Origin of the sequence: Citrobacter sp. Ca225 (genome assembly GCF_030337175.1) — a bacterium.
In the GTDB taxonomy this organism is placed as follows: domain Bacteria; phylum Pseudomonadota; class Gammaproteobacteria; order Enterobacterales; family Enterobacteriaceae; genus Citrobacter_A; species Citrobacter_A amalonaticus.
Window position 1 is genome coordinate 57,672 of record NZ_JAOWCD010000061.1, and the last position, 57,671, is coordinate 115,342.

A 57,671-nucleotide genomic window follows, 5' to 3' on the forward strand; every position below is an offset into this window, starting at 1 on the left:
AGACCAGCACAGCAGATAAAACACCACAATAAAGACCACCAGCACGCCAAACGTAGTCACTAACGGCACATCGTGAATGCCGAGGAAGCCGTAGCGGAAACCGCTAATCATATAGACGATCGGGTTCAGTTGCGATAACCCCTGCCAGAACGGCGGCAGCAGCGTCAGGGAGTAAAACACCCCACCGAGATAGGTCAGCGGCGTCAGGACAAACGTCGGGATCAGGCTGATGTCATCAAAGGTTTTCGCAAATACGGCGTTCAACAGCCCCGCCAGCGAAAACAGAATCGCCGTCAGAACCAGCGTCAGCGCCACAAACAGCCACGAATGCACCTGGAACGGAACAAAGAACAGGGAAATCGCCGTCACCAGCACCCCAACGCACAGTCCGCGCGCCACTCCGCCGCCGACAAAACCGGCGATAATCACGTGTGTCGGTACCGGCGCAACCAGCAGCTCTTCAATGTTGCGCTGGAATTTGGCGCTAAAGAATGACGACGCCACGTTCGCATACGCGTTGGTGATGACCGCCATCATGATTAGACCCGGCACGATAAACTGCATATAGCTGAAACCGTGCATCTCGCCAATGCGGGAACCAATCAGGTTACCGAAGATAATAAAATAGAGCGTCATGGTGATGACGGGCGGCACGAGCGTCTGGATCCAGATCCGCATAAAGCGGTTAATTTCTTTCGCCCAGATGCTTTTCAGCGCGACCCAGTAAAGCTGCATCATGCGCGATCTCCTTGTTTTTCATGAACCAGTGACACAAACAGCTCTTCAAGGCGGTTCGCTTTGTTACGCATACTCAATACCTGAATGCCCTGCGCGCTGAGCTGGCTGAACACGCTGTTAATTCCCTGCTCACGCAATACTTCCACTTCCAGCGTTGAGGTATCCACCAGCCGATAGTGATAGCCCTCCAGCTGCGGCAACGGACTTTTCGCTGCCAGATCGAGAATGAAGGTTTCGGACTTGAGCTTAGAGAGCAGGTTCTTCATCGAGGTGTTTTCGACCAGCTCGCCGTGCTGAATAATCCCGATGTTGCGGCAGAGCATTTCTGCCTCTTCCAGATAGTGAGTGGTCAGAATGATCGTGGTGCCTTTATCGTTTAAATCCTTCAAAAACCCCCACATTGAGCGGCGAAGTTCAATATCGACACCCGCTGTCGGTTCATCGAGAATCAGTAGCTTCGGTTCGTGCATCAGCGCGCGGGCGATCATCAGACGGCGCTTCATCCCGCCGGATAACATCCGCGCACGTTCGTTGCGTTTTTCCCACAGATCGAGCTGTTTTAAATACTTTTCGCTGCGCTCAACCGCCTCTTTTCGCTCCACGCCGTAGTAGCCCGCCTGATTGACCACAATCTGCTGTACGGTCTCAAACGGGTTGAAGTTAAATTCCTGTGGCACCAGCCCGAGTTGACGTTTGGCGTTGACGACATCTTTTTCGAGATCGTAACCAAAGACGCTGACGCGCCCGGACGATTTATTCACCAGCGAGCTGATGATACCGATAGTGGTCGACTTGCCTGCCCCGTTCGGCCCCAGAAGCGCGTAAAAATCTCCCGCTTCGACCTGTAAATCTATCCCGCGCAGTGCCTGAACACCGCCAGGATAGGTTTTTTTAAGTTGTTGAAGTTCCAGTGCAATGGTCATAAATTTTTACTTACCTTACGTACTTACACTTTATATGTGGTTTAAATAATCCCGGAGTTGCCCTATATTAGCCCAACGCACTTATTTGGTTACAGGTCGTTAACCTCCATGAAAGACATAGATACACTCATCAGCAACAATGCACTATGGTCAAAAATGCTGGTGGAAGAGGATTCCGGATTTTTTGAGAAACTGGCGCAAGCGCAAAAACCGCGCTTTCTATGGATTGGATGTTCCGACAGTCGCGTTCCCGCAGAACGTTTAACCGGTCTTGAACCGGGCGAATTATTTGTCCACCGTAATGTGGCCAACCTGGTCATCCACACCGACCTCAACTGCCTCTCTGTTGTTCAGTATGCCGTTGATGTCCTCGAAGTTGAACACATTATTATCTGTGGTCACTACGGGTGTGGCGGCGTACAGGCTGCGGTCGATAACCCGGAACTGGGCCTCATCGACAACTGGCTGCTGCATATCCGTGATATCTGGTTCAAACATAGCTCATTGCTGGGTGAAATGCCGCAAGAGCGCCGTATGGACACGCTGTGCGAGCTGAACGTGATGGAACAGGTGTATAACCTGGGCCACTCCACCATCATGCAGTCAGCCTGGAAACGGGGTCAGAAAGTGACCATCCACGGCTGGGCATACGGTATTCACGACGGCCTGCTGCGCGATCTGGAAGTGACCGCGACCAGTCGCGCCACCCTGGAGCAGCGTTATCGTCAGGGCGTGTCTAACCTCAGCCAGAAGCACGTCAATCACAAATAAAAATCCCCGGTCATACACCAGGGATGTATCCAGTCAAAGCCGGGATTTTCCCGGCTTTTTTACGCTTATTCGTCCAGCAACACCACTTTGCCGACATACGGCAGATGACGATAGCGCTGCGCATAATCAATACCGTAGCCCACCACGAACTCATCCGGAATGGAGAACCCGATGAACTCGACCGGAACGTTCACTTCACGGCGGGAGGGTTTATCCAGCAGGGTGCAAATCGCCAGAGATTTCGGTTCACGCAGGCTCAGGATTTCACGCACTTTCGACAGCGTGTTACCGGAGTCGATAATGTCTTCCACAATCAGCACGTCCTTGCCGCGAATGTCTTCATCGAGATCTTTGAGGATCTTGACGTCACGGGTGGTGGACATGCCGCTACCGTAGCTGGAGGCGGTCATAAAATCGACTTCATGAGATACCTGCACTTCACGGCACAGGTCCGCCATAAACATGAATGAGCCACGTAGCAGACCCACCAGCACCATATCACTGCCGCTGTCTTTATAACGCTCAGTAATCTGACGACCCAGTTCAGCGATACGCGCTTTGATCTCCGCTTCGGGGATCATGACTTCTACAGTATGTTTCATATCTCTAACCATATGATTTAAAAACAAATCACTCAATGCCTGCTCTTGATAAGTCAGCATCTAAGCGCAAGGCACGCAGTATACCAGTAAAAGTATTTATTCGCGGCATCTCTTAATAAAGCTCATTTTGTGATGACGATCACATATGTTAAATCCTATAATTAATTGCTACTAAAAAATTAACAAATTGAGATGGTGTATTTTTATGGCAAATAACAACGCACGTTCGCCACGGTTACTCGTGACGCTAACGGCCCTCTTTGCAGCGCTATGCGGGCTTTATCTTTTGATCGGCGGAGGCTGGCTGGTCGCCATTGGCGGCTCCTGGTACTACCCGATTGCGGGACTGGTGATGCTGGGCGTTGCCGTATTGCTCTGGCGCAGCAAACGTTCCGCACTCTGGCTGTACGCCGCCCTGCTCCTCGCCACCCTGATTTGGGGCGTGTGGGAGGTCGGGTTCGACTTTTGGGCGCTGACGCCGCGCAGCGATATTCTGGTCTTCTTCGGCATCTGGCTGATTTTACCGTTCGTCTGGCATCGCCTGATCGTCCCTTCCCGCGGTGCCGTAGCTGCTCTGGTGGTGGCCCTGCTGATCAGCGGCGGGATCCTCACCTGGGCGGGCTTTCATGATCCGCAGGAGATCAACGGCACGCTGAGCGCCGACGCCACACCAGCCGAACCTATCTCCGCCATTTCGGACAACGACTGGCCCGCGTATGGTCGTAATCAGGAAGGCCAGCGTTTCTCGCCGCTCAAACAGATCAACGCCGATAACGTCCACAATCTGAAAGAAGCGTGGGTGTTCCGCACCGGTGACCTGAAGCAGCCGAACGATCCGGGTGAAATCACCAATGAAGTGACGCCGATTAAGGTTGGCGATACGCTGTATCTTTGTACCGCCCATCAGCGTCTGTTCGCGCTGGATGCCGCTACCGGTAAAGAGAAGTGGCATTTCGATCCGCAACTCAATACCAACACCAGCTTCCAGCACGTGACCTGCCGTGGCGTGTCGTACCATGAAGCGAAAGCCGATAACGCTTCCCCGGAAGTGGTTGCCGACTGTCCGCGCCGTATCATCCTGCCCGTCAACGACGGTCGTCTGTTTGCGGTGAACGCCGAAACCGGCAAGCTGTGCGAAACCTTTGCCAACAAAGGCATTCTGAATCTGCAGACCAACATGCCGGACACCACGCCGGGTCTGTATGAGCCAACATCGCCGCCAATCATCACCGATAAAACGATTGTGATTGCTGGTTCGGTAACGGATAACTTCTCCACGCGCGAAACCTCGGGCGTGATCCGTGGTTTTGACGTCAATAACGGCAAACTGCTGTGGGCGTTCGATCCGGGTGCGAAAGACCCGAATGCAATCCCTTCCGATGAGCACTCTTTTACCTTTAACTCGCCGAACTCCTGGGCTCCGGCGGCCTACGACGCGAAGCTGGATCTGGTCTATCTGCCGATGGGGGTGACTACGCCGGATATCTGGGGGGGTAACCGTACGCCAGAGCAGGAACGCTACGCCAGCTCGATTGTGGCGCTGAACGCGACCACCGGTAAACTTGCCTGGAGCTATCAGACCGTTCACCACGATCTGTGGGATATGGACATGCCGTCCCAGCCGACGCTGGCGGATATCACCGTCAACGGTGAGAAAGTCCCTGTTATCTACGCGCCAGCGAAAACCGGTAACATCTTTGTCCTCGACCGCCGTAACGGTGAACTGGTCGTTCCGGCACCAGAAAAACCGGTTCCGCAGGGTGCCGCGAAAGGCGATTACGTCAGCAAAACGCAGCCGTTCTCTGAACTGAGTTTCCGTCCGAAAAAAGATCTGACCGGAGCGGATATGTGGGGCGCCACCATGTTCGATCAACTGGTGTGCCGCGTGATGTTCCACCAGATGCGCTATGAGGGCATCTTTACTCCGCCGTCTGAGCAGGGCACGCTGGTGTTCCCGGGTAACCTCGGGATGTTCGAATGGGGTGGTATCTCGGTCGATCCGAACCGTCAGGTGGCGATTGCCAACCCGATGGCGCTGCCGTTCGTCTCGAAGCTGATCCCACGCGGTCCGGGTAATCCGATGGAACAGCCGAAAGATGCAAAAGGCACAGGCACCGAATCCGGTATCCAGCCGCAATATGGCGTGCCGTTTGGCGTCACGCTGAACCCATTCCTGTCGCCGTTTGGTCTGCCATGTAAGCAACCGGCCTGGGGTTATATCTCCGCGCTGGATCTGAAGACCAATGAGGTAGTCTGGAAAAAACGCATTGGCACGCCGCAGGACAGCATGCCGTTCCCGATGCCGGTTCCAGTACCGTTCAATATGGGGATGCCAATGCTGGGCGGTCCTATCTCAACGGCGGGCAACGTGTTGTTTATTGCCGCCACGGCGGATAACTACCTGCGCGCCTATAACATGAGCAACGGTGAGAAACTGTGGCAGGGGCGTCTGCCAGCCGGTGGACAAGCCACACCGATGACCTATGAGGTGAACGGTAAACAGTATGTCGTGATTTCAGCCGGTGGCCACGGCTCGTTTGGTACGAAGATGGGCGATTATATTGTCGCTTACGCCTTGCCTGACGACGCGAAATAAAACCATTCTGTTCTGAGCAGAGATAGCGTGGAAATACCGCGCTGTCTTTTTTTAACGCAAAACGCCCGCAATACTTGCGGGCGCTTATCGATATTTAGCGATAATGATTAGTCAAACTTAAGCGACATTAATGACGCTTTTGCGACATCCTGATACTGGTCAACTAAATCCTTCGTCATATTAAAGGCAACCTGCACAGCTTTATTATCCTGACTGGTAATCAGCATCAGATTCAGAATTTCGCTATCCGCAGCCTGAGAGCGGAAAGTCACTAGCCATGCCTTATGCCCATCAACCGTAACGGCTTCTGCCTCTGGTTTGTAGTTAGCTAACATTTTCAACATCGCATCTTTCATCATATCCAGCTGCGCCACAGGCAGTGCGTTGCGACCCGCCGTCACGCCCAGTGAGGCTTTACCTCTCTCGTCGCCATAAATGATCTGTGGACGATTCTCAGACGGGTATTTAATTTTCGCCATTTCCGCCGACATAGGCGTCAGCGTTTGCGGAATTTCGATGCTTAACTTCAGTTCAGGAAAGTGTTTACGCTCCATGTCCATTCCGGCATGAGCAGAAATCGCCACTAACATAGCAAAAGAAGCCGCCACAATTTTACGGAAAATATCCATTTTTCACCTCAGGTTTGATAGTCAGATTCCGCGAGTATATCCCGAAAGAGGAATAAAAATACGGCCTTAATCTATTTTCAGAAATTAAGGATGAGAGTGGTATTATTCTTATTACTGATGGATGGCGATTCCGGGAAAACCGACATCGCCATCCGTCGCTTATACCGTAAAGCCTAACATCATGCCGGTATCTTCATGTTCCAGCAGATGACAGTGCGCCATATAGGCATGCTCTTTGGGCGCGATGTGATCAAATTTCACTAACACCTCGCTGACGCTGCCTTCCACCCGAACGGTATCTTTCCAGCCCGCACGATGGGCCGCAGGCGTCTGGCCGTTCTCCGACAGGATGCGGAACTGCGTACCGTGGATATGGAACGGATGCAGCATCATATCGCCCACCCCGGAGATGACCCAGCGTTCATATTGACCTTTGCTGGCCGCGAAAATCGGCTTGTTCATATCGAACGCCACGCCGTTTATCTTATTCGCGTTATGGAAATCAAACTGACCGCCGTGGTTCATATGACCCATGTCGCCATGCTGCATGTTGCCCATATGCCCCTGCATCTGCCCGTGATGCATGCCCGCCATCGCCTGATCGCCATACTTTTTCATCAGCATCTGCATTCCCATCATGTCGAGCATCGGATCCATCGACAGTTGCAGATTACGCACCGTCAGACCGTCAACCGCAGGTAGCGCAGGCATGGTACTTAGGGTGTCCGGCAGCGTACCGGAGGCATTCACGGCAACCGGCTGAATACGCATGACCGGATGCGGCTTATCAAACGGCGCAATCGCCATCCCCATCTGGCTGACTGGCAGGGTAACCAAATCAAACGGTTTACCGTCACTGATGTCCACCAGTACTTCAAAACGCTCGCCCATCAGCATGGGCAGTTCGTTTACTTTTACCGGTTCCGCCAGCAGCCCGCCGTCGCTGGCAATGACGTACAGTGGACGCTTATCGCTGGCGGCAAAATTGAGTGAACGGGCGTTACAACCGTTAAGCAACCGCAGACGTAACCAGCCGCGCGGCGCAGCATGTTGAGGATAAATGGCGCCATTGGTCAGTAGCGTATCGCCAAACCAGCCTACAGCAGCCGTCATCACATCAAGCTGATAATCAATCTGCCCGGCCGCGTTAAACCGTTTGTCCTGCACGATGACCGGGATATCGTCGATTCCCCACTGCTTCGGGAGCAGCAGCTTATGAATTTCTTCATCCTCAATCAGAACCAGCCCCGCTAAGCCCATCGCCACCTGATGCCCGGTTTTCCCATGCTGATGGGGATGAAACCAGCAGGTCGCCGCTCGCTGATCCGGCGTAAACGTAACGGTACGTTTTCCGCTCGCCGGGATAATCCCCTGCGGCCCGCCATCCACCTCACCCGGCACCTCCAGCCCATGCCAGTGCACTGTGGTCTCTTCCTGAAGCTGGTTGTGGATATCCACCGTCACCGCTTTGCCTTTTTGCAACTTCAGCGCAGGCCCGAGCAGATTACCGTTATAGCCCCAGGTGGTTGCCGCTTTTCCGGCAAAGGTCGACTGACCCGCTTTCACCATCAGCGAGATCTGGTTACGTGCGTCGGCGGTGAGAAGCTCGGGAATGGGCAACGTGGGGCGTTGGGCGGCAAAAACGGTGCGGCTCCAGAGCGGTAAGGCTGACGACAGCCCCAGAGCCACAGAATATTTTAAGAAATCACGACGTTGCATAATTATTTCCTTATTTTGCTGCAGGCGAAATAACGCTAATCTCTGAGCATAGACCCTCCCCTTACGGCAAGGTCAAGCCAGGGATATCACTTAATAGATAATAAAAGTCGTCGCTTCGCCTCCAGTATGCTAACGTTGACTTTCCGTAATGCAGTGGTAGAAGCAATGAAGACGTTTTTCAGAACCATGTTGTTCGGCAGCCTGATGGCCGTATGCGCAAACAGCTATGCGCTCAGTGAATCTGAAGCCGAAGATATGGCCGATTTGACGGCCGTTTTTGTCTTTCTGAAAAATGACTGCGGCTACCAGAATTTACCCAACGGGCAGATTCGTCGCGCACTGGTCTTCTTTGCTCAGCAAAACCAGTGGGACCTCAGCAATTACGACACCTTCGATATGAAATCCCTCGGCGAAGACAGCTATCGCGATCTCAGCGGTATCGGTATCCCTGTCGCCAAAAAATGCAAAGCGCTGGCGCGCGACTCCCTGAGCCTGCTGGCTTACGTTAAATAACCTCCCGTCCCTGTTGCTGAAATAATGACCGTGCATCAACGGTCATTGTTAGCTATGATGTTGCGCCCTTTTTTTACGGGTGTTAACAAAGGAGGCATCACCCTATGGCCGAAAAACCACAGTGGTATGAAACGCTACACGACCAGTTTGGGCAGTACTTTGCCGTCGATAACGTTCTTTATCACGAGAAGACCGCGCATCAGGATCTCATCATCTTCGAAAACGCCGCCTTTGGTCGCGTAATGGCGCTGGACGGCGTGGTGCAGACCACCGAGCGCGATGAATTTATCTATCATGAGATGATGACGCACGTTCCGTTGATGGCTCACGGTCACGCGAAACACGTACTGATTATCGGCGGTGGCGACGGTGCGATGCTGCGCGAAGTCACCCGGCACAAAAACGTTGAAACTATCACGATGGTGGAAATCGATGCTGGCGTTGTCTCGTTCTGCCGCCAGTATCTGCCCAACCACAACGCCGGTAGCTATGACGATCCGCGCTTTACGCTGGTGATCGACGACGGCGTGAATTACGTCAACCAGACGCAGAACACGTTTGATGTGATCATCTCCGACTGCACCGATCCGATCGGTCCCGGTGAGAGTCTGTTCACCTCGGCATTCTACGAAGGTTGTAAACGCTGCCTGAATCCGGGCGGGATCTTTGTCGCGCAGAACGGCGTCTGCTTCCTGCAACAGGATGAAGCCCTCGACAGCCACCGTAAGCTCAGCCATTACTTCGCCGACGTTGGCTTCTACCAGGCGGCGATCCCCACCTACTACGGCGGCATAATGACTTTTGCGTGGGCGACCGATAACGAAGCGTTGCGCCACCTGTCGACTGAAATCATCCAGGCACGTTTTCACACCTCTGGCCTTAAGTGTCGCTATTACAACCCGGCAATCCACACGGCAGCGTTTGCCTTACCCCAGTATCTGCAAGACGCGCTGGCGACAGCATCGTCCTAAGGAGAAGATAAGAAATTGAAAAAACTGAAACTGCATGGCTTTAACAACCTGACTAAAAGTCTGAGTTTTTGTATTTACGATATCTGCTATGCCAAAACCGCCGAAGAGCGCGACGGATACATCGCCTATATCGACGAACTCTACAACGCCAACCGTCTGACCGAAATTCTGTCAGAAACCTGCTCTATCATCGGCGCCAATATCCTGAATATTGCCCGTCAGGATTACGAACCTCAGGGTGCCAGCGTCACCATTCTGGTGAGTGAAGAACCTGTCGATCCGCAGTTGATAGATAAAACCGAGCATCCCGGCCCGCTGCCGGAAACGGTGGTCGCCCATCTTGATAAGAGCCATATTTGCGTGCATACCTATCCGGAAAGCCACCCGGAAGGCGGATTATGCACCTTCCGCGCCGATATTGAGGTTTCAACCTGCGGTGTGATTTCTCCCTTGAAGGCGCTGAATTACTTGATCCACCAGCTTGAATCCGACATCGTGACCATCGATTATCGCGTGCGTGGCTTTACCCGTGATATCAACGGGATGAAGCACTTTATCGATCATGAGATTAACTCCATTCAGAACTTTATGTCCGAGGATATGAAGTCGTTGTATGACATGGTGGATGTGAACGTGTATCAGGAAAATATCTTCCATACCAAAATGCTGCTTAAAGAGTTCGACCTTAAGCACTACATGTTCCATACCCGACCAGAAGACTTGACCGACGCAGAGCGTAAAGAGATTACCGCTGCGCTGTGGAAAGAGATGCGAGAGATTTACTACGGGCGCAATATCCCGAGCGTGTAAGAAAAATGCTCAGGCACTCTGCGGAGTGCCTGAGCCGAATCCGAGACTATTCATTTCCCCATCGATTCAGGAATTCTGCGATATCATCGATGCGTTGCGCGTCAATGCCAGCGTCGACCGCCATCTCCTGCTGCGCTTCTTCGCTGATCTCTTCGTTATTTGTTAAGCGAGCAATCAGTAGCTGGAAATAGCGAGCAAGAGGATCACGCTCCGACGCGTTAACCGGTTCTGCGGATTCCGTCGAATACTCATCCACAATGTCATAATATTTCAGTGGTATTTCATTACCCATCACTCATCTCCTGGGGTTATCCCAACGTTAATTACTCAGGCTGTACCAGCGTCAGGGCGACGGATTGCGCTTTCAGTTCGGCCTGTACGGCTTGCGGTAAATTAACATCGGTAATGACGTCGGTAAAGCGACTGAGAGAAGCCACATTAAATAGCGAATGCGCGCCGTATTTGCTGCTGTCGGCCAGTAGCACTTTTCGTTGCGCATTGGCGATAATTTCCTGCTTCAGTCCCGCTTTGTCCTCAGTCGGCGTGGTCACGCCCTTTTCCATACTCCAGGTATTACAGCTCATAAACGCGATATCAGGATAGACGCTGCGCAGCATTTTGCGGCCAAACTCGCCGATGCATGACTGGCTGCTGTCATCAATTCGCCCACCGACAATAGTCACCTCTATCTGGCGAAACTCGGATAAAAACAGGGCGATGTGCAGATCAACGGTAATGACTCTGAGGGGAAGATGGGTTAAACATTTTGCCAGCTCCAGCATCGTGGTTCCGGCATCAAGCACCACGGCATCGCCCGCATGCACCATCGAGGCCGCATAACGCGCAATCGCCCGTTTTTCGGCGGGCGATCGCAGTTGCTTCTCGTTGGTGGTCGGTTGCACTGCTTCAAAACGCCGTAACGCCACACCACCGTGGCTGCGACTGATCACCCCCTGTTCATCCAGTTTGATCAGATCGCGGCGGATCGTTGCCGGAGAGGCCTCAACGGCATCCACCAGTTGTTCCACGGTCACCAGCGTATGATTTTTCAAATACGCCACAATCTGATCCAGACGGTGTTGTCCTTTCATAACAGGAAATTATGCCAGTTGCATTGCCAGTTTAATCGATACGGCCATGCTCTCAGATTTTGCTTTTCCCGTCCAGGCGATATCAAATGCCGTCCCGTGATCGGCAGAGGTGCGAATAAACGGCAAACCGGCAGTGATGTTGACGCCGTCATAGAACCCCAGCAGCTTCAGCGGGATATGGCCCTGATCGTGGTACATCGCCACCACCATGTCATAGTGACCTTCATACGCCTGCAAAAATACAGTGTCCGGCGGGCACGGGCCGTAAACATCCATCCCCTTTGCCTTCATGTTCTCAATCGCCGGACCGACGATGCGAATCTCCTCATCGCCAAACAGCCCGTTCTCACCAGCATGTGGATTCACCCCCGCCACGGCTATACGCGGCTGCGCATAACCCACACGCTTCAGGAAGGTATCGGCGATACTAATAACAGTCTCCACGCGCTGACCGTTCAGGGTATCTAGGAACTTACGCAGGGCGATATGGGTGGAAACGTGAATGACTTTCAGCTTATCGGTATAAAGCACCATCGCGTAGTCGCGACTTTCCGTCAGCGTCGCCAGCAGCTCGGTGTGTCCGGGGAAATGGTGCCCGCCAAGATGCAGGGCTTCTTTGTTCAACGGCGCAGTGGCGATAGCATGAACGTCGCCTTTCATCGCCAGTTCCGTTGCCCGTTTTACGCAGCGATAAGCCAGATCGCCTGCCTGAGCCTGCACTTTACCCGGCTCCAGTGCGTCCGGGTCCGCCAGCGGCTCATCAATCACATGAATCACACCAGGCACGAAGCGGGCGTCCGCCACCTGCGTAATGGCGCGAAACGTCACGCCCTCCGCCAGACCGTTGGCCTGTAACCGCTTCAGGGTTTGCAGGCATCCCACTACCACCAGCGGCGCGCCGTTAAGTTCATCTTCACTGAGCGCTTTAACAATAATTTCCGGGCCGATCCCCGCAGGATCGCCCATCGTAATCGCGACGGTTTTAGTTACCACTGTACATCTCCTCAATAAAATAAAGCGCATCACAAAGGGTACTGTCGGAGCCGAATCCTCCTGCTTTGGTGATCACCGGCAGATCGTCAATCTCGCTGTTCACGAACGTTCCGCACGGAATGCACGGCGCTACCTCGCTCTGAATGCGATAGCCTTCCGCCCCCAGCGCACTGGCAACGGCGGTCGCAATATCCCCTCCGGTCAGGAACAGGCCGCCAATACGCGCCTGCTCAATAATGCGTAACGTGATGTTTCCAAGACGCTGGCTTAACCGTTCGCCAAGCGCCTGACGGCTCATCCCGACGCTGGCACACAGCGTGTCGATCATCTGTCGGTCGTCCGCACTACGACTGGTACGTAAAATCGTATGGTGGTGACGGCTCAGTAACGCGCAGGCCTGCTCCACCACCGACGCGATTTCCTGTTCGAAACCGGCAGAGGCCAGTCGTGAGGCATCGATATCGACAACCTTTGCCCGGTCCTGACACAGCGCCTTGTCTACCTGACGTCGCGTGGCTTCACTCATCGAACCCGCGACGACCAGCACCGGCAACGCTTGCTTTTCCTGCATAAACAGGCGGACCGGCAGGGCATTGGCGAGACCAGCCGCGCCGACCAGTAACGGCAGCGTCTCCTGCTCACAGATTGCATGCGCAATCAGCGACAAATCACGGTCCTCAACGGCATCCACCACCACCATGCACTCACCTTCAGCAGCGAAAGCGGCTAACAGCGCGCTCAGTCGTCCGCGACGGACATCGTCGAGCGACACTTCATGCACCGGAATGTCACTTTGCAACGAGACTAGTTCCGCAATGCGCGAAGAGATAATCGGTGTTTTGGGATCGCTGGCAAATTCGGTCTCCAGTAATGGTGTTCCGTTGACCAGGCACAGTCCATCGCGTGTTGTGCGCCCTGCGGCGGGGATCGCCGCCGCAATCACGGCCAGCGTCCGGTTAGCGGCGCGCATCGCCGCCGTCACCTCGGCGCCGACGTTGCCACGAAACGTAGAATCAATTTTTTTATACACCAGCGGCGCGGTTTCCCCTTCACACCAGGGGGCTAACGCTTGTTGTACCGCCTGCGCGGCTTGCGCCGACGGGATTGCCCGGCTCTCTGTGTTGATCACCAGCACATCAGCACGACGGGAAGGCTTCTGCGTCGGGGTGAGCATTACCTCTGTGCGTGCGCCTTTTTTCGCCAGTTGCACGCCGGTATCGTTAGAGCCCGTAAAATCATCGGCAATGACGATCATTTTCATGCTTTATTCTCCTGAGTAACCTGACGAGCCTGTTTTTTGGCAACCCACGAGGTCAGGATCGGCGTCAGGATCGCGGTGGTGATCACGGAGGCGGCAATCAATGGCGCGGCAGCAGCAGCGACTTCCGCCAGCGAAGGGTCAGCCTGGGCTATCGCCAGCGGCGTTGCAACGGCATTACCGGCAGTACTGGAGGCCGCCGCTCCGGCAATCCCGGTACCGCCCACCAGACGGTCTGCGCGGATGTTAAAGAAGCCGCCGACGAACGTGGTTAACACCCCCAGCAGGATGCCCGCCAGACCGCCCTGCAATAGCATTTCGAGGTTGATGCCAGCCCCCAGCGCAAAGGCGAAGAACGGGATCAACAGCGGTCCGCCTTTGGTCAGGAAGTCACGCATGTTGTGATCGAGGTTACCGAGGATCATGCCAACCACCAGCGGGACCAGGACCGCCACCAGTGCCATGATCGGAATGTTGGCCATTCCCGCAGCACCCAGCGCGATCATGGTAAAGAATGGACCGTCATTAAGAGACAGAATAGAGATTGCGCCGACGTCACGCTCGTTACCGAACTCGCCGACTAATGCCGCGTACAGCCCCCCATTCGAGTTACTCATGGCAGCAATAATCGCCAGTCCGCTTAAGCCAAAGATCCCTTCAGTCCCGAACAGGTGCTCAACGCCAAGACCGAGCGCAATGGCGATCAGCAGTTTGGTCAGGGTAATCGTACCGCCCTGCAATAAAGCCTGAGGTGCCGCCTTCACGCTGATCCCTGCGCCCATGCACAACAGGAATGCACCGATTAGCGGCGCGGCGCCGTTTTTAAACAGCGCGGTAGTAAATCCGCCGATCTCCAGCGCCTGCGGGGCAAAGGTATTGATAATGGCACCGATAACCAATGGCACGACCATCATGCCGCCGGGTACGCGTTCTATTGCCTTCTTGATGTTCATGGTCTTCCCGCCTGTTGTTGTGTTGTGATTAAATAAAATCACAACGATTATATTTAATCAATTTTAGATCACAAATGGGCCAGATCACAGTTTTAAAATGATTAATAAAAATCAAACAATCATTTTTCGGTAAAAAAAAACCGGACGCAGACGCCCGGCTCCACTGATGATTGAAATTATTCAGGATTGACGCAGAAATTCCCGATAGGCGTTTACCACCTGCAGGAAATCCTCGACGCCGCACAGCGACAGGCTTTCTTCATCGTAGTAATTCATCCCTTCTTCCATTTCGTCGCCGGTAAACTCCAGCTGGTTGGCGCGGATCATCACCTCTTCGCCGTCCATCCAGAGCGTATATTCATGCCCCGCCCGTTGCCAGGAACGTTCGCTGCCTTTTACCGCGTGAGCCGCCTGTTCCACTTCGTCCAGCAGGGCCAGGTTTTCTTTCACTTCTTCATTAAACCAGTGCCCGACCACTTCGTGACCCATGGACATGCGCACCAAAACCCGACCGGTAACATCGCGCAGAAATTCGTAATCCATAATGTAGTCCTCTGCTCCCGGCAATGCGCCATTACCGCATTGCGCCTTGTCTTAATTATCGCAGCCTGGACGCAGAAAAAAAGCGGATCGCGTATAAGGAATGGAAATAAAAATGCCCGGAGAAGCACGCTTCACCGGGCATTGATGCGTTTTTACGCGAAAGGTGTTAGCGCATTACACGGCGGTCTGGAAAATCACACCGTCCGCTTTCTCAGTGTATTGAGAGAGCTGGTCAAAGTTCAGATAGCGGTAGGTGTCTACAGCGGTTTTATCCACCTGCGCCACATAGGTCTGGTACTCTTCAGGCGTCGGCAATTTACCGATCAGTGCCGCAACCGCCGCCAGCTCCGCAGACGCCAGGTAGACGTTCGCACCGGTACCTAAACGGTTCGGGAAGTTACGCGTAGAAGTCGATACCACCGTCGCGCCGTCTGCGACACGCGCCTGGTTACCCATGCACAGTGAACAGCCCGGGATTTCAATACGCGCACCGCTCTTACCAAAGACGCTGTAGTAGCCCTCTTCGGTCAGCTGTGCCGCATCCATACGGGTTGGCGGCGCCACCCACAGACGCGTCGGCAACTGGCCTTTGTGCGCATCCAGCAGCTTGCCGGCCGCACGGAAGTGACCAATGTTGGTCATGCAGGAACCAATGAACACTTCGTCGATTTTATCGCCCTGAACATCAGAGAGCAGACGCGCATCGTCCGGATCGTTCGGTGCACAAAGGATAGGCTCTTTGATATCCGCCAGATCGATGTCGATCACCGCCGCGTACTCTGCGTCAGCATCGGCTTCCAGCAGTTGCGGATCGGCCAGCCATTTTTCCATCCCCTGAATACGACGTTCCAGCGTACGACGGTCGCCGTAGCCTTCTGCGATCATCCACTTCAGCAGAACGATGTTGGAGGTCAGGTATTCCACGATCGGCTCTTTGTTCAGCTTGATGGTGCAACCTGCCGCAGAACGCTCGGCGGATGCATCGGTCAGCTCAAACGCCTGCTCGACTTTCAGATCCGGCAGACCTTCGATTTCGAGAATACGACCAGAGAAGATGTTCTTCTTGCCTTTTTTCTCAACGGTCAGCAGACCCTGTTTGATCGCATACAGCGGAATGGCGTGTACCAGATCGCGCAGGGTAATACCCGGCTGCATTTTGCCTTTGAAGCGCACCAGCACCGATTCCGGCATATCCAGCGGCATCACGCCGGTCGCCGCAGCAAACGCCACCAGGCCCGAGCCCGCCGGGAAGGAGATACCAATCGGGAAACGGGTATGGGAGTCACCACCCGTACCGACGGTATCCGGCAACAGCATACGGTTCAGCCAGGAGTGGATCACGCCATCACCCGGACGCAGCGAAACACCGCCGCGATTCATAATAAAGTCAGGCAGCGTGTGGTGCGTGGTGACGTCAACCGGCTTCGGATAGGCGGCGGTGTGACAGAAAGACTGCATCACCAGGTCCGCAGAGAAGCCCAGGCACGCCAGGTCCTTCAGTTCGTCACGGGTCATCGGGCCAGTGGTATCCTGAGAACCTACGGAGGTCATCTTCGGCTCGCAGTACGCACCCGGACGGATACCGGCTACGCCGCACGCACGACCCACCATTTTCTGCGCCAGCGAGTAACCACGGCTGCTTTCCGCCACATCTTTCGCCTGACGGAAAACGTCTGAGTGCGGCAGACCCAGCGCTTCACGCGCTTTGGTGGTCAGACCGCGACCGATGATCAGCGGGATACGGCCACCGGCACGCACTTCATCAATCAGCACGTCAGTTTTCAGTTCAAAGCTTGCCAGCAGTTCGCCGGTTTCATGGTTACGTACTTCCCCTTTGAACGGGTAAACGTCAATCACATCACCCATGTTCAGGTTTGACACATCCACTTCGATCGGCAGTGCGCCTGCATCTTCCATGGTGTTGAAGAAGATAGGGGCGATTTTACCGCCGAGGCACAGACCGCCGCCGCGCTTGTTCGGCACGTGCGGAATGTCGTCACCCATGAACCACAGCACGGAGTTGGTGGCGGATTTACGTGAAGAACCGGTCCCGACGACGTCACCGACGTAAGCCAGCGGGTAACCTTTACTCGCCAGGGCTTCGATCTGTTTGATTGGGCCAACGACACCCGGCTGATCCGGCTCAATGCCTTCACGGGCGTTTTTCAGCATCGCTAACGCGTGCAGCGGGATATCCGGACGAGACCACGCATCAGGTGCAGGAGACAGGTCATCGGTATTGGTTTCACCGGTGACTTTGAAAACGGTGACGGTCATTTTTTCAGCCAGCGGCGGACGGCTCAGGAACCATTCAGCCTCCGCCCAGGACTGCATCACCTGCTTCGCATATTCGTTCCCTGCTTTGGCTTTTTCTTCTACGTCATAGAAGTTATCGAACATCAGCAGCGTATGGGAGAGCGCTTTGGCGGCAATCGGCGCCAGTTTTGCATCGTCCAGAGCGTCAATCAGCGGATGAATGTTGTAACCACCCTGCATGGTGCCGAGCAGTTCAATCGCTTTTTCAGGCGTAATCAGTGGGGAAGTCGTTTCGCCTTTCGCGACGGCAGCGAGGAAACTGGCTTTGACATAGGCGGCTTCATCGACGCCCGGGGGAACACGGTTGATCAACAGGTCTAACAGGAATTCTTCTTCGCCCGCAGGCGGTGCTTTCAGCAGCTCGACGAGCGCGGCCATTTGGGTTGCATCTAAGGGTTTGGGCACAATCCCCTCGGCGGCACGTTCTGCTACGTGCTTACGGTATTCTTCTAGCACGACGGTTCTCCTCGCTCTCATTGTCATAGTGCGGCGCTTTATCGATGGGCGATTCTCTTCACGCTCCTGTGAGACAGCAGTTTGTAGGGTAAATGCCCGGTACCGCAATGGGCAGAATAACAGGATTTTAGTGAGGTGTTAATCTGTTTACAAAAAAGCAACATAAAAAAGTGGCTGAATCGTTAAGGATGGTCTAATGCCCTTTTCGATTTCAGAAGCGGGAAATTTATCGCTGTTACGAATCGTCACACTATTTCGCATTCTTATAATCACTCTACTGTACCGATCCCAAGATTAGTCAAAAATTAAACTATCGTCTCTTTATACTCACGCAACACTGCACCTGCGGGTGGCAGCACTTCGACCATTGCGATTTCCAGGAAATCGGGAGTAAGAATATGACGTTGCCCTTTAAACCCCACGTGCTTGCGTTGTTCTGTAGCGCCGGACTACTCGCTGCTTCAGGCGTGCTGTATGTCAAAAGCCGCACACCGGAAGCCCCTACGCTGCCCACGCCCCCCATCGCTGCGCAACCGCTCGCGCCAGCCGAAGCGACTCCCGTTGCGAAAGTGAGCTTTACCACGGCGCAAATCGATCAATGGGTCGCGCCGATCGCCCTCTATCCGGACCCGCTGCTTTCGCAGGTTCTGATGGCCTCGACCTATCCGGCTAACGTCGTCCAGGCAGCACAATGGTCGCGCGATAATCCGACACGGCAAGGCGATGCCGCCATTCAGGCTGTCGCAAACCAGCCGTGGGATCCCAGCGTGAAGTCGCTGGTCGCCTTTCCGCAACTTATGACGCTGATGGGGGAAAACACGGAGTGGGTGCAAAACCTCGGTGATGCATTTCTGGCGCAACCGCAGGATGTGATGGACTCCGTGCAACGCCTGCGCTTACTGGCCCAGCAGACCGGCTCGCTGAAATCTACGCCGCAGCAGACGGTGACCAGCACGCCGAAAAAGAGCGTCGCGGCAGCCCCCTCAACCACCTCCTCCGCAACAAAATCCAGCGCCGTTTCCGCCGCCCCAGCCTCCACGGTAATTAAAATTGAACCTGCAGATCCGCAGGTGGTGTACGTCCCCAGCTATAATCCCGCTACGGTTTATGGCACCTGGCCCAACACCGCATACCCGCCGGTGTATCTCCCGCCTACGCCAGGCGAGCAGTTCGCTGGCAGTTTTGTTAAAGGATTCGGCTACAGCCTGGGCGTCGCCACCACCTATGCGCTGTTCAGCAATATCGACTGGGATGACGACGATCATCACCACGATGACGATCACCATCATGATGACGATCATCACGACGGTCACGGTTATCAACACAATGGCGATAACATCAATATCAACGTCGATAATTTCAACCGCATCTCCGGACAGAATCTGAAAACACAGAACATGACCTGGCAGCACAACCCGGCCTGGCGCGGCGGCGTACCGTATCAGAATGGCACGACCGCCCCGCGTTTCCACCCGACCGACGTCAGCGGCGGTCTCAGCGCTACACAGCAGCCTGCTGCGACGGCATCCCGCGACAGCCAGCGTCAGGCAGCGATGGCACAACTGCAACAGCGTCATCCGGATGCGTCTAAAGCGCTGGCTCAGCAACCGATAGCCACAACGCGTGATGCCCAGCGCAAAGCGGCCGCTCAACAGTTGAATCAGGTTGCCCAACGCAATAACTATCGCGGCTATGACGACAACAGCAACAACGCGCGTCGTCAGAATGCGCAACAGACCTTGAAACAATCGACTACGACAGCGCAACAACTGCATCGTGACGATCTCAGGGCCAAAGCGCAGCAACGCCCGATTTCTCAACCGCAGCGGGAGACGGTACGTCAGCGCGTCGAATCCTCCTCGCCACAGCAGCGTCAGGCGTTTCAGCAAAACCATGCGAATGTATTTAGCGGTAACGACAGCCGTTCGCCGAACTGGCAATCGCAGCAGCAGCGCGGTCAGGAAAGCCGCCGTCTGAGTAACATCAGTAATGAGCAACGAGCCCACATGCGCGAACGCGCATCTGAACACCATGAATTTCGCCGTCGTTAACGGGAGCCGATAATGAAAAAAGTACTGTTAAGCACCCTGCTGCTCTCGCTTCCGTTAATGAGCTACGCCCAGCAGATGTTCGCCACGCCAGACGAGGCCGCCAGCTCTTTTGCCCGTGCAATTGCCGACAATAACGATGCGCAAATGACTACCCTGTTAGGCGATAACTGGCGACAGTTTTTGCCCCCTGAAGGCGCGGACCCCGAAGCCATTGCGCGCTTTAACCGCGACTGGAAAGTCAGCCACCAGATTGTGCAACAAGGTAACGTCGCTCACCTGAACGTCGGCCAGGAGAACTGGCAGTTGCCCATCCCCATCGTGAAGGCGAGTAAAGGCTGGCATTTTGATATGTCTGCCGCGCAGGATGAGATCCTCACGCGCACGATTGGCCGCAATGAACTCTCGGCGATACAGGCCATGCGTGCCTATGTCGACGCCCAGTATGACTACTGGCAGCGCAAACAAGCATTTGCCAGCCGAATTATCAGCCATGCAGGTCAACAGGACGGTCTCTACTGGCCGGTAAAACCAGGTGAAACGCCCAGTCCCTTAGGGCCGGCTTTCAGTCCTGAGTCACCTGGCGAAGGGTATCACGGCTATTATTTCCGCATTATTGCCAGCGATAACGCGAAAGGATTTGCGCTGCTTGCCTGGCCGGTGACCTGGGGCGAAACGGGTGTGATGAGCTTCATGGTAAGTCAGGACGACCGGGTGTATCAGACGAATTTAGGGGAAGATAGCGGGCTAAAAGCCATCGCCATAGAGAAATTTACGCCACACGAGCCGTGGAAGCCGGTGGAGTAGCAGGCATAAAAAAAGCGGCATTTACGCCGCTTTTTCGTTACCGGAAGGCTGAAGATTATTTCTTCTTCTTCGCTTTTGCGTTCGGCAGGTCAGTGATGCTACCTTCGAACACTTCTGCCGCCAGGCCCACGGACTCGTGCAGAGTCGGGTGCGCGTGGATGGTCAGCGCGATGTCTTCCGCGTCACAGCCCATTTCGATTGCCAGACCGATCTCACCCAGCAGCTCGCCGCCGTTGGTACCGACAATCGCACCACCGATGACGCGGTGAGTTTCTTTGTCGAAAATCAGTTTAGTCATACCGTCTGCGCAGTCGGAAGCGATAGCACGGCCAGAAGCAGCCCACGGGAAGGTGGCGGTTTCGTAGCTGATGCCTTTCTCTTTCGCTTCTTTCTCGGTCAGACCTACCCATGCCACTTCTGGTTCAGTGTAGGCAATGGATGGGATCACTTTCGGATCGAAGTAATGCTTCATGCCGGCGATAACTTCAGCGGCAACGTGACCTTCGTGAACCCCTTTGTGCGCCAGCATCGGCTGACCGACGATATCGCCGATAGCAAAGATGTGCGGCACGTTGGTGCGCAGCTGTTTGTCAACGCGGATGAAGCCACGATCGTCCACTTCCACGCCTGCTTTGCCAGCGTCGAGGTTTTTACCGTTCGGCACACGACCGATTGCCACCAGCACGGCGTCATAACGCTGCGCTTCAGCAGGGGCTTTTTTGCCTTCCATGGAAACGTAAATACCGTCTTCTTTCGCTTCAACGGCAGTCACTTTGGTTTCCAGCATCAGGTTGAATTTCTTGCTGATGCGTTTGGTGAAGACTTTAACGATATCTTTGTCCGCCGCCGGGATAACCTGGTCGAACATTTCAACCACGTCAATCTCTGAACCCAGCGCGTGGTACACAGTACCCATTTCCAGACCGATGATACCGCCACCCATGACCAGCAGACGCTTCGGTACGGATTTCAGTTCCAGGGCGTCGGTGGAATCCCACACGCGCGGATCTTCATGCGGAATGAACGGCAACTGGATCGGACGGGAACCCGCCGCGATGATCGCGTTGTCGAAGTTGATCACGGTTTTACCGTTCTCACCTTCCACTTCCAGGGTGTTCGCCCCGGTGAATTTACCCAGACCGGTAACCACTTTCACTTTACGGCCTTTCGCCATGCCAGCCAGACCGCCGGTCAGCTGAGTGATTACTTTTTCTTTCCAGGTACGAATCTTGTCGATATCGGTTTTCGGCTCGCCGAAGACGATACCGTGTTCTGCCAGCGCTTTGGCCTCTTCGATAACTTTGGCTACGTGCAGCAGTGCTTTAGAAGGGATACAGCCGACGTTCAGACAAACACCACCGAGGGTGCTGTAACGTTCAACGATTACGGTTTCCAGACCTAAATCAGCGCAACGGAAGGCTGCAGAGTAACCTGCGGGGCCTGCCCCAAGTACCACGACCTGAGTTTTGATTTCAGTACTCATCATGACCTCTTAATTTATTTCCGGCGATCCCTGGTCTTGTCGCCCATCGTCCACCGGGTCGTTCTATCCGTCCGTATTTTACAAAATTGTTAACAATTTTGAAACAACAAAACGGCAACGATTTATCTTTAGCACTAATAACCCCAAAACCATCATGAGATTACCAGAAAAAAGCCGGCCGTCGGGCCGGCTTTTTTGCTTACATCACCAGGCGGCGAATGTCAGACAGCATATTGTTAATGATGGTAATGAAACGCGCACCATCAGCACCGTCAATCACGCGGTGGTCGAAGGACAGAGAGATCGGCATCATCAGACGCGGTACGAACTCTTTACCATTCCACACTGGCTCCATCGCGGACTTGGAGACACCCAGGATCGCGACTTCAGGCGCGTTCACAATCGGTGCAAAGTGGGTCGTACCCAGGCCGCCGATGCTGGAGATGGTGAAGCAACCGCCCTGCATTTCGCCAGCCGTCAGCTTACCGTCACGCGCTTTCTTAGAGATAGCCGTCAGTTCACGAGACAGCTCGGTCACGCTCTTCTTGTTCACGTCTTTAAAGACCGGAACCACCAGACCATTCGGGGTATCTACCGCCACACCGATGTTGATGTATTTCTTCAGCGTCAGGCGCTGGCCGTCTTCGGACAAGGAGCTGTTGAAGCGTGGCATCTGTTCCAGAGCCGCAGCAACCGCTTTCATGATGAAGACCACTGGGGTGAATTTCACGTCCAGTTTGCGCTTCTCAGCCTCAGCGTTCTGCTGTTTACGGAACGCTTCCAGGTCGGTGATATCGGTTTTGTCGAAGTGGGTAACGTGCGGGATCATCACCCAGTTACGGCTCAGGTTAGTACCAGAGATTTTCTGGATGCGGCCCAGTTCCACTTCTTCGATTTCACCAAACTTGCTGAAGTCGACTTTCGGCCATGGCAGCATGCCCGGGATACCACCACCTGCTGCGGCTGCCGGAGCAGCTTCCGCACGCTTGATAGCGTCTTTCACGTAAGCCTGAACGTCTTCGCGCAAGATACGACCTTTACGGCCTGTGCCCTTCACTTTCGCCAGGTTCACGCCGAACTCGCGCGCCAGACGGCGAATCAGTGGGGTCGCATGAACGTAAGCATCGTTCTCAGCAAACTCAGATTTGCCTTCAGCTTTTGCGGCCGGAGCAGCGGCAGCTGGCGCAGGTGCAGATGCAGCGGCTGGAGCCGGTGCGGCAGCCTGCTGTGGCGCGGCAGCAGCAGGTGCTGCGCCTTCCACTTCGAAGACCATAATCAGAGAGCCGGTTTTCACTTTATCGCCGGTGCTGATCTTGATTTCTTTAACGGTACCCGCGAACGGCGCCGGCACTTCCATAGAAGCTTTGTCGCCTTCAACGGTGATCAGTGATTGCTCAGCGGCCACTTTATCGCCCACTTTCACCATCACTTCGGTCACTTCAACTTCGTCACCGCCGATATCCGGTACGTTAACGTCTTTCGCGCCAGTGGCTGCTGGTGCAGCAGCCGGGGCCGGAGCAGCGGCCTGTGCAGGCGCGGCAGCAGGTGCAGCACCCGCCACTTCGAAGACCATGATCAGGGAGCCGGTAGACACTTTGTCGCCGGTGTTGATTTTGATCTCTTTCACGGTACCCGCAAACGGCGCCGGCACTTCCATAGAAGCTTTGTCGCCTTCTACGGTGATTAGGGACTGTTCAGCGGCAACGGTATCGCCCACTTTGACCATGATCTCAGTCACTTCAACTTCGTCACCGCCGATGTCGGGTACATGGACGTCTTTCGCTGCTGCAGCTGCAGGTGCTGCTGCCGGAGCGGCTTCTTTCTTCTCTTCTGCCGGAGCAGGTGCAGCGGCTGCTGCACCGTCAGCGGAATCGAAAATCATGATCAATTTGCCAGTCTCTGTTTTGTCGCCAACAGAGACTTTGATCTCTTTGACAACGCCAGCCTGTGGAGACGGAACTTCCATAGAGGCTTTATCGCCTTCTACGGTGATCAGCGACTGTTCGGCTTCTACCTTGTCGCCTACTTTGACCAGGATCTCGGTGATTTCAACTTCATCTGCCCCGATGTCCGGTACTTTGATTTCGATAGCCATTATTCTTTTACCTCTTACGCCAGACGCGGGTTAACTTTTTCTGCATCGATGTTGAATTTGGTAATTGCATCCGCAACCACTTTCTTATCGATTTCGCCACGTTTAGCCAGTTCGCCCAGTGCCGCGACTACCACGTAGGAAGCATCCACTTCGAAGTGGTGACGCAGGTTTTCACGGCTGTCAGAGCGACCGAAACCGTCGGTACCCAGTACGCGATAATCATCAGCCGGTACATAAGTACGAACCTGTTCGGCAAACAGTTTCATATAGTCAGTTGATGCTACAGCCGGCGCGTCGTTCATCACCTGAGCGATGTACGGAACGCGCGGGGTTTCCAGTGGGTGCAGCATGTTCCAGCGTTCACAGTCCTGACCATCACGTGCCAGTTCGGTGAAGGAGGTGACGCTGTACACGTCAGAACCCACGCCGTAGTCTTTCGCCAGGATCTCTGCCGCTTCACGAACGTGACGCAGGATAGAACCGGAGCCCAGCAGCTGAACTTTACCTTTGCTACCTTCCAGGGTTTCGAGTTTGTAGATACCTTTACGGATACCTTCCTCAGCACCTTCCGGCATGGCTGGCATGTGGTAGTTTTCGTTCAGCGTGGTGATGTAGTAGTAAACGTTCTCTTGTTTCTCACCGTACATACGCTCCAGACCATCGTGCATGATGACTGCAACTTCGTAGGCATAAGACGGATCGTAAGAGATACAGTTCGGGATAGTCAGAGACTGAATATGGCTGTGACCATCTTCGTGCTGCAGACCTTCACCGTTCAGCGTTGTACGACCAGACGTCCCGCCAATCAGGAAGCCACGCGCCTGTTGGTCACCTGCTGCCCAGCACAGGTCGCCGATACGCTGGAAACCGAACATGGAGTAGTAGATGTAGAACGGAATCATCGGCAGATCGTTGGTGCTATAGGAAGTCGCCGCGGCCAGCCAGGAAGACCCTGCGCCCAGCTCGTTGATCCCTTCCTGCAGAATCTGACCTTTCTCGTCTTCTTTGTAGTACGCAACCTGTTCACGGTCCTGCGGGGTGTACTGCTGGCCGTTCGGGCTGTAAATACCAATCTGACGGAACAGACCTTCCATACCGAAAGTACGCGCTTCGTCGGCGATGATCGGAACCAGACGATCTTTGATCGATTTGTTCTTCAGCATCACGTTCAGGGCACGAACGAAAGCGATGGTCGTAGAGATTTCTTTGTTCTGCTCTTCCAGCAGCGCGCCGAAGTCTTCCAGGGTCGGCAGTTCCAGCTTCTCAGTGAAGTTCGGCTGACGGCTCGGCAGGTAGCCGTGCAGCGCCTGGCGGCGTTCGTGCAGATATTTGTGCTCTTCAGAACCTTCCGGGAAGGTAATGTAAGACAGTTTTTCAACCTGCTCGTCAGTAACCGGAACATTGAAACGGTCGCGAATATAGCGCACGCCATCCATGTTCATTTTCTTCACCTGGTGAGCGATGTTTTTACCTTCGGCGGTGTCACCCATGCCATAACCTTTGATGGTATGGGCCAGGATGACGGTGGCTTTGCCTTTGGTTTCCTGCGCTTTTTTCAGTGCAGCGTAGACTTTCTTCGGATCGTGACCACCACGGTTCAGCGCCCAGATCTGCTCATCAGTCCAGTCGGCAACCAGTGCTGCGGTTTCCGGATATTTACCGAAGAAATGCTCACGAACGTATGCGCCATCTTTGGATTTGAAGGTCTGGTAGTCGCCGTCAACGGTTTCGTTCATCAGTTGGATCAGTTTACCGCTGGTGTCTTTACGCAGCAGCTCATCCCAACGACCGCCCCACATCACTTTGATTACGTTCCAGCCAGCACCTTCGAAGATACCTTCCAGCTCGTTAACGATTTTGCCGTTACCGGTGACCGGGCCGTCCAGACGCTGCAGGTTACAGTTGATGACGAAGACCAGGTTATCCAGTTTTTCACGGGTCGCAATGGTGATAGCACCCTTGGATTCCGGCTCGTCCATCTCACCGTCGCCAAGGAAAGCGTAAACGGTCTGTTTAGAGGTGTCTTTCAGGCCACGGTGTTCCAGATATTTCAGGAACTTAGCCTGATAGATCGCACCGATTGGGCCCAGACCCATAGAAACGGTCGGGAACTGCCAGAATTCTGGCATCAGTTTCGGGTGCGGGTAGGAAGACAGGCCATTGCCATGAACTTCCTGACGGAAATTGTCCATCTGCTCTTCAGTCAGACGGCCTTCCAGGAATGCACGTGCGTAAATGCCCGGGGAGATGTGGCCCTGGAAGTACACCAGGTCGCCGCCATCCTGCTCATTGCGGGCACGGAAGAAGTGGTTGAAGCACACATCGTACACGGTCGCAGAAGACTGGAAGGATGCCATGTGGCCGCCCAGCTCGAGGTCTTTTTTAGACGCACGCAGCACGGTCATGATGGCGTTCCAACGGATAGCAGAACGAATACGACGCTCCAGCTCCAGATTGCCCGGATATTCCGGCTCATCTTCAACGGCAATAGTGTTGATGTAATTGCTTGCCCCTGTACCTGCCGCTACTTTCACGCCGCCTTTGCGGGCTTCAGAAAGAAGCTGGTCAATCAGATACTGAGCGCGCTCAACACCTTCTTCACGGATGACCGATTCGATCGCCTGTAGCCAGTCGCGAGTTTCGATCGGATCCACGTCATTTGGGAAACGTTCTGACATGGGGGTATTCCTTATCTATCTAATACGTTGAGTTATCTGGAACCTGTCCCATTGCGCTCTTTGTTCTTCATTCTTCAGGTTGTCTCTTTGTTGGCTGCGCTTCCTTGCGCCAGTCACATAGTTCACTATGCTCCTGGCGACTCGCGCGCTTGCCGCTGCGATACAAGCCGAATTATTTTGAACAACTAAAAGTGCAATAAGACAGGTTCTGCGTTTAGTTGCCGCGCTTTTCATTCATTAGCGCTTGATTTACAACATCTTCTGGCTAACGAGCTACCAGAAAAATCACTAATTCTTTCGCTGCTCTAGACGACGTAAGGCGCGTTCACGACGGCTCTCCTCACGGCTGCGGTCGAGCAGTATCTCTTCGATAAATGCCAGATGGCGATGTGATGCTTCACGCGCCTCTTCTGGCTTACCGGCAATAATCGCTTCGAAAATACGGGTGCGGTGACCACTCACCAGCGGAAGCATCTCGCGACGCGAATAGAGCAACTCGAAGTTCTGACGTACGTTCTGGGCCAGCATGGGCTCCATACACCTTAGCAGATGAAGTAACACCACATTGTGCGCAGCTTCGGTGACAGCAATTTGATACTGGAGGACCGCATCGGACTCGGCATCGCGGTCACCCGACTCTTGCGCCAGTTCAATGGCATGATGCAATTCACGAATACGTGTTTTGTCTTCATCCGTACTGCGCAATGCTGCGTAGTATGCAGCAATGCCTTCCAGCGCATGGCGCGTCTCAAGCAGGTCAAACTGGGATTCAGGATGGTCGGAGAGCAGTTCTACCAGTGGATCGCTAAAGCTCTGCCACAGGCTACTCTGAACAAAAGTGCCGCCGCCCTGGCGACGAAGCAGCAATCCCTTCGCTTCGAGACGTTGAATCGCCTCACGCAAAGAGGGACGGGAGACGTCGAACTGTTTCGCCAGTTCGCGTTCCGGTGGGAGTTTTTCGCCCGGGCGTAGTGTGCCCTCAAGAATCAAAAACTCCAGCTGTTGCTCAATCACATCGGATAATTTTGGTTGGCGGATTTTGCTGTAGGCCATGATGTCCTGTCTTAAGCCATTTGCCCGAAGTCAATTGGTCTTACCAATTTCATATCTGTGACGCTAAAGTAACAAAGTATTCACCTTATGTCCATACAGGTTTTGATTGAAATCAGTAAAGCAGGCACATTTTAACAACAACACAGAAATATCGTTTCAAACATGTAACTATGCACAAATGTTAAATTTACCACCCGAGAGGTAGTTTTAACCTTATTGAAACGAAGAAAAATCCTGGTTGAACCGATTCATATGCATTTTTATGCATATTTTAGATATAGATAATCACTTTATATCTAACAAAAGTGTTATCAGGAAGTAAGAGGCGGGAGAGACAACTGCTCTCTTTTTATTCAACTCGTCATCATCCATTCACAAAGCAGGTGCATTCCCTGCCGCATACCATTATTCTGTTCCGGACAAAAGAGTTTCGGCGACATTTTAAAATTCATTGCTGTAAACATAATAATACAACAGACGGAATTGCAAACTTACACGCATCTCTGCGTAGGACAAATAATAATTACTCAAATTGCCCGGTCGCCGTCACGCGGTCGGGTACTGAAGGGTAAACCATTCACGAGGTTTCATGATGGACAGTCAGCAGCACGGCGAGCAGCTAAAGCGCGGCCTTAAGAACCGCCATATCCAGCTTATCGCGCTGGGCGGCGCGATAGGAACAGGCCTGTTCCTGGGAAGCGCCTCCGTAATTCAGTCCGCGGGCCCCGGTATTATTCTGGGTTATGCGATAGCCGGTTTTATTGCCTTCCTTATTATGCGTCAGTTGGGTGAAATGGTGGTTGAGGAGCCGGTCGCCGGTTCATTCAGTCACTTTGCCTACAAGTACTGGGGAAGTTTTGCGGGATTTGCATCGGGCTGGAACTATTGGGTGCTGTATGTGCTGGTTGCAATGGCGGAACTGACCGCCGTCGGCAAGTACATTCAGTTCTGGTGGCCGGAGATCCCCACCTGGGTTTCGGCAGCCGTTTTCTTTATTGCGATCAACGCCATCAACCTGACCAACGTAAAAGTGTTCGGTGAGATGGAGTTCTGGTTTGCGATCATCAAAGTCATCGCCGTGGTCGCGATGATCCTGTTCGGCGGCTGGCTGCTGTTCAGCGGCAATGGCGGCCCGCAGGCAACCGTGCGTAACCTGTGGGAACAGGGCGGCTTCCTGCCTCATGGTATGACCGGGCTGGTAATGATGATGGCGATCATCATGTTCTCTTTCGGCGGGCTCGAGCTGGTCGGTATCACCGCAGCTGAAGCCGATAACCCAGAGCAGAGCATTCCCAAAGCCACCAACCAGGTAATCTATCGTATTCTGATTTTCTATGTGGGTTCACTGGCCGTTCTGCTTTCCCTGCTGCCGTGGACGCGTGTCACCGCTGACACCAGCCCGTTTGTCCTAATCTTCCACGAGCTGGGCGATACCTTCGTGGCGAACGCGCTGAATATCGTGGTTCTGACGGCGGCACTGTCGGTATACAACAGTTGCGTTTACTGTAACAGCCGCATGCTGTTTGGTCTGGCGCAACAGGGTAACGCCCCGAAAATCCTGCTCACTATCGACAAACGCGGCGTGCCGGTGAATACCATCATCGTTTCGGCGCTGGTGACGGCGCTGTGCGTATTGATCAACTACATGGCGCCAGAATCCGCCTTCGGCCTGCTGATGGCGCTGGTGGTCTCCGCACTGGTGATCAACTGGGCGATGATCAGTCTGGCGCACATCAAATTCCGCCGAGCGAAGCAGCAACAGGGAGTGAAAACCCGCTTCCCGGCACTGTTCTACCCGCTGGGTAACTGGGTCTGTCTGGCCTTCATGGCGGCGGTGCTGGTAATTATGCTGATGACGCCGGGTATGGCGATTTCGGTTTACCTGATCCCGGTATGGCTGGTTGTTCTTGGCATCGGTTATCTGTGCAAACAGAAATCCGCGAAGACGGCGAAAGCCCATTAATTCCTTGAACCCTCACCCGTCATGGGTGAGGGTTGTTACCTGCCTCACACTTTCTCCCCAACAGCCATTTCGTCCATATCAGCGGCGCTATCCTGCAACGCAATTAAAGGCTTACAGACGAATAATTCTTTCCATCACCTTGATGGGGAGACATCTCAATGGATACAGGTAAGCTGTCGGTAAGAGAAAAGATTGGTTATGGCATGGGCGATGCCGGATGCAACATCATCTTTGGCGCTATCATGCTGTTTGTTAACTATTTTTATACGGATGTTTTTGGTCTCGCCCCGGCTCTGGTAGGGGTGTTATTACTGTCAGTACGCGTTATCGACGCCGTTACTGACCCCATTATGGGCGCTATTGCTGACCGAACCCAAAGCAAATATGGCCGTTTTCGTCCATGGTTACTGTGGATTGCCTTCCCTTACGCGCTGTTCAGCATTCTGATGTTCACCACCCCGGAGTGGACTTATAGCAGCAAGGTTATCTATGCGTTTGTCACATACTTCCTGCTGTCGATTACTTACACGGCGATCAACATTCCTTATTGCTCATTGGGCGGCGTGATCACCAACGATCCGAAAGAACGCGTGGCCTGCCAGTCTTATCGCTTTGTACTGGTCGGTATCGCGACGTTGCTGCTGTCGCTCACTCTACTGCCAATGGTCGACTGGTTTGGCGGCGATGACAAAGCGAAGGGCTATCAACTGGCGATGACCGTGCTGGCCATTATCGGCATGTGTATGTTCCTGTTCTGCTTTGCCACCGTTCGTGAACGTGTGCGCCCTGCCGTTCCCACGCACGATGACATGAAAAACGACTTCAAAGACGTATGGAAGAACGACCAGTGGGTACGCATACTGCTGCTGACGCTGTGCAACGTCTGCCCGGGCTTTATCCGTATGGCGGCAACCATGTACTACGTCACCTGGGTCATGGGACAAAGCACCCATTTCGCCACGATCTTTATCAGTCTCGGCGTGGTCGGCATGATGATCGGTAGCGTGTTGGCGAAAGTGCTGACCGACCGCTGGTGCAAGCTAAAGGTTTTCTTCTGGACCAACATCGCGCTGGCCCTTTTCTCCTGCGCGTTTTACTTCTTCGATCCCAAAGCCACGATGATGATTGTCGTGCTCTACTTCCTGCTTAACATTTTGCACCAAATCCCGTCGCCGCTACACTGGTCGCTGATGGCGGACGTTGACGACTACGGCGAATGGAAAACCGGCAAGCGCATTACCGGCATTAGCTTTTCCGGCAACCTATTCTTCCTGAAACTCGGTCTGGCGATTGCCGGGGCGATGGTTGGCTTTCTGCTCTCGTGGTACGGCTACGATGCCGGGGCGAAAGCGCAAAGCGACTCCGCGATCAACGGCATCATGCTGCTCTTTACCGTGATTCCGGGAGTCGGCTATCTGATTACCGCCGGCGTAGTACGTCTGTTGAAAGTCGACCGCGAACTGATGAAACAGATTCAGGACGATCTGGAAAAACGCCGCGCTAACTACCGCGAACTCAATGATTATCAGGAACTGAAAGCCACTGAAACCGTAAGGAAAGCCTGATGCAAAACTGGCCTAACCCGTTTATTGAACAACGCGCCGATCCGTTTATCCTGCGCGACGGCAGCGACTATTACTTTATTGCCTCAGTGCCAGAGTACGACCGACTGGAAATCCGGCGGGCGGATTCGCTGGAAGGATTACGTACAGCGTCACCCGTTGTCGTCTGGCGCAAACCCGAACACGGCCCGATGAGCGAGCTGATCTGGGCACCGGAAATTCATCACCTCGATGGTAGATGGGTCATCTACTTTGCCGCCGCGCATACTCAGGCGCTCGACAAACTGGGCATGTTTCAGCATCGGATGTACGCGCTGGAGTGTACAGATCCCGATCCGCTCACCGGCAACTGGGTCGAAAAGGGTCAAGTGAAAACACCGTTTGATACCTTTGCACTCGATGCCACAACATTCCACCATCAGGGAAAACAGTGGTATCTGTGGGCGCAAAAATTCCCAGATATCGCCGGTAACTCCAACATTTATCTGGCGGAGTTGGAAAATCCCTGGACGATTAAAGGCCAGCCGGTGATGCTCAGCAAACCGGAGTACGACTGGGAGTGTCGGGGTTTTTGGGTCAATGAAGGTCCGGCAGTATTAACCCACGGTGACAGGCTGTTTATCAGCTACTCCGCCAGCGCCACGGATGAAAATTACTGCATGGGACTGTTATGGATTGATATTCACGCCGATCCGCTGAATCCGGCAAACTGGCATAAATCCCCGCGGCCGGTGTTTACCACCAGCAATGAAAATCGCCAGTATGGACCCGGGCACAACAGCTTTACCCAAACACCGGAAGGCGATGACGTGCTGGTGTATCACGCGCGTAACTACACCGAAATTGAAGGCGATCCGCTCTACGATCCCAATCGGCATACACGTCTGAAGCTGATTCACTGGGATGACCACGGAATGCCAGACTTCGGCATCCCGCCCGCAGATACGCTTTAACATCATTGCCCGGTAACACGCAACTTACCGGGCGTCCTGCCAGGACGTTAAATCAACGTGCCATAAATGGTGAGCACGGCAATCACCACCACTAAGGCAAACGACGTTTTCTTCGCCATGGAAACGGCCGCTTTTGGCGTTTCAACCTTATCGGTATGCGACTCACGCGCCAGCGAGAACTGCGCCAGGCGTGTTAACACCTGATATTGCGAAGTACGCAGATCCGCCAGAGAGGCAAACCACGCGGGCAACGCTTTTTCTCCATGACCGATCAGGGCATACACCACGCCCGCCAGACGCACCGGGATCCAGTCGAGAACATGAAGAATGGCATCGATGCCGGACTGTAAGCGCTCATGCGGCGTCTGGTAACGCGCCAGCCAGGACTGCCACGAACGCAGGAAGGCATAGCCCACCAGCAGTACCGGTCCACATGGACCACCGACGATCAGCCAGAACAGCGGCGCGATATAGAAACGGAAGTTAATCCACAGCAGCGCATTTTGCAGTTCACGCAAAAACTCACGCTCATTGCAATCCGGTGGAACGCCATGAATCAACGTCAGTTCGCTGGCCATCGCCGTTCGGGCATGCGCATCATCGCGAGACGCCGCGTTAAGGTAAGCGTGATAGTGCATCCGCACTTTGCCCGCGCCAATGCACAGCAACCCAATCAGGATCCACGCCACAATCGTTGGCACATTAAACAGCAGTCCATCGAGCGCTCGCAGCAACAGGAATGTGACCACCATTGCGATGATCATCATCCCGAGCGTACGCGCCATTGAGAAGCGTTTGACCCGGCGAAAAAAAGTTTCTAAACGGTGATCGAACTGCCAGTGTTCGCCCAGCTTAAACAGGCGCTCGACAAGCAGCACCAGTAATGTCGTAAATAGCGTCATGTCATCTCCTTATCTGACGAGGCGGTGACCAGGGCGCGAAACTTTGCCCAGTCAAAAGCCGGACCGGGATCGGTCTTACGCTCAGGCGCAATATCACAGTGTCCGGTTATGTTTTCGGCAACGGCCGGATAAATCTTTATTAATGCACGCGTGATGGCAGCCAGTTGTTGATACTGGGCATCGGTGTAAGCCAGCGTATCGGTCCCTTCCAGCTCAATACCAATCGAAAAATCATTGCAGCGTTCACGTCCATGATAATTCGACACGCCGGCATGCCATGCTTATCAAAAGGAACATACTGAACGATTTCGCCATCACGGCGAATCAGACAATGAGCGGAAACGCGAAGATGCGCGATTTCGGCAAAAAAAGGATGGGCATTGGGATCAATTGTTCCAGTGAATAGTGCGTCAATCCACGGACCGCCAAACTCGCCGGGCGGCAGGCTGATATTGTGCACCACCAGTAACGAAGGGACTTCATCATCCGGGCGGCAATCGTGGTGCGGAGAAGGAACGCGTCGCGCTTCCGCCAGCCAGCCCTTGTCTAACAACATGCTGAATCTCCTTTTGAGTGGTGCTTATAGCCGCTTCAGAGTAGCATGTTTCTACCTTATGATTCGTTAGCAATTTGGAGTTTTATCATGCCGCCTCGCCGCTATAACCCTGACTACCGACGTGACGCGCTGTTGGAACGTATTAACCTGGATATCCCAAACGTTGTCGCCCAGGCGCTACGCGAAGATTTAGGCGGTCAAGTGGATGCCAGCAACGATATTACGGCTCAACTTTTACCGGAGAATACCCGTTCTCATGCCACGGTCATCACCCGTGAAGACGGCGTTTTTTGTGGCAAACGCTGGGTTGAAGAGGTCTTTATTCAACTGTCTGGTGATGATGTCAGTATCACCTGGCATGTGGAAGATGGCGACAGCATCAAAGCGAATCAACCGCTATTTGAACTGGACGGCCCCTCTCGCGTGTTACTGACCGGCGAGCGCACCGCGCTGAACTTCGTGCAAACCCTGTCAGGGGTTGCCAGTGAAGTGCGTAAATACGTCGACATCCTGGCGGGCACAAAGACCCAACTTCTGGACACGCGTAAAACACTGCCGGGCCTGCGTACCGCGCTGAAATATGCCGTACTCTGCGGCGGTGGCGCGAATCATCGCCTGGGGCTTTCGGATGCCTTCCTGATCAAAGAGAACCACATTATTGCGTCTGGTTCCGTGCGTCAGGCGGTGGAGAAAGCCTTCTGGCTGCATCCGGATGTGCCTGTAGAAGTCGAAGTTGAAAACCTCGATGAACTGGACGACGCGCTGAAAGCCGGTGCCGACATCATCATGCTGGACAACTTTGAAACGGAACAGATGCGTGAGGCGGTAAAACGGACCAACGGCCAGGCGCGCCTGGAAGTTTCCGGCAACGTGACCAACGAAACGCTGCGGGAATTTGCCGAAACTGGCGTCGATTTTATCTCCGTGGGTGCGCTAACCAAGCATCTCCGGGCGCTGGACCTGTCCATGCGCTTCGCTAACGCGTAATCATTATACGGCCTGATAACGCGCTGCTTATCGGGCCTGTTTATTCCTTTCAATCACTAAAATCCTCGTCGAGCCTCGCAATCTCATTGCTTGCGACTGCAAACCGATAACATTCCTCTGAACCCGCCTTCCTGATTCATTTTTTGCTACTCGCCTGGCGTGCCGGCGTTTGCCAAAGTGACGTCCACTCACTCAAGGAGCGAACAATGGATAAACAACGCGGATTTACCCTTATTGAACTGATGGTGGTGATCGGCATTATTGCCATCCTCAGCGCCATCGGCATTCCGGCCTATCAGAACTATCTGCGCAAAGCGGCGCTAACGGATATGCTGCAAACCTTTGTCCCCTACCGCACTGCCGTCGAACTCTGCGCCCTGGAGCATGGTGGTACAGACACCTGCGACGCAAGCGTCAACGGGATTCCCTCTCCCACAACAACGCGCTATGTCTCAGGAATGAGCGTCGAAAATGGGGTGGTTTCGCTTACTGGCCAGGAAAGTCTGAACGGGCTTAGCGTCATCATGACCCCTGGGTGGGACAAAGCAGAAGGCATTACGGGCTGGACGCGTAACTGCAACATCCAGAATGACAGCGCGTTAAAACAGGCCTGCGAAGACGTCTTTCGCTTCGATAGCCATTAAGGAAGCGCCATGAACACGACGCAACTCAGCGCGCTGTGCCAGCGCTACCAGGGGATATTACTTGATGCCAATAACGATGTGGTACACATTGCCATCGAAGATGCCCCTTCTCATGAACTGCTGGACGCCCTGCATTTTGCCACGACTCGCCGCATTGAGATTGCCTGCTGGACGCGCCAGCAAATGGAGCAACACCAGCATCACGCCTCACCCGCGCTGCCGTCCGTGGTGCCTGAGAGCAGCGTCAGCGCGGCGGTTTTACTGGATAACACATTACAAAGCGCGCTGGCGAAACGGGCCTCAGATATCCACATAGAACCTGCAGAGCATCACGTCCGTCTCCGCTTACGCGTGGACGGCGTGCTACATAGCTTACCCAATATCGCCAAAGAGACCGGTATCGCCCTGACAGCACGTTTGAAAGTGTTAAGCCATCTGGATATCGCGGAACACCGCTTGCCGCAGGACGGGCAATTTACCATTGAGTTGAACGGCGCTGCCGTCTCGTTTCGTATCGCCACCCTTCCCTGTCGTTATGGCGAAAAGGTAGTGCTACGGTTGCTGCATCAGGTAAATCAGGCACTGGATGCCTGCACGCTGGGTATGCACGACACGCAACTCTCTACCTTCCTCCACGCCCTGCAACAACCTCAGGGGCTGATCCTCGTCACTGGCCCCACGGGTAGCGGTAAAACGGTAACGCTTTATAGCGCGCTGCAAACGCGAAACGCACCGGAGGTGAATCTGTGCAGTGTTGAGGATCCGGTGGAGATTCCCCTCGACGGTATCAATCAGACGCAGATCCATCCCCGTGCCGGGCTGACCTTTCAAGGCGTATTGCGGGCACTGCTACGCCAGGATCCGGATGTCATCATGGTAGGTGAGATCCGCGACGGCGAAACCGCAGAAATTGCTATTAAGGCCGCACAGACCGGGCATCTGGTGCTTTCCACGCTGCATACCAACTCAACCTGCGAAGCGCTGGTACGCTTACAGCAGATGGGGGTGGCGCGCTGGATGCTCTCTTCCGCGTTAACCTTAGTGGTCGCGCAACGGCTGGTCAGAAAACTGTGTCCGCACTGTCGACGGCTGAGTGACGATCCCCTTCGCTTACCGCCCGCATGGTACCCAACGCCGCTACCCCGCTGGCAGGCGGTTGGCTGCGAACACTGCTATCACGGCTTCTATGGTCGTGCGGCGTTGTTTGAATTACTTGCGATCACCGCTGAACTGCGTCATCAGATTGCCAACGACGCCTCAGCCGCAACGCTGGAAGCCCATGCAAAACAGGCAGGAATGAGCACACTCTTTGAAAGCGGATGCCGCGCCGTCGATCAAGGGCTGACGACGTTTGAGGAACTGGTGCGCATTCTGGGTATGCCAGATGATCACTAAAAAGCTGTGGTACTGGCAGGGAATGAATCACGATGGCCTGCCCGGAGAGGGAACCCGTTGGGCGGAAAACCGACTCGTGTTGATGCAGGAACTTGAACAGCATCAGATAATACCTTTGCGCATGAAATCCTTACGCGTAAAGCGTGCGCTCTGGCGCCATGACAAATCCACGGAAGTGATTCACCAGCTCGCTACGCTGCTAAAAGCGGGGCTAACGCTGTCTGAAGGGCTGGAATTGCTTGCCGGACAGCAACCGAGCAAGCAGTGGCAAGCCCTGTTAGGGAGTCTTGCAAACGAACTGGAACACGGTACGCCGCTCTCCAGCGCGCTGGCGCAGTGGCCTGACGTGTTTCCACCGCTGTATCAGGCGATGATACGCACCGGAGAGTTAACCGGGAAACTGGATGAATGCTGCTTTGAACTCGCCCGGCAGCAGAAGGCGCAAAAACAGTTAACCGATAAGGTCAAAAAAGCACTGCGCTATCCCATCATTATTTTAACGATGGCGGTCATGGTAGTGGTGGCGATGCTCCACTTTGTCCTGCCTGAATTTGCCGCCATTTACCGGACCTTTAACACGCCGCTACCTGCTCTCACTCAGGGGATCATCGCGTTTGCCGACTGGAGTCAACGCTGGAGTGGGCTGATTGTCCTGATGCTCGTCATGTTAATTGCAACCAACAGCCTGCTGAGCCGAAAGCCCGGCTGGCAAATGCTGCGCCAGAGAGGATTACTCCGCATGCCCGTGATGGGCCAGTTGATAAGGGGTCAGAAGCTCACACAAATTTTTACCATCCTCGCGCTAACGCAGACGGCGGGGATCCCATTTTTACCCGCGCTTAAGAGTGTGAAAGAGACGATTCAGTGCCCTTACTGGGCACTGCGCCTGGCCCAGGTACAGCACGATATCAGTACCGGCGTGCCCGTCTGGCAGGCACTCAAAAATGCGGAAGAATTTAGCCCATTATGTCTGCAACTGGTCAGGACCGGAGAAGCCTCTGGCTCGCTGGATATCATGTTGCGCAACCTTGCCCGTCATCATGATGAACATACCCAGGCGATGGCTGACAACCTGGCGGCACTACTGGAACCCGCGCTGCTGGTGATTACAGGGCTTATCATCGGCACACTGGTCGTGGCGATGTATTTACCGATTTTCCATCTGGGCGATGCGATGAGTGGCGTGGGATAACGAAGGAAGTCGACAGCAGAACTGGCGCTCCATGCAGCGCCAGTTCCTGGGGAGGGTTACAGGCTATTGAAAACGCGGTTTTCTTGTTCCTGAACCCGGATAAACGTCGTACGTTTGGTCAGCTCTTTCAAACGAGAGGCACCGACGTAGGTACAGGCTGAACGCAGGCCGCCGAGAATATCACGCGCGGTGTTCTCCACCGGGCCACGCAGCGGCAGCTTGACGGTTTTCCCTTCCGCAGCGCGATACTGCGCAACGCCGCCGACATGACGGGTCATGGCGGATTCAGAGCTCATGCCGTAGAACAGCATGAATTTTTCGCCGTTTTCTTCAACGATTTTACCGCCACTCTCTTCGTGGCCAGCCAGCATACCGCCAAGCATCACGAAATCAGCGCCGCCACCGAATGCTTTCGCCACATCACCAGGCATGGTACAACCGCCATCGCTGACAATCATCCCACCCAGACCGTGCGCCGCATCAGCACACTCGATCACCGCAGACAGTTGCGGATAACCAACACCGGTTTTCACACGCGTAGTGCAGACAGAGCCCGGACCAATACCGACTTTAACGATATCCGCGCCAGACAGAACCAGTTCCTCACACATTTCGCCCGTGACCACATTACCGGCGCAGATGGTTTTGGTCGGCCAGGCTTCACGCGCTTTCGACACGAACTGAACAAAGTGTTCGGAGTAGCCATTGGCAACATCGATGCAGACAAAGTTCAGTGCCGGATCCAGCGCCAGAATCTGTTTGGTCTTCTCGAAATCCGCATCGGACGTACCGGTAGAGACCATGACGTGCTTGAGTACATCGGCTGATGCCGTGCTCACAAAAGCCGTCCAGTCTTCAACGGTGTAATGCTTATGAACGGCGGTCAGCACATCGAAAGAGGCAAGAGCCGTTGCCATCGCAAATGTCCCGACGGTATCCATGTTGGCAGCAATAATAGGTACGCCGGACCAGGTCTGACCTGAATGTTTAAAGGTGAATTGACGTTCCAGCTCAACATCGGAACGACTTTTAAGGGTAGAACGCTTAGGGCGGATAAGAACGTCTTTAAAACCTAACTTCAGATCTTCTTCAATACGCATGTGCGGATTCCTGGGGTTAAGGGCTATTAGTATGAGAGCGCAACTCCAGTGACGCTATCATACGCACTAATCAATGCCGCGCAAGACTGCGAAATTCTCTTTTTTTACGCTACAATCCCATAAATTTACCTGGCGAATAGCGGGCACGCCCAGAGTCATCATCGCCAGTGTACGTTCAACTTTCAACCAATTGATTATCATAATGAATTCCCGGGAACCGAGCTTATGAGGTATACAGTAGCCTTAACTGGCGGCATTGGCAGTGGTAAAAGCACCGTTGCGAATGCCTTTGCTGACCTCGGAATTCAGATAATTGACGCCGATATTATTGCCCGCCAGGTGGTCGAACCGGGCAAGCCTGCGCTGGATGCGATTGCGGCACATTTTGGCCCTGAACTGATTGCCGCAGACGGCACGCTGCATCGTCGACTGCTTCGCGAACGGATTTTTGCTGATCCGCAAGAGAAGGCCTGGCTCGGTGCTTTGCTTCATCCGCTCATCCAGCAGGAGACCCAACGTCAGTTGCAACAGGCGACGTCTGCATATGTGCTGTGGGTGGTGCCATTACTGGTTGAAAACGGCCTTTATCGCCAGGCCAATCGCGTGCTCGTGGTGGATGTCACCCCCGAGACGCAGCTTGCCCGGACCATGCAGCGCGATGACGTTACGCGCGCACACGTTGAACAGATTCTCGCTGCTCAGGCGACGCGTGAAGCACGCCTTGCCGTGGCAGACGATGTTATTGATAATAATGGCGCACCAGATTCCATCATGTCGGATGTCGCCCGCCTGCACGCACGTTATCTCCAGCTTGCGTCGCAGTTTGTCTCACAGGAAAAACCGTAATGCACACCCAGGTCCTTTTTGAACACCCTCTCAATGAGAAGATGCGCACGTGGTTGCGCATTGAGTTTTTGGTTCAACAACTCTCTGCACGCTTACCGATTGCAGAGAGTTCAGATGCTCTGCATTTCTTTCGCAATGCCGGAGATTTGTTGGACGTATTCGAACGTGGTGAAGTGCGTACAGAATTACTGAAAGAGCTTGAGCGCCAGCAGCGTAAACTTCAGGCATGGACAGAAGTCCCGGGCGTCGACCAGAGCCGTATTGATGCTCTGCGCCAGCAGTTAAAAACGGCCGGCAGTATTTTGATTTCCGCGCCGCGCATGGGACAATTTTTACGTGAGGATCGGCTGATTGCCCTGGTCCGCCAGCGTCTGAGTATTCCCGGCGGTTGTTGCAGCTTTGATTTACCGACGCTGCATATCTGGCTGCATATGCCACAGGCACAGCGCGATGCGCAGGTCGATAGCTGGCTTGCCAGCCTGCACCCGCTGACTCAGGCGCTGACTCTGATCCTTGATTTAATTCGTAACTCGGCACCGTTTCGTAAACAAACCAGCCTGAACGGCTTTTATCAGGACAACGGGGAAGACGCAGACTTACTGCGCCTGCAGTTGCCGTTGGGTTTACAGCTTTATCCGCAAATTTCCGGCCACAAGAGCCGTTTTGCGATCCGTTTTATGCCGCTCGATAGCGACAATGGCGTGGTGCCTGAGCGCCTCGATTTCGAACTGGCCTGCTGTTAAGGAGTTAAGATGTCTGAGACGATCACCGTAAATTGCCCCACCTGTGGCAAAACGGTTGTATGGGGTGAAGTCAGTCCATTCCGTCCGTTTTGTTCCAAACGTTGTCAGTTGATCGATTTAGGTGAATGGGCCGCTGAAGAGAAACGCATTGCCAGCAGCAGCGATCTTTCCGACAGCGACGACTGGAGCGAAACGAAAGAGTAAACAGAGACGGTCTGGGGGATCATACGCCCCCACCGCGCGTCGGCGTCGCCTCATCCGGCCTACAGGTTTTGTTTTAACTTCGCAATCACGGGCGCATTCGCCGGAGGGAAATCCTCCGCCTGCAACATCCCGGCGGCAATCCATTTTCCAGGCTGCCCCTCTTTTCCCCACGGTTCACCTTTCCAGCTTCCCACCAGCCAGAACCACAGCGTGATATGCCTGTCCGGAAACTGATACTCCAGCTTCTCGAAAAGCGTGGCACCTACCGGCGTAATGCCCACCTCTTCCTGTAGCTCGCGGCTCAGCGCCTGCTCCGGCGTCTCTCCCGCCTCAATCTTTCCGCCTGGAAATTCCAGTTTATTCGCCATATGCGCGTCGGCCGCACGCTGGGTGATAAAGATTTCGTTATACGGATTACGAATAATCCCGACCGCGATGTTCAGTTTTTTCATATTGTCGTACCCATAAAAAAGGCGCAGTTTCCTGCGCCTTCAGACATCGTTATTATGCAGATCTTAGCTCAGACGGCCGTGGCACTGTTTGTATTTTTTACCAGAACCACACGGGCACGGATCGTTACGACCTACTTTACGCTCGCCCGTTTGTGCCGCCAGATCGGCCGCCGCAGCGCTGTCGTCGTCCTGATGGCTGAGCTGTTGCATCTGCGCTAAACGCTCCGCCTCTTCACGACGCTGCTGCTCCATGGCTTCAACTTCTTCCGGCATGCGAACCTGAACTTTGCTCAGCGTACTGATCACTTCGTATTTCAGTGATTCCAGCATAGAGGCAAACATCGAGAAGGATTCGCGCTTATATTCCTGCTTCGGATCTTTCTGCGCATAGCCACGCAGATGTATGCCCTGACGCAGGTAATCCATCGCCGCCAGGTGCTCTTTCCACAGGGAATCAAGCGTTTGCAGCATGACGCCTTTTTCGAAGTGACGCATCATCTCTGCGCCAACCACTTCTTCTTTGCGCTGATACACGTCGATGGCCTGCGCCAGAATACGCTCACGCAGTGTCTCTTCATGCAGTTCTGGTTCTTTATCCAGCCATTCTGCGATCGGCATCTCCAGATCGAAGTCATTTTTCAGGCGTTCCTGCAGACCCGGGATATCCCACATTTCTTCCAGAGACTGCGGCGGAATGTAAGCATCAATCGTGGCTTTGAACACGTCTTCACGAATGCTGTTGATAGTTTCACTAACGTCGCTTACATCCAACAGTTCGTTACGCTGGGTATAGATCGCACGACGCTGATCGTTGGCAACATCATCGTATTCCAGCAGTTGCTTACGAATATCGAAGTTGCGGCTTTCCACTTTACGCTGCGCGTTAGCAATCGCTTTGGTGACCCACGGGTGCTCAATGGCCTCGCCCGGTTTCATCCCCAGTTTACGCATCATGCCGGACACGCGGTCAGAGGCAAAAATACGCATCAACGCATCTTCCATTGACAGGTAGAAACGCGAAGAACCCGCATCACCCTGACGACCGGAACGACCACGCAACTGGTTATCGATACGGCGAGATTCATGACGCTCAGTACCGATGATGTGCAGACCACCGGACGCCAGCACCGCTTCGTGGCGAACCTGCCAGTCGGCTTTAATCTGTGCAATCTGTTCTGGCGTTGGGTTTTCCAGCGCGGCCACTTCAGCCTGCCAGCTACCGCCCAGCACAATATCGGTACCACGACCAGCCATGTTGGTGGCGATGGTTACCGCCGCCGGATAGCCCGCCTGCGCGACGATGGCCGCTTCGTTGGCGTGGAATTTTGCGTTCAGAACGTTGTGCTTGATGCCCGCTTTGGTCAGTTCGTTAGAAACCACTTCGGATTTCTCAATGGAGATAGTCCCCACCAGTACCGGCTGACCATTGGCGGTACGCTCTTTAATATCTTCAATAATGGCCTGAATTTTTTCCGCTTCGGTCATGTAGACCAGATCCGGCATATCTTTACGGATCATCGGACGGTTGGTCGGCACCACTACGGTATCCAGTTTATAGATTGAGCTAAATTCGAACGCTTCAGTATCTGCCGTACCGGTCATACCGGCCAGTTTTTCATACAGACGGAAGTAGTTCTGGAAGGTGATCGAGGCCAGCGTCTGGTTCTCGTTCTGGATATCCACGCCCTCTTTCGCTTCAACAGCCTGGTGCAGACCATCAGACCAGCGACGGCCCTGCATAGTACGACCGGTGTGTTCGTCAACGATGATGACTTCGCCGTCTTTTACGATGTAGTCAACGTCGCGGGTGAACAGCGCGTGCGCGCGCAGCGCTGCGGTCACGTGGTGCATCAGCATAATGTTGCCCGGAGAGTACAGAGACTCGCCTTCATCCATGATGCCTTCTTTCACCAGCAGTTCTTCAATCAGTACCAGACCACGTTCAGTCAGGTTAACCTGGCGCGCTTTTTCATCCACAGAGAAGTGACCTTCACCCTGGAAGCTGTCAGAATCTTCTTTTTCCTGACGAATCAGGTGCGGGATGATTTTGTTCACTTTCTTGTACATTTCCGAGCTGTCTTCAGCCGGGCCGGAAATGATCAGCGGCGTACGCGCCTCATCGATGAGGATGGAGTCGACCTCATCCACCAGCGCATAGTGCAGTTTACGCTGTACGCGTTCTTCAGGGCTGAACGCCATGTTGTCACGCAGGTAGTCAAAGCCATATTCGTTATTGGTGCCATAAGTAATGTCGGCGGCGTAGGCTTCGCGCTTGGCTGGCGCAGGCATACCCGGCAGGTTGATCCCGACGGTCATACCGAGGAATTCGAACAGCGGACGGTTGTTTTCGGCGTCACGCTGCGCCAGATAGTCGTTCACGGTAACCACGTGAACACCTTTGCCGCTTAGTGCGTTCAGGTAAGCTGGCAGCGTTGCAGTCAGGGTTTTACCTTCACCGGTACGCATTTCCGCGATGCAGCGATCGTTAAGGACCATCCCACCGAGCAACTGAACGTCGAAGTGACGCATGCCGAAAACGCGCTTACTGGCTTCACGTACGACAGCAAACGCTTCCGGGATCAGACTCTCCACGCTTTCGCCTTTTTCCAGACGCGCACGGAATTCACCGGTTTTCGCTTTCAGTTCGTCATCGGAGAGTTTTTCCATCTCCGGTTCCATGGCATTGATCACTGCAACCGCTTTACGCATACGACGTAACGTACGATCGTTACGGCTACCGAATACTTTCGTTAATAATTTGATTAGCATATTGAAATCTCAAACGCCCCGCGATGTGGGGTCATAATAATGTATTGAAGTTTATTGGTTTTTTTAGCTGAGGCGTTGAGGGCCGGCACGGATCCCCTGCGCCTGGCTGATCCAGGCGGGAACGGTGAATACGGCCTGAGGCGTAAAATGAGCATACGTTACGCGCGACACACTTGCCGGAGGCGTACCTTCCTGCGTCAGCATCGCGCTGAGCGTGTTCAGTAAGGCTAAATGGTGTGCCTGAAGCGGTAACGGTTCTTCAGCAACGGGCAGCGCCTGCGGTGCCATTGCGAAGGAAAGATGACGGATGACCGTACGAATAGCATGCTGATGCCAGTAATCGACGGTGAAATTGGGCCGACGATTGCTCGCTTCCAGCAACGCCAGTTGGCTGAAATTAACTCTAACGCGCTGTTCATGGCTACTGGCTGTCGCCTTTGCCGGCGTTGTTGGCTCAACGGTATTTCCGAGCGCGGGCAAGCCAAAACTCGCCGCGACCATCCCAAATAAGAGATGCGGCCAGAAGTAGCGTCTACCTAACTGTCGCCAGCGCGTCAGTATTCCACTCACGTTATTGCCATCCCAATCGTGTTATTCAAAACGTTTTTTGCGCACAAATCTTATCATTAATGCGCAGGCACTACAGCAGTATTGATGAGAAGTTACAGGCAAAAGTGCTTAAGAAAGCAGCGTTCGCACGGCATCGCGATTCAGTACGCGAAAGAACACAACCGAAAGGCACTTTTGCCAACAGGCAGGGAAGAAAATGTCAAAAAAAACGACTGGCTTACCTGGCCGGAGAGAGTGCCAGATTAACCAGTCGAATTTATGCGACAACCTGTGTCGTTATGCCAGTACGGTCGAAGGCGCTTTGAAAGCCAGCGGCAGTTCTGCGTCGTCCTGGAAGGTCACATATTCCCAGGCTTCCTGTTTTGCCAGAACAGCCTGTAGCAGTTTGTTATTCAGCGCATGTCCGGATTTGTACGCGGTAAATGCACCGATAATGTTGTGACCACACATGAACAGGTCGCCAATGGCGTCGAGCATTTTGTGACGAACGAATTCATCTTCAAAACGCAGGCCGTCTTCGTTCAGTACGCGATAATCGTCAACAACGATGGCACAATCGAAGCTGCCGCCCAGGCACAAGCCACGGGACTGCAGATATTCGATATCACGCATGAAACCGAAAGTACGCGCGCGGCTGATCTGGCGCATGAACGCATCAGCAGAGAAATTCATCGCATAGCGCTGAGTGCTGGAGTCGATCGCCGGATGGTTAAAGTCGATGGTGAAATCCAACGTAAAACCATTGTACGGTCTGAACTCAGCCCACTTGTCGCCATCTTCGACCCGAACGGTCTCTTTGATGCGAACAAATTTCTTGGCACTGTTCAGTTCTTCAATACCGGCATCAAGCAGCAGGTAGACGAACGGAGCAGCACTGCCATCCATGATCGGGATTTCCGGAGCATCGACTTCGATAACAATGTTATCGATACCCAAACCCGCCAGAGCAGCGTTAAGGTGCTCAACGGTTGAAATCCGTACATCATGCTCATTAACCAGACATGTACAGAGCATGGTATCACGCACAGATTTGGCATCGGCCGGGAAATCTACCGGTGGATTCAAGTCGGTGCGACGATAGATGACCCCGGTGTTGGCCGGCGCAGGGCGTAATGTCAGGGTGACTTTCTTGCCGGTATGTAAACCGACACCAGTCGCCTGAACGATACGTTTAAGTGTCCTTTGTTTGATCATCGTATAATCTCGCCAAATTACCTATCCAACCGAAGTGTACTATACATTCGGTGGGCCAGTTTAGCACAAAGAGCCTCGAATCCCAAATTCCAGCCAATTCTTAATCGGCTTGCTTGCGCAGGAACGCAGGGATATCCAGATAATCCGGCTCTTTCGCGGTTTGCGGCGTATTATCGTTCACCACTTTCGCGACCGGTTTCTGCTCTTGCGTCAACGGCGCCATCCCATGCTGCTGGTAACGATCCATCACCGGCTGCTGCACCTGTTTATTGGTGACCAGGGTGATTTCAGGACGCTTGTCCATACCGATACCGGTAGCAACAACGGTCACGCGCAACTCGTCGTTCATATCCGGGTCCAGAGAGGTACCAATCACCACGGTCGCGTTATCCGATGCAAAGGCACGGATGGTGTTACCCACGGTTTCGAACTCATCCAGACGCAGGTCGAAGCCCGCCGTGATGTTGACCAGTACGCCACGCGCGCCAGACAGATCGATATCTTCCAGCAGCGGAGAAGAGATCGCCATTTCAGCAGCTTCTTCTGCACGGTCTTCACCGCTCGCCACACCAGAGCCCATCATTGCGTAGCCCATTTCGGACATCACGGTGCGCACGTCAGCAAAGTCGACGTTCATCAGGCCCGGACGGGTAATCAGTTCCGCGATGCCCTGAACAGCGCCTTTCAGCACGTCGTTCGCCGCGCCAAACGCGTCGAGCAGGGAGATACCACGACCCAGCACTTTCAGCAGTTTGTCGTTCGGGATGGTGATCAGCGAGTCCACATGCTTGGACAGCTCAGTGATCCCCTGCTCCGCGAAAGCCATACGCTTTTTGCCTTCAAAATTGAAAGGCTTGGTCACGACTGCAACGGTCAGGATCCCTAAATCTTTAGCTACTTCAGCAACCACTGGCGCTGCACCGGTACCGGTACCGCCGCCCATGCCTGCTGCGATAAACACCATGTCTGCACCGTCAAGCGCTGCACGCAGAGCTTCACGATCTTCGTCTGCTGCATTGCGACCGACTTCCGGGTTCGCACCCGCTCCCAGACCTTTGGTAATACCACTACCGATCTGAATAGTCTGGCCAACCGCCGTCTTGCGCAACGCCTGAGCGTCGGTATTTACCGCGAAGAATTCAACACCCTCAATGCGCTCGCGCACCATGTGTTCAACGGCGTTACCGCCGCCGCCACCGACGCCGATGACTTTAATCACCGCGTCGTTGGTCAGTTCCATAGGTTCAAACATAGTTTCTCTCTCCGTTGTGCCTGTCGCCTGAGGCCGTAATTTTCGCCGGCCTCATAAAAAATTAAAACTCTTTTCGCAGCCAGCTATTAAGACGTTTAATCCAAGAGCCAACTGAAGCCGTAACACGCTTTTCTACTTCAGCTTCACCACTTAAGTGGGACTCTTTCCCGTAGTGAAGCAGCCCCACCGCCGTTGAGTAATACGGCTCCTGAGCGTAATCCGTCAGACCGGTAATATTCAGCGGCGCGCCGATACGCACTTGCGTATGGAACACGCGCTGGGCACAGGCGGCAAGACCTTCAATTTGCGCCGCGCCACCGGTCAGTACAATCCCCGCCGCCAGATGATGTTTCACACCCTGCTGGCGAAGCTGTTCCTGTAATTGCAATATCTCTTCGTTGACCAGGTTGAGCAGTTCGGTATAACGCGGCTCAATCACCTCTGCCAGCGTCTGTCGTTGCAGACTGCGCGGCGGACGCCCGCCCACGCTTGGCACTTCAACGCTTTCGTCTTTCCCGACGATGGATCCCAGCGCGCAGCCGTGGCGAACTTTAATCGCTTCGGCGTCGCTCGGCGGCGTACCGAAGGCATACGCGATGTCGCTGGTGACCACATTCCCTGCATAGGGGATCACTTTGGTGTGGCGCAACGCCCCGCCAGTATAAACGGCGATGTCCATTGTACCACCACCAATATCGACGACGCAGACGCCCAGTTCACGTTCATCTTCCGTCAAGACGGAATAACTGGCCGCCAGTCCGGCGAATATCAGTTGGTCAACTTTCAGGCCACAACGTTCCACAGCTTTAACAATGTTCTTCGCCATATCGTTGTGGCAGGTGATCAAATGCACTTTTGCCTGCATACGAACACCGGAAAGACCGACCGGGTTTTTAATCCCTTCCTGATAGTCAATCGCATATTCCTGCGGGATGACATGCAACACACGGTGCTCATCGCGAACGCGCACTGATTTCGCGGTATGCACGACGTTTTCCACGTCTTCCTGCGTCACTTCTTCTTCCGAAATCGGCACCATGCCGATTTCATTCTGACAGCTAATGTGTTTGCCCGAAAGCGCCAGATAGACCGAGGAGATTTGGCAATCTGCCATCAGTTCTGCCTGGTCAATGGCGCGCTGTACGCATTTCACCACGGATTCGAGGTCGTTCACCCCGCCTTTATCCATCCCCCGTGATGGGCAACTGCCCACGCCAATGATATTGACCATACCGTCGGGCAGAACTTCCCCTACTAAAGCGGCGACCTTCGCGGTGCCAATCTCCAGTCCAACTACCAGTTTTCTGTCCGTCGCCTTGATCATTGTTGTTCTGCCTGTACCTGATTCTGTTGCTGATTAGATTCCTCAGGAGGCAAGGGAACCCACCCTACTGCCGCTCCTGAGTCATAACGCAAATCAACGTAGCTAATCCGTTTGCCATCGGTTTGCGCCTGCTGCTGTAAAACCGGATACAGTTCTACAAAGCGAGCCAAACGTTTCATCGTGTCACCCCTGCCAAGATTGAGCTTAATATCGTTATTAAGCGTCAACTGCCAGGAACGACGAGCGGTCATTGCCGCCTCCTTCAGGGTAAACCGGTCCTTCGCCAACACCTGCGACATGTCACGATACCCCTGCAACACTTCACTCGCGCTGCCTTCGGGGCCAGATAACATGGGTAAAACCTGCTTGCTGGTGCGATCGGCCGGCACGCTAAAGGCATTTCCTTCGGCGTCCACCATATGCTGATCATTCCAACGCGCAATCGGCACATATTCAACCAGATGAATCTTCAATTCATCGGGCCATTGCTTTCTGACGCTGGCCTGCTTGATCCACGGCAAGCGTTCGATCTGACTCTGGATGATATTCACGTCCTGGGTCATAAAGGTGCCGGGCGCACCCAGCGCCAGAATCGACTGGCGAATATCATCATTCTTCGTGTAATGGCGCTCACCGGTTAACACCAGCTTTGACAGCGGCAAACGCTGTGCATCTTCCATCCACCCCAACACCACCCAGCCGCTGACCAGCACGGTACACAGCACCGTCAGCAGGAAGAAAATACCTGCAAGACGCGTTCCATTATTGCGACGTGAGGAAGAAACCTCTTCATCACTGTTTCGCGTGTTCAGCGCAGCCTGCGACATATCAGTCCGCCAACTCCAGAATTCGTACCACCAACTGCGAGAAACTCATCCCCGCCTGACGCGCCGCCATCGGCACCAGGCTGTGGCTGGTCATACCCGGAGAGGTATTCGCTTCCAGCAGATAAAACTGGCCATCGTTATCCAGCATGACGTCAATGCGACCCCAGCCTTTACAGCCCAGGGTTGTCCATGCTTTCAGCACGACTGCCTGTAAAATATCTTCTTGCTCGCTTTCCAGACCTGCAGGGCAGAAATACTGTGTCTCATCAGACAGATACTTCGCCTCATAATCATAGAAGGTTCCGGCAGGTTGGATACGAATTGCGGGTAAAATTTCTTCACCCAGTATCGCGACCGTAAATTCCGGACCGCTGAGCCATTTCTCGATCAGAACTTCTTCATCATGCTGAAATGCCAGCGTTAATGCATCCTGTAAAGCGTCATATTCTGACACTTTCGACATTCCCACACTGGATCCTTCACGGCTGGGCTTCACAATCAGCGGTAAACCCAGCGCAGAAATTTGCTTAACCAGTTCTTCATCAAGACCTTTTTCAAACTGAGATCGCGTCAGCGCGACCCATGGCGCGACAGGTAATCCCGCCCCCTGCCACAGCAGCTTGCTGCGCAGTTTATCCATGGAGATCGCCGATGCCATCACGCCGCTGCCGGTATAAGGCAAACCAACCAGCTCCAGCAGTCCCTGTAAGGTTCCGTCTTCCCCACCACGGCCATGCAGGGCGATAAAGACTTTCTGAAAGCCCATTGATTTCAGCAGCGTCACGTCGACCTCTTTCGGGTCGACCGGATGTGCATCCACGCCGCCTTCCCGTAATCCGGCCAACACTGCCGCGCCGGAATTCAGCGACACATCACGTTCAGCAGAGGTACCGCCCAGCAGGACCGCGATTTTATCAGCCATGTTGTTCGTCCTCCTGAATTTGCGGCTTCAGTTTGATTTCGGCTAAGGAACGCGCGATTTTGCCGATATTTCCCGCGCCCTGTACCAGAATCAAATCGTTGCCGGTTAATACCGGTGCCAGCATTTCTGCGACCTGCGCCGGATCGGAAACCAGAATCGGGTCGATTTTACCGCGACCACGAATAGTGCGGCACAGCGAACGGCTGTCCGCTCCTGGAATCGGCGCTTCACCCGCTGCGTAGACATCCAGCATCAGCAACGCATCAACCTGGGTCAGCACGTTGGCAAAGTCGTCATACAGATCACGCGTACGCGTGAAACGGTGTGGCTGAAACAGCATCACCAGATTTTTGTCCGGCCATCCCGCCCGCGCCGCTTTAATGGTCGCATCCACTTCCGTCGGGTGATGCCCGTAATCATCCACCAGCATTGCCGTACCGGCTTTACCGTTCACCGGCTCGAGCGGGTACTCACCGAGGAAGTCGAAGCGCCGCCCGGTCCCCTGGAAGCTTTCCAACGCACGCAGGATCGCATCGTCTGCAATACCTTCTTCCGTCGCAACTGCCACGGCCGCCGCCGCGTTCAGGGCGTTATGGCGACCTGGCGCATTCAACGTGACGCGCAGGTTTTGCATCCCCTGGCGCAGCAGGGTGAAGTGCCCTTGCGGGCCCACCTGCTGATAATCTTCGACGCGAACGTCTGCGTCATCGCTAAAGCCATAAGTAGTGGTCTGACGGCCCACGCGCGGCAAGAGCTCGCGGATCACCGGATCGTCAACACACATCACCGCACGACCATAAAACGGCAGGTTGTGCAGGAAATTAATAAACGTCTGCTTTAAATTTTCGAAATCGCCATGGTAGGTATCCATGTGGTCGGCTTCGATGTTGGTGACAATCGCCACCATCGGCTGCAGATGAAGGAATGACGCGTCGCTCTCATCCGCTTCCGCAATTAAGTAACGGCTATGGCCCAGACGCGCATGCACGCCTGCCGCTTTCACCAGACCGCCGTTAACGAAAGTGGGATCCAGTCCCGCTTCCGCGTAAATACTGGAGACCATCGCGGTGGTGGTCGTTTTACCGTGCGTCCCGGCAATCGCGATGCCATGACGAAAACGCATCAGCTCCGCCAGCATCTCCGCGCGGCGGATCACTGGGATGCGCGCTTCATGCGCCGCCACAATCTCCGGGTTATCAGCCGAGATGGCGCTGGAGACCACAACCACACTCGCATCTCGCACGTTTTCCGGGCGATGGTTGAAATAAATCGTTGCTCCCAGGTTCGTCAACTGCTGCGTCACCGGGTTAGGCGCTAAATCTGAACCACTGATCTGATACCCTTCATTGGCCAGAACTTCGGCAATACCGCCCATCCCGGCACCACCGATGCCGACAAAGTGGATGTGCCGAACGCGACGCATTTCGGGCACGATAGAACGCAGTTTTGCCAGTTGTTGTGTATTCATTCTTTACGCCATTCACTTCTCAATTCAGGCGATGCAAAAGGCACCGCTACAATTACGCCCGGGCAGCCCGGATCACTTCATTTGCGACACGCTCGGTGGCATCCGGAATGGATGCAGCGCGGGCACGTTCTGCCATGGTTAACAAACTTTCTCGCGACCACCCGCACAGGGTGCTGGCGACGGCATCCACAGTAAACTGCGGCTGCTCGAGAATTTTGGCTGCGCCCGCTTTTTCCAGCGGCAGCGCATTCCAGTACTGCTGTCGGTCTTTATGTTGAAACGGCACAAACAGCGCCGGTAAACCGGCGGCGGCAATCTCACTTACCGTCAATGCGCCAGAACGACAGACCACCACATCGGCCCACGCGTAGGCGGCCGCCATGTCATCAATAAATTCCGTTACCTTATGCTGGGGTTGCCCCACGTCGGCATAGGCCTGTTCTACAGTCTGCTGCGCGCCTTTCCCGCTCTGATGCCAGATAGTCACCGCATCACCCAGTCTGGCGGCAACCTGCGGCAGGGTCTGGTTCAGCACGCGAGCGCCCTGCGATCCGCCGACCACCAGCACACGAATCGGACCTTCGCGTCCGGCAAGACGATCCTGCGGCAACGGCAGCGCCAGCACGTCTGTACGTACCGGGTTCCCGACCACTTCCGCATTCGGAAACGCGCCAGGAAACGCCTGCATGACCTTGGTAGCAATTCTCGCCAGCCATTTATTCGTTAACCCGGCGATACCATTTTGCTCGTGCAACACGACTGGAATGCCCAGTGACCACGCGGCCAGACCGCCGGGACCGGAAACATACCCGCCCATCCCCAGCACCACATCGGGGTTAAAACTTTTCATGATTGCGCGCGCCTGACGCCATGCGTTGAAAATACGCAAAGGGGCGGCCAACAGCGCTTTCACGCCTTTTCCGCGCAATCCGGAGATACGGATGAAGTCAATATCGATGCCATGCTTAGGGACTAAATCCGCTTCCATACGATCTGCGGTACCCAGCCAGCGAACTTCCCAGCCCTGGGACATTAAATGGTGCGCGACCGCCAGTCCCGGGAACACGTGCCCGCCGGTACCGCCCGCCATCACCATTAACCGCTTCGCTTGACCACTCATCGTGAACCTCGTGTAAACGCCTGTGCTTTTTCCAGGCGCGTTTCATAATCAATTCGCAACAAAAACATGATGGCCGTCGACATAATCAGCAAACTCGAGCCACCATAGCTGATAAGCGGCAGCGTCAGACCTTTAGTTGGCAGCATGCCTGCCGCCGCACCGACGTTCACCAGAGCCTGAAAACTAAACCAGATACCGATGGAACAGGCCAAAAATCCGGAAAAACGGTGGTCGATCTCCAGCGCTTTGCGGCCAATCGACATCGCGCGAAAAGCGACGAAGAATACCATTAAAAGCGCCAATACCACACCGATATAACCCAGTTCTTCCCCAATGATGGCGAAGATAAAGTCCGTATGCGCTTCCGGCAGATACTCCAGTTTCTGTACCGAGTTGCCCAGCCCCTGCCCCCACATTTCACCGCGACCGAATGCCATCAGTGACTGGGTAAGCTGGTATCCGCTACCAAACGGATCTTCCCACGGGTTCCAGAACGAGGTTACGCGGCGAATACGATACGGTTCGGCGAGAATCAGCAGTACGACCGCAGAAATCCCCATGCCGATAATGGCAATGAACTGCCACAACTTTGCCCCAGCCAGAAACAGCATCGCCAGCGTGGTCACGAACAGCACGACCACCGTACCGAGGTCAGGTTGCGCCAGCAACAGGATCGCCAGTACCAGAATCACGCCCATCGGCTTTAAAAAGCCGCGCAGGTTATTACGAACTTCGTCAACCTTGCGCACCAGGTAGTTCGCCAGATAGCAGAACAGCGACAGCTTGGTAAATTCCGCAGGCTGAATACGCAGAGGACCTAATGCAATCCAACGCGATGCGCCGTTCACCGAACTCCCTACCACCAGCACGATCAACAGCATGATGATCGAGGCGATCAGCATCGTGGTACTGTATTTCTGCCAGAACTCCATCGGCAGACGCAGCGTGATCATCGCCAGACAAAATGCCAGAAAAATATAGAGCGCATCACGCTTGGCAAACAGAAACGGATCGCCCGCCAGACGCTGCCCAACGGGCATGGATGCCGACGTCACCATGATGAAACCGATCGCCGCAAGGCCTAACGTCAGCCATAGCAGCACGCGATCGTACATGATCAGACTGTCAGAATCTTTGTCCCGTGAGGCCATCACCCAGCCTTTAAGCGCCGCAAAGATCCATCCCAGGATGCCAAATCCCGGCAGGCGCGGCAGTCTCAGGCGAGGGAGAGATAAACGCATCAACCCAGCTCCTTCGCCAGACGGGTAAAGACATCACCCCGTTGCTCAAAATTCTTAAACTGATCGAGGCTGGCGCAGGCCGGAGACAACAGCACCATATCGCCTGACTTCACGCGCGGCGCCAGCAGGCGCATCGCCTCTTCCATCGTCTCGGTTTGTTCCGCAATTTCCGGGCGCAGCGCCGCCAGTTGCGCGCCATCGCGACCAAAACAGTACAACCGCACGCGATCGCCTTCCAGATAACGACTCAGCGAAGAGAAGTCCGCCGATTTACCATCGCCGCCCAGCAACAGATGCAGCGTGCCATCAACATGCAGGCCGTTCAGCGCCGCTTCGGTGCTGCCGACGTTGGTCGCTTTCGAGTCGTTAATCCAGCGCACACCGTTATGATCCAGCGCTAACTGGAAGCGATGCGCCAGACCGGTGAACGTCGTCAGCGCTTTCAGGCTGCTGGCGCGCGGTAAACCTGCCGCATCCGCCAGCGCCAGCGCCGCCAGCGCGTTGGTGTAGTTATGCTGGCCGGAAAGCTTCATCTCTTTCACGTTCAGCACTTTCTCACCCTTCACCCGCAGCCAGGTCTCGCCCTGCTGACGGTTAAGGTGATAATCGCCCATGTTGACGCCAAAGCTCACACAGCGCGCATCGGCTCCACGAATCGGCATCGTCAACGCATCATCGGCATTGACCACACAGACTTTCGCATTCTCGTAAACGCGCAGTTTTGCCGCGCGATACTGTTGTAAACCAAACGGATACCGGTCCATGTGATCTTCAGTAACGTTCAGAATAGTAGCCGCGGCCGCCTGCAGGCTGAACGTGGTTTCCAGCTGGAAGCTGGAGAGTTCAAGGACATACAGTTCGCGTTCTGCATCCAGCAGCATCAAGGCGGGCAGGCCAATGTTGCCGCCAACGCCGACGTTCACACCTGCCGCTTTCGCCATTTCACCTACCAGCGTCGTGACGGTGCTTTTCCCGTTCGAACCGGTGATCGCCACAATCGGTGCCTGCGCTTCACGGCAAAACAATTCGATATCGCCAACAATCTCAACACCCGCATCAGCCGCTGCGCTCAGTGACGGATGCGCGAGGGCGATACCAGGGCTTGCCACAATCAGATCCGCCGCCAGCAGCCAGTCGTCGTTCAGACTGCCGACATGACGCTCTACTGCCTCCGGTAACTTATCCAGTCCCGGCGGTGTCGCACGGGTATCCATCACGCGAGGGGTTACGCCACGAGCGAGGAAAAAGTCCACGCAAGAGAGTCCGGTTAATCCCAGACCGATAATGACGACGTTTTTACCCTGGTAATCAGCCATGATTAACGTACCTTCAGCGTTGCCAGGCCAATCAGGACCAGCATCAGCGAAATAATCCAGAAGCGCACAATCACGCGCGGTTCCGGCCAGCCTTTCAGTTCATAGTGGTGATGAATCGGCGCCATGCGGAAGATACGCTGCCCGCGCAACTTGAAGGAACCGACCTGCAATATCACCGACAAGGTCTCCACGACAAATACCCCACCCATGATCACCAGCAGGAACTCCTGACGCAGCAGCACGGCGATAATGCCAAGCGCGCCGCCCAGCGCCAGCGATCCGACGTCGCCCATGAAGACCTGCGCCGGATAGGTGTTAAACCACAGAAATCCTAAGCCCGCGCCGACAATCGCCGTACAGACGATTACCAGTTCGCCGGCATGACGTAAGTACGGAATATGCAGATAGTTGGCAAAATTCATGTTACCGGTCGCCCACGCCACCAGCGCGAATCCCCCCGCGACGAAGACGGTTGGCATAATCGCCAGACCATCCAGACCGTCAGTCAGGTTCACCGCATTACCGGTGCCGACAATCACGAAATACGCCAGCAGAACGTAGAACAGCCCCAACTGCGGCATGACGTCTTTGAAGAACGGCACCACCAGCTCTGTCGCTGGCGTGTCTTTCCCGGCGAGGTACAGTGCGAAAGCAACACCCAGCGCAATGACCGACATCCAGAAGTATTTCCAGCGCGCAATCAGGCCTTTGGTGTCTTTGCGGACCACTTTGCGGTAGTCATCGACGAAGCCGATAATGCCGTAACCAATCAACACCACCAATACGCACCAGACGTACGGGTTTGACGGGTAGGCCCACAGCAGAACGGAAATAACGATCGCCGTCAGGATCATGATCCCACCCATCGTCGGCGTGCCGCGCTTGCTGAAGTGGGACTCCGGACCATCGTTACGTACAACCTGACCGAAGGAGAGTTTTTGCAGACGGGCGATCATGCGCGGGCCCATCCACAATGAGATGAACAGTGCGGTCAGCAGGCTGACAATGGCGCGAAACGTCAGATAGGAAAAGACGTTAAAGCCGGAATAATATTTGACCAAATGTTCGGCCAGCCAAACTAGCATGATCCTTTCTCCTGTAATGCGCGTACGACCTCTTCCATGGCGGCACTACGTGAACCTTTCACCAAAATGGTAATTATCTGTTGCTCTGCAATCAGCGTCTGCAGACGCGCGATCAGCGCGGCTTTATCCGCAAAATGTTCGCCGACGCCACTCGCATCGCTGATAGCCTTGCTCAGTTTCCCTGAACTCAATACGCAGTCGATGCCTGCCGCTTTCGCCGCCTCACCGACCTGCACGTGGCAGGCTTCGCTTTCTGCGCCCAGTTCGGCCATATCGCCGACAATCAGCACACGGTAACCCGGCATTTCGGACAGCACCTGTACCGCGGCGGTCATTGACCCGACGTTGGCGTTATACGAATCATCAAGCAGCAGTTGGTTTTCCGCTAACTGGACAGGGAACAGACGGCCCGGTACCGCTTTTAAATTTGCCAGACCGGTTTTGATCGCCTCCAGCGTCGCGCCAACAGCCATCGACAACGCTGCCGCCGCCAGGGCATTGGCGATATTGTGACGTCCGGGCAATGGCAGCAGTACATCAATGCTTCCGCCAGGCGTTTGCAGTAAAAATTCGGTGACATGTGACGTCACATGGACATTGGTGGCAGTGAAATCGCTGTTGGTAGCATTCGGTGAAAAACGCCAGACTTTTCGATCGCCGATAATGTTCTGCCAGTTCAACCAGTCATTGTTATCGGCATTCATAATGGCAATGCCGTTTTCAGGCAGACCGGTAAAAATTTCGCCCTTCGCCTTCGCCACTCCCGCCAGCGAACCGAAGCCTTCCAGATGCGCCGCCGCCAGGTTGTTGACCAGTGCCGCTTCCGGACGCGTCAGGCTGACGGTCCAGGCGATTTCGCCCTGGTGGTTGGCACCTAACTCAATGACCGCATAGTCATATTCCTGGGTTAAGCGCAGCAGCGTCATCGGTACGCCAATGTCGTTATTCAGGTTGCCTGCGGTATAGAGCGTATTGCCACACTGGCTGAGAATCGCCGCCGTCATCTCTTTCACAGAGGTTTTACCGGACGAGCCGGTT

49 protein-coding genes and 1 pseudogene (2 of these 50 cut by a window edge) are annotated in these 57,671 nt (G+C 54.3%); 17 read left to right on the forward strand and 33 right to left on the reverse strand.

The features are described from left to right. Together OGW13_RS07050 and OGW13_RS07055 are read right to left on the reverse strand one after the other, a co-directional pair. A protein-coding gene (locus tag OGW13_RS07050) for an ABC transporter permease (RefSeq protein ID WP_042997893.1) crosses the window boundary here: on the reverse strand, positions 1-738 show its 5' portion. It extends 33 nt beyond the left edge of the window; 738 of the gene's 771 nt are visible here — the first part of the coding sequence; the start codon lies at positions 736-738; its stop codon lies off the left edge, out of view. After that, a complete protein-coding gene (locus OGW13_RS07055; RefSeq protein ID WP_042997894.1) occupies positions 735-1,661 on the reverse strand; it encodes an ABC transporter ATP-binding protein in 927 nt (308 codons plus the stop codon). The genes OGW13_RS07050 and OGW13_RS07055 overlap by 4 nt, the downstream gene beginning before the upstream one ends. 108 nt (positions 1,662-1,769) lie before the next feature. Here OGW13_RS07055 and can point away from each other — a divergent pair, with 108 nt between their 5' ends. Next, positions 1,770-2,432, forward strand: coding sequence for a carbonate dehydratase (gene can, locus OGW13_RS07060; protein WP_042997895.1), 663 nt, complete (start codon positions 1,770-1,772; stop codon positions 2,430-2,432). 65 nt (positions 2,433-2,497) lie between these two features. Here can and hpt read toward each other — a convergent pair whose 3' ends face one another. Then, positions 2,498-3,034: a hypoxanthine phosphoribosyltransferase gene (gene hpt / locus OGW13_RS07065; protein WP_042997896.1), complete on the reverse strand. Its 537-nt coding sequence runs from the start codon at positions 3,032-3,034 to the stop codon at positions 2,498-2,500. A 205-nt stretch (positions 3,035-3,239) separates the two neighbouring features. Between hpt and OGW13_RS07070 the strand changes: the two genes are divergently transcribed. After that, a complete protein-coding gene (locus tag OGW13_RS07070) occupies positions 3,240-5,630 on the forward strand; it encodes a glucose/quinate/shikimate family membrane-bound PQQ-dependent dehydrogenase (RefSeq protein WP_287115833.1) in 2,391 nt (796 codons plus the stop codon). A 107-nt stretch (positions 5,631-5,737) separates the two neighbouring features. On the opposite strand, the gene OGW13_RS07075 is transcribed toward OGW13_RS07070, so the two are convergent. Together OGW13_RS07075 and cueO are read right to left on the reverse strand one after the other, a co-directional pair. Then, positions 5,738-6,259, reverse strand: coding sequence for a hypothetical protein (locus tag OGW13_RS07075; protein ID WP_104445657.1), 522 nt, complete (start codon positions 6,257-6,259; stop codon positions 5,738-5,740). 159 nt (positions 6,260-6,418) lie between these two features. After that, a complete protein-coding gene (cueO, locus tag OGW13_RS07080; protein ID WP_287115834.1) occupies positions 6,419-7,978 on the reverse strand; it encodes a multicopper oxidase CueO in 1,560 nt (519 codons plus the stop codon). A 165-nt stretch (positions 7,979-8,143) separates the two neighbouring features. Between cueO and OGW13_RS07085 the strand changes: the two genes are divergently transcribed. The 3 genes from OGW13_RS07085 to speD all read left to right on the forward strand — a co-directional run bounded on the left by OGW13_RS07085 (position 8,144) and on the right by speD (position 10,272). Beyond that, on the forward strand, positions 8,144-8,491 hold the full coding sequence (locus OGW13_RS07085) for a YacC family pilotin-like protein (protein WP_099490896.1): 348 nt from the start codon (positions 8,144-8,146) through the stop codon (positions 8,489-8,491). 104 nt (positions 8,492-8,595) lie between these two features. Then, on the forward strand, positions 8,596-9,462 hold the full coding sequence (gene speE, locus OGW13_RS07090) for a polyamine aminopropyltransferase (RefSeq protein ID WP_287115835.1): 867 nt from the start codon (positions 8,596-8,598) through the stop codon (positions 9,460-9,462). A 15-nt stretch (positions 9,463-9,477) separates the two neighbouring features. Beyond that, positions 9,478-10,272, forward strand: coding sequence for an adenosylmethionine decarboxylase (gene speD / locus OGW13_RS07095; RefSeq protein WP_044255425.1), 795 nt, complete (start codon positions 9,478-9,480; stop codon positions 10,270-10,272). Between the two features lie 46 nt (positions 10,273-10,318). Here speD and OGW13_RS07100 read toward each other — a convergent pair whose 3' ends face one another. The 7 genes from OGW13_RS07100 to acnB form a co-directional block, all read right to left on the reverse strand. Beyond that, the gene (locus OGW13_RS07100) at positions 10,319-10,564 is read right to left on the reverse strand and encodes a YmjA family protein (protein WP_042997902.1); all 246 of its coding nucleotides are present in this window, start codon (positions 10,562-10,564) and stop codon (positions 10,319-10,321) included. 31 nt (positions 10,565-10,595) lie between these two features. Beyond that, the gene (locus tag OGW13_RS07105; RefSeq protein WP_042997903.1) at positions 10,596-11,363 is read right to left on the reverse strand and encodes a DeoR/GlpR family DNA-binding transcription regulator; all 768 of its coding nucleotides are present in this window, start codon (positions 11,361-11,363) and stop codon (positions 10,596-10,598) included. Positions 11,364-11,372: 9 nt separating this feature from the next. Then, on the reverse strand, positions 11,373-12,356 hold the full coding sequence (locus OGW13_RS07110) for a D-threonate 4-phosphate dehydrogenase (protein ID WP_080343246.1): 984 nt from the start codon (positions 12,354-12,356) through the stop codon (positions 11,373-11,375). Continuing rightward, complete coding sequence (gene dtnK / locus OGW13_RS07115; protein WP_287115836.1) at positions 12,346-13,617, reverse strand: D-threonate kinase; 1,272 nt, start codon at positions 13,615-13,617, stop codon at positions 12,346-12,348. Before dtnK ends, OGW13_RS07110 begins: the two co-directional genes overlap by 11 nt. Beyond that, positions 13,614-14,567, reverse strand: coding sequence for a 2-keto-3-deoxygluconate permease 1 (locus tag OGW13_RS07120; RefSeq protein ID WP_042997906.1), 954 nt, complete (start codon positions 14,565-14,567; stop codon positions 13,614-13,616). The genes dtnK and OGW13_RS07120 overlap by 4 nt, the downstream gene beginning before the upstream one ends. A 180-nt stretch (positions 14,568-14,747) precedes the next feature. Then, entirely contained in the window at positions 14,748-15,110 is a 363-nt protein-coding gene (gene yacL, locus OGW13_RS07125; RefSeq protein ID WP_042997907.1) for a protein YacL, read from the reverse strand. Between the two features lie 174 nt (positions 15,111-15,284). After that, entirely contained in the window at positions 15,285-17,882 is a 2,598-nt protein-coding gene (gene acnB, locus OGW13_RS07130) for a bifunctional aconitate hydratase 2/2-methylisocitrate dehydratase (protein ID WP_042997908.1), read from the reverse strand. A gap of 398 nt (positions 17,883-18,280) precedes the next feature. Between acnB and OGW13_RS07135 the strand changes: the two genes are divergently transcribed. Both OGW13_RS07135 and OGW13_RS07140 read left to right on the forward strand, forming a co-directional pair. Next, a complete protein-coding gene (locus tag OGW13_RS07135) occupies positions 18,281-19,933 on the forward strand; it encodes a DUF3300 domain-containing protein (protein WP_287115837.1) in 1,653 nt (550 codons plus the stop codon). A gap of 12 nt (positions 19,934-19,945) precedes the next feature. Continuing rightward, positions 19,946-20,737, forward strand: coding sequence for a DUF2950 family protein (locus tag OGW13_RS07140; protein ID WP_044267424.1), 792 nt, complete (start codon positions 19,946-19,948; stop codon positions 20,735-20,737). 55 nt (positions 20,738-20,792) lie between these two features. Here the strand turns inward: OGW13_RS07140 and lpdA are convergent, their stop codons facing one another. The 4 genes from lpdA to pdhR all read right to left on the reverse strand — a co-directional run bounded on the left by lpdA (position 20,793) and on the right by pdhR (position 28,046). Continuing rightward, a complete protein-coding gene (lpdA, locus tag OGW13_RS07145; protein ID WP_042997911.1) occupies positions 20,793-22,220 on the reverse strand; it encodes a dihydrolipoyl dehydrogenase in 1,428 nt (475 codons plus the stop codon). Between the two features lie 199 nt (positions 22,221-22,419). Next, positions 22,420-24,315: a pyruvate dehydrogenase complex dihydrolipoyllysine-residue acetyltransferase gene (gene aceF / locus OGW13_RS07150; protein WP_287115838.1), complete on the reverse strand. Its 1,896-nt coding sequence runs from the start codon at positions 24,313-24,315 to the stop codon at positions 22,420-22,422. A 14-nt stretch (positions 24,316-24,329) separates the two neighbouring features. Then, on the reverse strand, positions 24,330-26,993 hold the full coding sequence (gene aceE, locus OGW13_RS07155) for a pyruvate dehydrogenase (acetyl-transferring), homodimeric type (RefSeq protein WP_042997913.1): 2,664 nt from the start codon (positions 26,991-26,993) through the stop codon (positions 24,330-24,332). A gap of 288 nt (positions 26,994-27,281) precedes the next feature. Further along, positions 27,282-28,046: a pyruvate dehydrogenase complex transcriptional repressor PdhR gene (gene pdhR, locus OGW13_RS07160; RefSeq protein WP_042997914.1), complete on the reverse strand. Its 765-nt coding sequence runs from the start codon at positions 28,044-28,046 to the stop codon at positions 27,282-27,284. A 589-nt stretch (positions 28,047-28,635) separates the two neighbouring features. On the opposite strand from pdhR, the gene aroP reads away from it, so the two are divergent. The 3 genes from aroP to OGW13_RS07175 all read left to right on the forward strand — a co-directional run bounded on the left by aroP (position 28,636) and on the right by OGW13_RS07175 (position 32,524). Further along, the gene (aroP, locus tag OGW13_RS07165; RefSeq protein ID WP_086512694.1) at positions 28,636-30,009 is read left to right on the forward strand and encodes an aromatic amino acid transporter AroP; all 1,374 of its coding nucleotides are present in this window, start codon (positions 28,636-28,638) and stop codon (positions 30,007-30,009) included. A gap of 158 nt (positions 30,010-30,167) precedes the next feature. Then, positions 30,168-31,574, forward strand: coding sequence for a glycoside-pentoside-hexuronide (GPH):cation symporter (locus OGW13_RS07170; RefSeq protein WP_042997916.1), 1,407 nt, complete (start codon positions 30,168-30,170; stop codon positions 31,572-31,574). Beyond that, positions 31,574-32,524, forward strand: a complete 951-nt coding sequence (locus tag OGW13_RS07175) for a glycoside hydrolase family 43 protein (protein WP_181628144.1) — start codon at positions 31,574-31,576, stop codon at positions 32,522-32,524. The genes OGW13_RS07170 and OGW13_RS07175 overlap by 1 nt, the downstream gene beginning before the upstream one ends. A gap of 47 nt (positions 32,525-32,571) precedes the next feature. Here OGW13_RS07175 and ampE read toward each other — a convergent pair whose 3' ends face one another. Together ampE and ampD are read right to left on the reverse strand one after the other, a co-directional pair. Next, complete coding sequence (gene ampE, locus OGW13_RS07180) at positions 32,572-33,426, reverse strand: beta-lactamase regulator AmpE (RefSeq protein ID WP_044255451.1); 855 nt, start codon at positions 33,424-33,426, stop codon at positions 32,572-32,574. After that, positions 33,423-33,889 (reverse strand): annotated as a pseudogene (ampD, locus tag OGW13_RS07185) (1,6-anhydro-N-acetylmuramyl-L-alanine amidase AmpD). The gene ampE and the pseudogene ampD overlap by 4 nt, the downstream one beginning before the upstream one ends. A gap of 180 nt (positions 33,890-34,069) precedes the next feature. On the opposite strand from ampD, the gene nadC reads away from it, so the two are divergent. The 4 genes from nadC to hofC all read left to right on the forward strand — a co-directional run bounded on the left by nadC (position 34,070) and on the right by hofC (position 38,200). Next, positions 34,070-34,969 (forward strand): carboxylating nicotinate-nucleotide diphosphorylase, encoded by a 900-nt coding sequence (gene nadC / locus OGW13_RS07190; protein WP_287115839.1) that lies wholly within the window; start codon positions 34,070-34,072, stop codon positions 34,967-34,969. A 206-nt stretch (positions 34,970-35,175) separates the two neighbouring features. Beyond that, positions 35,176-35,613 (forward strand): prepilin peptidase-dependent pilin, encoded by a 438-nt coding sequence (gene ppdD / locus OGW13_RS07195; RefSeq protein ID WP_042997921.1) that lies wholly within the window; start codon positions 35,176-35,178, stop codon positions 35,611-35,613. A gap of 9 nt (positions 35,614-35,622) precedes the next feature. Further along, a complete protein-coding gene (gspE, locus tag OGW13_RS07200; protein WP_287115840.1) occupies positions 35,623-37,008 on the forward strand; it encodes a type II secretion system protein GspE in 1,386 nt (461 codons plus the stop codon). Next, positions 36,998-38,200 (forward strand): protein transport protein HofC, encoded by a 1,203-nt coding sequence (hofC, locus tag OGW13_RS07205; RefSeq protein WP_287115841.1) that lies wholly within the window; start codon positions 36,998-37,000, stop codon positions 38,198-38,200. Before gspE ends, hofC begins: the two co-directional genes overlap by 11 nt. Before the next feature lie 56 nt (positions 38,201-38,256). Here the strand turns inward: hofC and OGW13_RS07210 are convergent, their stop codons facing one another. Beyond that, positions 38,257-39,300: a GMP reductase gene (locus tag OGW13_RS07210; protein WP_044328828.1), complete on the reverse strand. Its 1,044-nt coding sequence runs from the start codon at positions 39,298-39,300 to the stop codon at positions 38,257-38,259. Between the two features lie 225 nt (positions 39,301-39,525). Here OGW13_RS07210 and coaE point away from each other — a divergent pair, with 225 nt between their 5' ends. Genes coaE through yacG form a run of 3 tightly spaced genes read left to right on the forward strand, consistent with a single transcriptional unit; the run spans position 39,526 to position 41,093 of the window. Next, complete coding sequence (coaE, locus tag OGW13_RS07215) at positions 39,526-40,146, forward strand: dephospho-CoA kinase (protein WP_044255456.1); 621 nt, start codon at positions 39,526-39,528, stop codon at positions 40,144-40,146. Then, positions 40,146-40,889 carry a cell division protein ZapD gene (gene zapD / locus OGW13_RS07220; RefSeq protein ID WP_042997926.1) on the forward strand — a complete coding sequence of 248 codons (744 nt, stop codon included), beginning with the start codon at positions 40,146-40,148 and terminating at the stop codon, positions 40,887-40,889. The genes coaE and zapD overlap by 1 nt, the downstream gene beginning before the upstream one ends. A gap of 9 nt (positions 40,890-40,898) precedes the next feature. After that, positions 40,899-41,093: a DNA gyrase inhibitor YacG gene (yacG, locus tag OGW13_RS07225; protein ID WP_042997927.1), complete on the forward strand. Its 195-nt coding sequence runs from the start codon at positions 40,899-40,901 to the stop codon at positions 41,091-41,093. A 59-nt stretch (positions 41,094-41,152) separates the two neighbouring features. On the opposite strand, the gene mutT is transcribed toward yacG, so the two are convergent. The 14 genes from mutT to murF all read right to left on the reverse strand — a co-directional run. After that, positions 41,153-41,545: an 8-oxo-dGTP diphosphatase MutT gene (gene mutT / locus OGW13_RS07230; RefSeq protein WP_287115842.1), complete on the reverse strand. Its 393-nt coding sequence runs from the start codon at positions 41,543-41,545 to the stop codon at positions 41,153-41,155. Positions 41,546-41,608: 63 nt separating this feature from the next. Then, positions 41,609-44,314 (reverse strand): preprotein translocase subunit SecA, encoded by a 2,706-nt coding sequence (secA, locus tag OGW13_RS07235; protein ID WP_042997929.1) that lies wholly within the window; start codon positions 44,312-44,314, stop codon positions 41,609-41,611. 63 nt (positions 44,315-44,377) lie between these two features. After that, entirely contained in the window at positions 44,378-44,884 is a 507-nt protein-coding gene (gene secM / locus OGW13_RS07240) for a secA translation cis-regulator SecM (RefSeq protein WP_042997930.1), read from the reverse strand. Positions 44,885-45,160: 276 nt separating this feature from the next. After that, positions 45,161-46,078, reverse strand: coding sequence for a UDP-3-O-acyl-N-acetylglucosamine deacetylase (gene lpxC, locus OGW13_RS07245; protein ID WP_000595473.1), 918 nt, complete (start codon positions 46,076-46,078; stop codon positions 45,161-45,163). Positions 46,079-46,178: 100 nt separating this feature from the next. Continuing rightward, positions 46,179-47,330, reverse strand: coding sequence for a cell division protein FtsZ (gene ftsZ, locus OGW13_RS07250; RefSeq protein WP_004857884.1), 1,152 nt, complete (start codon positions 47,328-47,330; stop codon positions 46,179-46,181). A gap of 61 nt (positions 47,331-47,391) precedes the next feature. Beyond that, the gene (gene ftsA, locus OGW13_RS07255) at positions 47,392-48,654 is read right to left on the reverse strand and encodes a cell division protein FtsA (protein WP_003018755.1); all 1,263 of its coding nucleotides are present in this window, start codon (positions 48,652-48,654) and stop codon (positions 47,392-47,394) included. Beyond that, on the reverse strand, positions 48,651-49,481 hold the full coding sequence (gene ftsQ, locus OGW13_RS07260; protein WP_042997932.1) for a cell division protein FtsQ: 831 nt from the start codon (positions 49,479-49,481) through the stop codon (positions 48,651-48,653). Before ftsQ ends, ftsA begins: the two co-directional genes overlap by 4 nt. Before the next feature lies 1 nt (position 49,482). Next, complete coding sequence (locus tag OGW13_RS07265) at positions 49,483-50,403, reverse strand: D-alanine--D-alanine ligase (RefSeq protein WP_042997933.1); 921 nt, start codon at positions 50,401-50,403, stop codon at positions 49,483-49,485. Further along, positions 50,396-51,871: a UDP-N-acetylmuramate--L-alanine ligase gene (gene murC / locus OGW13_RS07270; RefSeq protein ID WP_044255474.1), complete on the reverse strand. Its 1,476-nt coding sequence runs from the start codon at positions 51,869-51,871 to the stop codon at positions 50,396-50,398. The genes OGW13_RS07265 and murC overlap by 8 nt, the downstream gene beginning before the upstream one ends. A 52-nt stretch (positions 51,872-51,923) precedes the next feature. After that, a complete protein-coding gene (gene murG / locus OGW13_RS07275) occupies positions 51,924-52,991 on the reverse strand; it encodes an undecaprenyldiphospho-muramoylpentapeptide beta-N-acetylglucosaminyltransferase (RefSeq protein WP_044255477.1) in 1,068 nt (355 codons plus the stop codon). After that, a complete protein-coding gene (ftsW, locus tag OGW13_RS07280) occupies positions 52,988-54,232 on the reverse strand; it encodes a cell division protein FtsW (protein ID WP_042997936.1) in 1,245 nt (414 codons plus the stop codon). Before ftsW ends, murG begins: the two co-directional genes overlap by 4 nt. Further along, positions 54,232-55,548 (reverse strand): UDP-N-acetylmuramoyl-L-alanine--D-glutamate ligase, encoded by a 1,317-nt coding sequence (murD, locus tag OGW13_RS07285; protein WP_042997937.1) that lies wholly within the window; start codon positions 55,546-55,548, stop codon positions 54,232-54,234. Before murD ends, ftsW begins: the two co-directional genes overlap by 1 nt. 2 nt (positions 55,549-55,550) lie before the next feature. Then, positions 55,551-56,633 carry a phospho-N-acetylmuramoyl-pentapeptide-transferase gene (mraY, locus tag OGW13_RS07290; RefSeq protein WP_042997938.1) on the reverse strand — a complete coding sequence of 361 codons (1,083 nt, stop codon included), beginning with the start codon at positions 56,631-56,633 and terminating at the stop codon, positions 55,551-55,553. After that, positions 56,627-57,671, reverse strand: the 3' portion of a protein-coding gene (murF, locus tag OGW13_RS07295; RefSeq protein ID WP_287115843.1) for a UDP-N-acetylmuramoyl-tripeptide--D-alanyl-D-alanine ligase. The gene runs 314 nt beyond the window's last position; only the last 1,045 of its 1,359 coding nucleotides appear in the window; its start codon lies beyond the right edge, outside the window — the gene reads right to left on this strand; its stop codon occupies positions 56,627-56,629. Before murF ends, mraY begins: the two co-directional genes overlap by 7 nt.

Coding starts and splice junctions, on each gene's coding strand:
- OGW13_RS07055 (WP_042997894.1), bottom strand. CDS start 1,661: ATGACCATTGCACTGGAACTTCAACAACTTAAAAAAACCTATCCTGGC.
- can (WP_042997895.1), top strand. CDS start 1,770: ATGAAAGACATAGATACACTCATCAGCAACAATGCACTATGGTCAAAA.
- hpt (WP_042997896.1), bottom strand. CDS start 3,034: ATGAAACATACTGTAGAAGTCATGATCCCCGAAGCGGAGATCAAAGCG.
- OGW13_RS07070 (WP_287115833.1), top strand. CDS start 3,240: ATGGCAAATAACAACGCACGTTCGCCACGGTTACTCGTGACGCTAACG.
- OGW13_RS07075 (WP_104445657.1), bottom strand. CDS start 6,259: ATGGATATTTTCCGTAAAATTGTGGCGGCTTCTTTTGCTATGTTAGTG.
- cueO (WP_287115834.1), bottom strand. CDS start 7,978: ATGCAACGTCGTGATTTCTTAAAATATTCTGTGGCTCTGGGGCTGTCG.
- OGW13_RS07085 (WP_099490896.1), top strand. CDS start 8,144: ATGAAGACGTTTTTCAGAACCATGTTGTTCGGCAGCCTGATGGCCGTA.
- speE (WP_287115835.1), top strand. CDS start 8,596: ATGGCCGAAAAACCACAGTGGTATGAAACGCTACACGACCAGTTTGGG.
- OGW13_RS07100 (WP_042997902.1), bottom strand. CDS start 10,564: ATGGGTAATGAAATACCACTGAAATATTATGACATTGTGGATGAGTAT.
- OGW13_RS07105 (WP_042997903.1), bottom strand. CDS start 11,363: ATGAAAGGACAACACCGTCTGGATCAGATTGTGGCGTATTTGAAAAAT.
- dtnK (WP_287115836.1), bottom strand. CDS start 13,617: ATGAAAATGATCGTCATTGCCGATGATTTTACGGGCTCTAACGATACC.
- OGW13_RS07120 (WP_042997906.1), bottom strand. CDS start 14,567: ATGAACATCAAGAAGGCAATAGAACGCGTACCCGGCGGCATGATGGTC.
- yacL (WP_042997907.1), bottom strand. CDS start 15,110: ATGGATTACGAATTTCTGCGCGATGTTACCGGTCGGGTTTTGGTGCGC.
- OGW13_RS07135 (WP_287115837.1), top strand. CDS start 18,281: ATGACGTTGCCCTTTAAACCCCACGTGCTTGCGTTGTTCTGTAGCGCC.
- OGW13_RS07140 (WP_044267424.1), top strand. CDS start 19,946: ATGAAAAAAGTACTGTTAAGCACCCTGCTGCTCTCGCTTCCGTTAATG.
- lpdA (WP_042997911.1), bottom strand. CDS start 22,220: ATGAGTACTGAAATCAAAACTCAGGTCGTGGTACTTGGGGCAGGCCCC.
- aceF (WP_287115838.1), bottom strand. CDS start 24,315: ATGGCTATCGAAATCAAAGTACCGGACATCGGGGCAGATGAAGTTGAA.
- aceE (WP_042997913.1), bottom strand. CDS start 26,993: ATGTCAGAACGTTTCCCAAATGACGTGGATCCGATCGAAACTCGCGAC.
- pdhR (WP_042997914.1), bottom strand. CDS start 28,046: ATGGCCTACAGCAAAATCCGCCAACCAAAATTATCCGATGTGATTGAG.
- aroP (WP_086512694.1), top strand. CDS start 28,636: ATGATGGACAGTCAGCAGCACGGCGAGCAGCTAAAGCGCGGCCTTAAG.
- OGW13_RS07170 (WP_042997916.1), top strand. CDS start 30,168: ATGGATACAGGTAAGCTGTCGGTAAGAGAAAAGATTGGTTATGGCATG.
- OGW13_RS07175 (WP_181628144.1), top strand. CDS start 31,574: ATGCAAAACTGGCCTAACCCGTTTATTGAACAACGCGCCGATCCGTTT.
- ampE (WP_044255451.1), bottom strand. CDS start 33,426: ATGACGCTATTTACGACATTACTGGTGCTGCTTGTCGAGCGCCTGTTT.
- nadC (WP_287115839.1), top strand. CDS start 34,070: ATGCCGCCTCGCCGCTATAACCCTGACTACCGACGTGACGCGCTGTTG.
- ppdD (WP_042997921.1), top strand. CDS start 35,176: ATGGATAAACAACGCGGATTTACCCTTATTGAACTGATGGTGGTGATC.
- gspE (WP_287115840.1), top strand. CDS start 35,623: ATGAACACGACGCAACTCAGCGCGCTGTGCCAGCGCTACCAGGGGATA.
- hofC (WP_287115841.1), top strand. CDS start 36,998: ATGATCACTAAAAAGCTGTGGTACTGGCAGGGAATGAATCACGATGGC.
- OGW13_RS07210 (WP_044328828.1), bottom strand. CDS start 39,300: ATGCGTATTGAAGAAGATCTGAAGTTAGGTTTTAAAGACGTTCTTATC.
- coaE (WP_044255456.1), top strand. CDS start 39,526: ATGAGGTATACAGTAGCCTTAACTGGCGGCATTGGCAGTGGTAAAAGC.
- zapD (WP_042997926.1), top strand. CDS start 40,146: ATGCACACCCAGGTCCTTTTTGAACACCCTCTCAATGAGAAGATGCGC.
- yacG (WP_042997927.1), top strand. CDS start 40,899: ATGTCTGAGACGATCACCGTAAATTGCCCCACCTGTGGCAAAACGGTT.
- mutT (WP_287115842.1), bottom strand. CDS start 41,545: ATGAAAAAACTGAACATCGCGGTCGGGATTATTCGTAATCCGTATAAC.
- secA (WP_042997929.1), bottom strand. CDS start 44,314: ATGCTAATCAAATTATTAACGAAAGTATTCGGTAGCCGTAACGATCGT.
- lpxC (WP_000595473.1), bottom strand. CDS start 46,078: ATGATCAAACAAAGGACACTTAAACGTATCGTTCAGGCGACTGGTGTC.
- ftsZ (WP_004857884.1), bottom strand. CDS start 47,330: ATGTTTGAACCTATGGAACTGACCAACGACGCGGTGATTAAAGTCATC.
- ftsA (WP_003018755.1), bottom strand. CDS start 48,654: ATGATCAAGGCGACGGACAGAAAACTGGTAGTTGGACTGGAGATTGGC.
- ftsQ (WP_042997932.1), bottom strand. CDS start 49,481: ATGTCGCAGGCTGCGCTGAACACGCGAAACAGTGATGAAGAGGTTTCT.
- OGW13_RS07265 (WP_042997933.1), bottom strand. CDS start 50,403: ATGGCTGATAAAATCGCGGTCCTGCTGGGCGGTACCTCTGCTGAACGT.
- murC (WP_044255474.1), bottom strand. CDS start 51,871: ATGAATACACAACAACTGGCAAAACTGCGTTCTATCGTGCCCGAAATG.
- murG (WP_044255477.1), bottom strand. CDS start 52,991: ATGAGTGGTCAAGCGAAGCGGTTAATGGTGATGGCGGGCGGTACCGGC.
- ftsW (WP_042997936.1), bottom strand. CDS start 54,232: ATGCGTTTATCTCTCCCTCGCCTGAGACTGCCGCGCCTGCCGGGATTT.
- murD (WP_042997937.1), bottom strand. CDS start 55,548: ATGGCTGATTACCAGGGTAAAAACGTCGTCATTATCGGTCTGGGATTA.
- mraY (WP_042997938.1), bottom strand. CDS start 56,633: ATGCTAGTTTGGCTGGCCGAACATTTGGTCAAATATTATTCCGGCTTT.